We start from the raw sequence: 57671 nt of genomic DNA on the forward strand, positions 1-57671 counted from the left end.
GAAGCTGATGAACGAGCGGCCTCACTCTGATCCAGAGGCCGCGCGGCGCAAGCTGATCGAACTCGCCAAAGGCGTCGAGGCGGTCCAGGACGGCCGCATCCATATCGAGAAGAACAACGCGCCGTTCCTGTCGAAGAACGGCTGCAATTCTAGCGGTCCCGAATTCGGCGCCGGCATCAAGCATGCGGTCGATCAAGGTTGGCTCGAGCTGCACGAGAGCGCGAGAGCGGGACTTACGTGAGGCTGCTGACACCAGGCGAGGATTTGCTGGCAACGCCGCGAGAGCGAACCCGAGGCTAAGTAAGGGGAGCCTGCGACGCGCGGGTTGCGATCCCGGCGGAGAGGACGGGACTGGCATCAACCACCCGCGCGGGCACGGACGGGCTCGGCGGGTGGCCGTGACCTGGGTCGCAATGCGACTTAAATCCGGCAACGCGGTGGATCCATTTTGGCCGCAGGCGAGATGCAGGCGACTTAGCCGTCAGTTCGATTGTCCCCTCAAGGTCGCACTTTGAAGCATCGGCAAATCTTACCCGAACGGATGTAGCCGATGTTACGGCTGCCAGACGAAGCGCTATATCCGAACTGACGACTGGGCTTTCGACCTTCCCGGGATGACATTCTATGCAGAACCCGTCCGATTGCGTGGAGCGATTGCGATGAGGGAGGTTAGGATGGATTTTTCGCGGATGTCGGATGGGATCCGGCTGCACCAGGCCTCTCATCGGCATGATGGGGACGACGAAGCGAGTCCGGCACCGAGCGCCCCTTTCCTGACCGACGCGGTCGGCGGTGGCATCCTGGTCCATGGTCCCGGCCCGTCTGCAGGTCAATTTTCAGGTCAATTTGCAGGTCCTGAAGCGCACCCCACGAGCGCGAATACCCAGCATCATGGTTCCGACTCGATTCAATCCAAACATTCCGCATCGGGGGTCGACACAGGCGGCCACGCCGGCAATCACGCTGCGGCGGGCCTGGATGTTTCGTCCATCACGCCCGCTTCCGACGCATCCCATCCTGGGATGGGCATTGCGACAGTCGAGAGCGGAGCCAACATGGCCGGGAACGGCGGAGATGGCTACTTTTACGGAAGTATCATTCACGCGTCCCTGTTGGTCTATGAACCGATCAACATCTCGGTGAGTTTGGGATACGGCTCGGTCGCCCAGGCCGACCAGTCCAACAATTTGAATGTCGATCAATCCGCCTTTCAGATGGCCGGCGCCGGCGGCCATGGCGGCAATGACAACATTTCATCGGGAGGCAGCGTCAGTACGTCCTTAGGCGCCGGCGTGATCGCGAGCGGCGAGAGCGGCGCCGGAAGCGGCGGCAGCGGCCATTTCTCGGGAGCGATCGCGGACGCTCCCGTGGTGATCTATCATCCAATCAATATTGCGTTGGCGAGCTCGGGCGGCACTGCACATGCAAGTCAGTCGAACACGGTCGACATCGACCAATCGGCCACGCAGATCGCGGGCGTCGGCGGAAGTGGCGGACATGGCAATGTGGCCGCCGGCGGTAGCGTCATCACGCTCGACCCCAGTTGGGGATCGAGCGTCTTTGACGTTCAAACGGGAGGAAGCCAGGCCGGCAATGGCGGTGACGGCATGTTCTACGGGGAACTCGTCCATACCTCGTTTGTAGTGTACAACCCGATCAACATCGCAATCACGGGTTACGGCTCCAGCGCTTACGCGGTGCAGATAAACGATGTCTCCGTGGATCAATCCGCGGTTCAGATCGCTGGCATTGGAGGGCACGGCGGCAACGACAACGCCGCAGGGGGCGGCCATGCAAACCTTCTCTCCCATGATCTGTGGGGCGGGTCCGATACGATCGCGACCGGTTCGAACAGCGCAGGCAATGGCGGCAACGGTTATTTTGCGGGCAGTCTGATCGACGTCAGCGTCGCGATCTATGCACCCATCAACATAGCAATCGCAGGTCCACATTCGACGGCCATGGCGGATCAGGTCAACAACGTGCACATCGACCAGAGTGCGACCCAGATCGCCGGCGTTGGCGGGGACGGCGGCTACGGCAACCTCGTGCTAGGTGGCGATGCCGCGCATCTCTTGTCGGATCTTCACCTGCTGGCATAGCGAAACGTCGCATCGCTTGCATGGCCGATCGCATCGGGGCACGCGCGTCGCCACTCTTCGCATGCAAAGCCCGCGCAGAGGCGCCCCCCCCTGACGAAATGTCGTACTTTCGTAGGTAGGCCCATCAAACCGGGATGGTGTTCGATTTGACATCTATCGCTCCTGGGCACGGGCGGATCAGACTGCCGTGCGCGTCCGCCTGATCGGGATGGATGTTGCACGACAGCCAACAAACCGACGGAGGCCTCAAATGATGCCAAAGGCAATCAACATCTCGGATACGATCAAAGTCAAGTCGATCGACACCGGTGGTCAAAGTGCCGGAAATGGCGGTGACGGTACTTTCAAGGGAGCCATCATCAGCAAGCCGACTGTCAACTACGATCCGACCAACAAGGCGGAAGGCGCCGACGTGCACGTCAGCACCGGCGATCACGTCAAACAGACGGCGGATTGGGATGCTGGCGGCGCCAACGCCAAGGCCTCGGTGTTCTCCAAGGCTCATGGCGGAGACGCCGAGTCGAACGGAAGCCAGAAGTCCTACAGCGGCTACGATACCTCCAAGGTCTACGCCAATACGGATGCCACCCAGATCAACAAGCTCGCGGTGGACCAGCACCAGGAAGTTGTCGCCGGCATCGGCGGCGATGGCGGAGACGGCAACTTCGCATGGGGTGGAGGAGTGACCTTCCATCTCGACACGCTCTGACGAACCGCTCGTCTGACCGGCAGGACCGGCTGCCGCGGCCGCCGGTCCTGGATTTCGCGCCAAAGATCTACCTATGTGGTTGCCCGGTTGCGCTGAGCATCAGTCAAGTGCGCCGGACCTCGATTTCAGGCGGTGACGATCATGCTGATGCCGCCCATTCGGTTGCCCATCCTGCCGCAGATCCGGACGCCACTGCACATAGCCCTCCGGTCCTGCGTGGGACCGCTAGGCCTCGTTTTCGCATATAGCTGCAGTTACAATGTGCTCCTGTTTGCGCCCTCCATCTATCTTCTTCAGATCTACGACCGGGTGTTGTCGAGCCGGAGCGGCGACACGTTGCTCCTGCTCACGCTCATCGTCGCGATCACAGTGGTCGTCGGCGGCGTATTCGATGCATTGCGACGCGCCGTCCTTGGACGCCTCGGCGCCTGGCTCGACGATCGGCTTCGTCCCTGCGTGCTTTCGGCCGGCCTCGAATCGGCGCTTCGCAGCGCTTGGACGCAAGCGTCGGACGCATATCGGGATCTCACCGTGCTGCGCCAGTTCGTCGAGTCCGGCTCATGTGCGATGCTGTTCGACGCGCTCTGGTCGCCCTTGTTCCTCGTGGTCCTCGTTCTGATCCACCCCCTGCTTGGCGTGGTGGGCGCCTGCTGCGTCGCCTTCCTGTTCGCACTCACGATCGCCGGAGAGCTCGTCACGGAAGACGCTTTGCTCAGGTCCAGCGCCGCGCTCTCCAGAAGCTACGGTCGCCTTCAGACTGCCGCGAGCAACATCCACATGATCCGCGCCATGGGAATGTTCGATAGCGCTGCGCGCATGATCCAGCGTGACGCGCAGCACGCGCGCAGAGAACGCGATGGAGCCCTCCGGCGAGGCGAGATCGTCTCGCTGGCCGCCAAGCCGGTTCGCGCGCTGTCGCAGGTCTTGATCATGGGGGTTGCCGCGTGGCTCGTTCTCGATCACGGGAAAAGTCCGGCAATCATCTTTGCTTCTACGCTCATGTTCAGCCGGGCGCTCGCGCCGGTCGAAAGTGCGGTCGCAGGCTGGAAATCACTCGTGACGGCCGTGAGTGCCTGTCAGCGGCTCGGCGCACTTCTCGCTGCGTTCCCCGTCGGCCGGCAGGCGAGCGCAGGGGTTTTCCCGCCGCAGGCGCGAAACGGCCTCGTCGTCGACAATGTGGGCGTGTGGCTTGCGGGGACCGACCATCTTCTGCTGAACGGCGTCTCCTTCAGCCTCATGCCCGGAGAATGCCTTGGCATCATCGGTCCGTCCGGGTCAGGCAAGTCCTTACTCGGCCAGGTGATCGCCGGGCTGTCGATGCCGACGCATGGCCGTGTCCTCCTCGACAATACGGACGTCTCGCTGTTTCGGGAAGGCCGAAACGGCGGCGGTCTTGGATATCTCCCCCAGGACATCAATCTGATCGGCGACACCATCAACGACATCATCGCACGCCTTGAAGATGCCGACCGGCGGAAGGTCGTCGAAGCGGCCAAGCTCGCTGGAATCCACGGGGCGATCATGCGCCTGCCGCAGGGTTACGACACGGTGGTTCACAGTGAAACAATCTTCTCGCGCGGCTATCGGCAGCGCCTCGGTCTTGCCCGCGCCTTTTTCGGCAGTCCACGCCTCATCGTTCTCGACGAACCCAACGCCAGCCTCGACTACGGAGGCGAGCGAATGCTCCTGGATGCCATCGAACGCATGAAGCTCGCAGGCGTCATCCTTGTCGTCGTCACTCACAGGATGGGTCTCCTCGCCGCCACGGACAAGATTGCCATCATGGAAGACGGTGCGGTCGCCGCGTTCGGCGACAGCGAAGACATCTTTGAACGGCACCTGAGCCGACCCCAGGTTACTTCACAGGTTGCGCCATGATCTGGAACTCTCTCACCGTCTGGAAGCATCCTGCTGTCTCGAGACTTCCCATGATCTGGGACCAGTTCGTGCGAGCGCCGGTGCGCCCCCCGCCCGCCCGACGATCTGGCGTCGTGGTAACCGCAATCGACGATTTCGAGCCTCTGGAGTTTCCATGGTGCTCGACGCCTACGCCGACCTCGCCACGCGGAAGGCTTCGCACTATCACCGTCGCGGGCAATCTGCTGGTGCTCTGCTTCATGCTGGGGCTTGGGACATGGGCGAGCCTCGCGCCGCTCGAGAGCGCCGCGATCGCGTCCGGCGTCGTGGAATCGGAATCGAGTCGCAAGACGATCCAGCATCTGGAAGGTGGTATCGTCAGCAAAATCCTGGTTTCGGATGGCGATAGCGTGCGTAGCGGCCAAACGCTGATCGCGCTGGAGGATACCCGGGCGAGCTCGGAGGTGCAAAGCCTTCAAGGTCAATTTTGGGACGCAGTTGCTCGTGCCGCACGACTTCAAGCCGAGCAGCAGAGATCTCAGAGCATCGCGTTTCCGGACGCGCTGGAACAGGACAGCAAGCAGAACGGCGTGGCAGCCGCTGCAATGTCCGCGCAGCAGTTCATTTTTCAGGCACGCCTGCAGGTTCACGAGTCGCAGCTTGCGGTCATTCGCGAACGAACGCGTCAAGTCGAAAAGGAGATCGAAGGTCTCACGGCACAGGAGAGCGCCACCGAGCAGCGGGTCGGCATCGTCCGGGAGGAACTGGATATGGTCACGACCCTCGTCAATAAGGGGCTCGAACGGCGGCCGCGACTTCTGAACCTGCAGCGGGAGCTGGCCGACGTTGAGGGCCGCCGCGGCGAGATCGCCGCGCAGATTTCCCGCGCCACGCAAGTCATCAGCGAACAGCAGGCCACATTGTTCAAGCTCGAGAGCGAGAGGCAGAACGAGATCGCACAGTCGCTTCGTGAAGCACAGAACCAGATATTCCAGCTCCGCGAGCGGTTGCTTGCGGCCAGGGACCAGCTATCGCGAACAGAAGTCAAGGCGCCAGAGGATGGCGTGATAACCGATTTGCGGATTCATACAGCCGGTGGCGTCATCGGAGCGGGCGCTCCGCTCATGGACCTGGTGCCCCGGCAAGACCGTCTCATCGTGACCGCGCGCCTGAGGCCCGAGGATATCGACGTGGTTCATCCCGGCCTCAATGCCGAGGTTCACCTCGTACCGTACAATCAGCGTCGCGTGCCTCGCCTGAAGGGAACTGTCGTGCACGTGTCGGCAGACCGGCTCCTCGACAAGCGTACCGACCAGCCATACTACGCGACCAAAATCCGGATCGACGACGCGCAGATCCTCGCAAACGACATCCAGATCGTCCCCGGCATGCCGGTTCAAGTGTTCATCACGACAGGGCACGGTACCGTGGCTCTCTACGCGCTCAGGCCTTTGCTCGACAGCTTCCGTGGTGCATTCAGAGAGGACTAAGTCTCCTGCATCGGACCTGCGCCGGATTCGTGATCGCGAACCTGCGCCGGCAACCGGACGCGCCAGCGGAGCACGGCTTCCGTCCGATTGTGCGCGGCACATTTCCGCATGATATGCTGGACGTGCATTTTCACTGTGCTTTCCGAGAGGTTCAATTTGGCGGCGATCAGCTTGTTGGGCAGGCCGAGCGCCAATTCCGCCAGAACCTGTTGCTCACGAGGCGTGAGGTCGGTCACGCTCCTTTCGATAGTCACTCCGGCTCCCTCGTTCACAAGATATGCGCGCGCAAGCCCGCGTGCATCTGGCGCCTCGAAATCAGCTATCCTGTTCATGCCGGCGACAGGCAGCGGCCTGTAGACGCCGCCGACAAGGACAAGGCGCAGGCCAGCTATGGCGATCTCGATCGGCAGCGAGGTAGAAAGAAAGCCGCGCACGCCCCGCTGCATCGCGGCCTGCACGGTCGGCTCGTCGTCATGGTTCGACAGGATCGCAACGGCGGCGTTGGGACAACACTCCGCAACGAAGGCGAGACTGCCCTCAACCGAGGGATCGTCGATGGGCTTGTCTGCAATACTCAGCATCACCAGACGAACATCGCGAGTTGACGTGGTGTCCAGGCTTTCGACCGTTGCCAAGTCGAGGATCTCGAATTCCGCCAATTCCCGCCTGAGGACGTTCAGAATACATGTGCGGGGTAACAGGAGCGGGTCGACGATTACCAGAACCGGAAAGTGAAGCGATCCATCGAGCCGCTTTGACGAGTTGGTTATGTCGTCCATGATTTCCTCGAGATGAAAAGAGCTTCCGCGATATTCCCATTCCGTACTGCGTCTCCCCTGCTGCTGCATTCATCCTGAATGAACATCACGAGAGCGGCGCAGTGCCGCCGCCAGTGCCTTATCCACTGCGGGTACTTGGCGCTTGGGTGGAAATTCTTTCCGCTCAAATCATTTGGGCGCGTACCGCGCGGTGACGCAGTCGACGCATTCCCTAATTGCAGATATTTCGATACGCCGTTGACGCCGCCGACCCCGACTTGCCGTCGGCGATATATACTTCATCCTCCTTCACGAGATAAAGAAACGGTCTCTCTGCGGTCTCGCCGCCTGATGCGCTTCTTCCTTTCACACGCCCGCAAATCGTGTCCACGGGGCGTCCAAGCGTGTTCTTTCGCATCGTGCGCTTCATTTCGGTGAATTCGGCCGATCCTGGATCCTCCATCTTCGTGGCGATGGTGACCTTCGCCTTTTCCAGGACAGGATCTGATACTTCCGCGGGCCGTTCGGATACCGGGACGCTGATCCTCGTCCGCGGTGACGCCGCTTTGGCGAGGTCGACCGATCCGCTCTTCTCTGGAGATGATTTCTTGCCGGACCTTCCCCGAGTTGCAGAATTCGATTTGACGATCACGGGATCCGGCGCCAATGCCGTCGGCGTTGGCTGTGCGGGTCGGGCGACCGCAACCCGGTCGAAACAGGCTCGTGACGCACACCCAAGGAAATACCCTCGGGAAGGCGCGAACCAGCCAAAGCCGATCAGGACTCCTGCCAGCACTCCAACAAAAAGCAGTCCCATCCGATTCCCCTCCCTGGGAGCTCGGCTCGCACTTGTAACTAGGACTAATTCCGCGCTGGTGATCCATTTGTTGCGCAAAAGCGTTAAACGGCCATTAAGCTCGCAGTCGTCTGGACCATGCCTGGATCGGCGGATCAGATTGGGCTCCAGGCCCGTGCCGAGATTGCCGCAAAAGGACAATCGTGAAAGCAAGCATGGCCCGATTTGGTCCGCTCTTGGTCCCCTCTGCAACTTGCGTGTTCAAAGGTCCCGCTTTGCACCACCAAAGGCTGCCGATCACCGGCTTATGGCCCTCGGGCCTGTACCGCGCACCAGCTTCGCATCAGAAACGGCGTGAACGAAACGCCACGAAAGCAGATGGGATCGAGCAAAAACGAGGGAGGATCACGAAGCTGACCAATATGAGGAGGTCAACATGACCGACACAGCTCAGACAGACAGATCAATGCGGCGGATCGGCGTTATGTTCGGAGCTAGTGAGGGTGATCCCCAGGTCACGAAATATCTGAGAGCGTAAGCTGACATCCCGAAGGCGTGCAACAGAGGCGATCAGTTGAGAGGCTCAACAAGGTGGGCACGCGAGGGCGACGGAGTGAATCGGTCTCACGAAATATTGAGTCTCGTGCGCTACACGGCCGTCGCGGAACTCCATAATGCTGACGGAGTAAGACGGTACGTCGTCATAGCTCAGGACAAACTCGCTAACCCAGAGGTCGCCACCCCCAAGGATTCGCCCTACGGCAAAGCGCTTTGTGTTCGGCTGCAGGAAGCGGCTTTCCTGGATTTTGCGCCGGCCCCGGATGCGTTCGCCTGATTGCGGATAATCGAGCACGGCATCTTCGCAATAGATTTCATGCTCGATCTCGAACTGGCCTGAATCCGAAGCATCCCAAGGACGGCGCAGCGCAGCTAGTTTCTCGCGATCATCCATCCTTCGCCTCACCATCTGGCGCTTTCGTTTGCGCACGCGATGACACTGGGCACAGGCATACCATGCGCCGCCTAATTGTCTGAGCAAGAGATGCGCCGAAGTAGAGCCGATATCGCCGCGGGTCAAAAGCGCCGTTTTGGCCAGCGGTCGGCCATTCCGGTTTACCTCCGCCTCCGGACATCTCCCTCCGACGCTGTAATGGAAGCTCAAGGGGCCAAAAGGAGACCAGAGACTACGATTGTTTTGGCTACTCGATGACCTTATCAGCGCGGCCCAGCAATGTTGGAGATATGGTGAGGCCCAACGCTTTCGCCGTCTCGAGATTGACAACCAATTCGAATTTGCGGGCCGCCTGAACCGGCAGGTCTGCCGGCTTGGTACCACGAAGAATGCGATCGACGTAGTCTGCTGTCTGCAAGATGGTATCGCTGCGATCGATACCATAAGTCACAAGCGCTCCCGCGTATGCGTGGGCCTCGAATGCAAATATTGCCGGCATGAGATTGGCCATGGCCCGTTGAATGATAAGATCGCGGTTGACCTCGGTGATGGCGTGGGGCAACGCAATGACGCCCCCTCCACTTCCGCTCCCCACGAACTCGGTGAATGCGCGCTCTACTTCGGTGCTGTTGTGGATGCCGCCAGCAGTGTTGGCGGCGTACGCGATAACGGGACCAGAAGGCGCAGCACCGATGCGCATCGTGATTGGTTCTATGACTGTGGTGCCGTAGGCATCCAGGTTCCTATCATCGGCGTCAAGTCGTAGCCGCTCGCTTCTGTCGAGATTAAAAATGTAAGTCCTTTAGCCGCAAACATATTGGCCAAGCTTACGAATGAAGGGTCCGTCCCCGCAGGCAAAATCTGGATGTCCGAGACGTTGGACATGGTCACATTAGCGGTTTGAGCGAACTTCTCTTTCCGCCACCGAACGGCGCCACCGCGGGAGCGAATAGGATCTCAATAGTTCCTTTGGTGTAATTCGCCCCACGACCGGGGTAGGGATCGCTGCGTGGCGCGCTCCAAAATTCTTCGGAATAGTCCCTTGTGACGTCTACAGACATGGGGTCTGCTGCGAGAGCAGTATCAACAGCTGTAACGTCAAAGATGCGCGCTACGACATTCCTCGGGATTTTGATACCGATATCAAAGTCGATAATGACGCGCTGAGAACATCAAAGTTTACTGTAGGATTCCCCAAGGTTAGGTCGTAGCCGGCTTCGATTTCCAGCAAATACGACTGATACAGGGCGGCTCCGCCCGGCACCGTTCGCGTTCCAATTAGACCTGGCTGACCGGTCTGGTCGTAGGAAACACGTCCCGGCGTCGCACCAACTAAAAAGCAGGCTTGCAATAATTCCGTTGCAAACCGACTCGAGAATTCAATGCTGAAATCGAAATCGGCTAACTCTGTCATGGCGCACTCACACGGACGCCGAGGAGCGCATCGCCCTTATCAAAACCTATCTTGCTCTGAGCAACGATTCTAAGGTTGAGGCAGCCGACCGTGCGCTCATACTGGCCCCACTATTCAGAACAGCCGCAGACGGAATCGTGAAGGAGGAAGGGCCCGATGCGTCACTGGCGGGAATCATCGCAAAGGCGTTGGACTCCAAGCCAGGTCGTTAGCGATTCCGTGCAGCTTGTGAAGCCTGCCAGTCCGCCAGCGCATCGTCGGCCTCGTTCGCCGTCCCTTGGGGCAGACTAGAAGCCCGGTCGAGATACCAATCAATCGCCTTTCGGTCCCAACGCTGAGTGCCGGAGATCGCCCCCGGTCGAACGCATCCTCGGAACAGCCGCAATAGGCGGCTGCGTCGGCTTTTTTGAGCCCCCGAGGCGGTATCTGTCCCGGGCGGTGCATCAGCTTGGCCGGTTGGTGGGGAGGCCTTCCTCTACCGCAAGAGCAGCGAGAGTCTGGGGCCCGCCACCGTGAACCGACGGGCCATTTGGCTTCACTTCTTCATGCAGAGCCCGACCGTCGGCGAGGTCCCACATTTCGCGCCGTCTGCGGCTCCCCCACCAGGACAGAATACGGACACCAGTGTTTCGCTATTATCGCAATTGACTGCGCCATCCGCTTGCACGGCACGGATGTTGACGGGCGCCGGATCGCCCTTGTCGCCCTTCTCACCTTTCGGCCCCTACGGTCCTTGTGGTCCTTGCGCGCCGGCTGGGCCCTGTGGCCCCGGCACCCCCTGAATACCTTGAGCGCCTTGCGGACCGGCCGGGCCTTGCGCTCCCGGATCGCCCTTTGGTCCAGGCTCTCTGCCACAGGCTGCAAGAACGAGCGCGGCCGTCATAACGCCCACCGTAATGATCTTTTGCATTGCGATCCTGCCAATGATCGAGATCATTAAACGGGTCGTACAAGAGAGCCGCAAGAGAGACGCCCGCCAACCTGGCGGGCCCCTATTCATCGCCTCAGCCGTCCGGCATGTGCCGCCAGCCACTGGGCGCGTTTCCTACGTGACCTGGGCGGCGCCTCATGTGCCTGCCCTGCCAAGCCGCTGCGGCCCCGATCGTACTGAGCGGCGACAAGGCGCTCGACCAGAGCCACGAACGATCTGAGGAAGTCGGCTCCTCGGCTTCGATAACAATGCCCCTGCCCTGCGTCGCTCCTTCATGATGAAGCTCGCAACCGACCAGCGAATGGAGCTCGACCATCATCAAAACCCCGGTCGGCTTACAACGGCGATGACCGGTGGCGGAGCATGCCGGAAGCTGACAACCACCCGAGATCGTGGAGACGCCTTTGACCGTTACTTTTCTCGAAATGGCGCGGCTCTCCCGGCCACATGGCCAGATCGGAGCGCACGCTAATGCGCTACCAAATTCAGCCGACGTTATTCCGACGCCAGTTGGTGTCATCCTGACCAAGGATGTGCGGCTATATCTCGGTTCGGGTTGTCAGGCAGACGGGCATGCTCAGCTGGTTCGTTAAAAATGCAATTCTCTGGGCAGGAGAAAATTTGCCCGTGTGCGCCTTGATGTGGCTCGCCGTTGGCGAGCCATGGAGGCGTCTAGCGATGGGACAAACGACCCGAATTTTGAAGCGGGCAACGGTCCTGCCGGATCTCCTGAAAATGCTTCAGGAACTCGAGGATCTACGAGAGAAGGTCCGGCTAGCAGAAGCCGCTCGCGTACTGCACTAAGGTTGGCGCGTTTGAGACGCGTTAAGACAGCCATCCGCCGGGGCGGGTCGGCTCGCTTAGTCGCTCCTCGCCACCCGTAAATTTCCCAATATCGCTCGCATCGAACTCATTCGATCATTTCGAAATGAGATCGTCAAAGCCCAAGGAATGGATCGAGGCTGAGCGGAAGCGGCTGGCTTGGCTGGCGCGTCGCCGTGTCGTCTCGGAGATTGCGGCAGCGCTTGGCCGGCACGCCGGATCCATCAGGCGGATGGCACGGGAAATGGGATTGATTCTGAAGAAATAGCTTAGCACTTCCGTCGCAATCCGGCCCAAGTTATTGATAATTTGCGAGGTACTTACGATGTCGCTTTGATGGCGGCATGCCTCGCTCTTCACGCAACTACACACCTACACACGTCGACGGCCGGCCGCTCAAGATCACTTTCGGCGAGATGCGTGAGATGGGCGTGCGCGTGGTCCTACTCTATTGCGCAGATTACCGGTGCAGCCACAGCTTGGCACTCAATGCTGACTGTTGGCCGGATGGCATGCGGCTGTCAGATCTCGAGCCCCGGTTTGTGTGCGTGGCATGCGGAAGGCGCGGCGCCGATGTTCGGCCGGATTTCAAGAGCGGCACGCCGCCACTCTCGTTGGCTCGGGCGGCTCCGAGCCGCACATGCCTGCCGCTACCAGGGAAGGTACAGCATGACGAATAGGCCAAGACCACCTAGGACGAATGCCCAGGCAACCGGGCTGATCACTGTCCGGATTTCCATGATGCCCCGAACGCCCCTAAGTCCCATCATTTGTCTTAAAGCGACAAATTAGGCAGTCTTTCGGCCGCGTGCCTTCTGCGCAGTCCAAATTGTCATTGGAGACGTTTTATGCCCAAGGAGAATTGCCTGATTGTTCGTGCTGCCGGGAAACAACTCGACCTGTTACGGGGCGAAGCTTCCCGCATCGCGAAAGAAGCTAACGCCGCTTGGTGGACCGACCGCGCGGAGATCGGCACCAAGTTCTGTTTTGAAGACCCTAAATCAAAAGAGTCGTTCGCACTCACTTGCGACAGCCTCGGCATCAGCTGCCAGGACGGCTAGTGCATTGAAAAACAAGCCGACCTGGGGCGGCTGGCGGGTTCCTCTTGGCCATGTAGGCGGTTCTCGAAGTAGATCGCCCGCCGCAGTTCAGCGGTGGTGCTCATCGCTGGACTACTGCGCGCGGGCTGCGCAGGGCGTATAAATCAGAATCCGCGTGCCCGTGTAACTCGAAGACGCCGCATAAATCCAATCGCAAGCGCAACCTCAGGAACGCATCGCATCGATCGTGTGGGCGATCAGGATCGCTACGCTGACGCCGATGAGAATAACGAGGACCCAATTTAAATACACGCTCGCCTCCAATCTTTGGAATTGAACGCGCGCAATTGTGCACAGTCAAAAACAACCGGCCGAGATTATTAATTTCGGCTCTGGGCTGAGGATTCAAGGTAACTGTTGCGTCCGCTGTCGGCCCTATCGATGGAATGCCATGAACAGAAGGACCCCGACAACGCACGCCGCGAGTGAGAGCAAGTAAATACCCACGGCAACCCCGACTCATCTTTGACTAGGGATTTAATTGGGAACTCGCGCTATACGATGGTCAAGCCTAAGCTTCCCAAGAAACGGTTGATATGCACTCGCGTTTGCGGCGGTAATGCCTCTGGATGTAGCCGCCGGTGCATCGGCCAGGCGCAGCACGAAGGAGTGCCTGAGGTCGCAACAACACTCTAGTCTTAAATGATGGACATAAATATTTAATGGAGGAAATTATATCCTAAGTTAATCCCACGCTCGCGAGGGGCCGCCAGTGCGAACCGGCGGGCGCCGCTGTTGTCCCTCGAGGGCGCGTGCGCAGGAACGTTTTGCCTGGCCCGGCGTCGAATGGCCTCCAAACCCGCGGTTCGCCATGCACAGAGCAGTCGCTTATGCAATTTCGACCGTCATCGTCCTCCTTGGCGTCTGGATTATTGCTGCCGGCCTGTCGTCTGGCTCGCCTGTCCTATGGATCGTCGTCGGGCTCGTCCCCATAGTGACCGGGCTTGTAAGTGCTTTCTGTCCCACCTGATGGTTTTGCACCTTCCTGACGCGGAACGGCACTGACGCGCGTCGAGTTGTCCTCGGAGAGGCCGTGGACCTGACCGAGATCGAGCGCGCGTTCTTAGAACAACTGTCTTCCGAACCGTGGATCAGCACACAGCTGTTCGATCACGAACTCGTTGCTCGCCTGGTAGAGTCTGGCCTAGTAGAGGCAATCCCTGAAGCATCTGGGAATACCGAATATCGAATTACCGCGCAGGGCCGTGCGGCCTTGAGCGGATAGAGTTGCTTCGCAGAAGCTTGGGCCATCCCGCCCTTAGTTAAGCATGTCTGCCTTTTCAGGATCGCGTTTTCGTGGTCGCTCACCCTGGATCGCGTAACCAGCGCTTTGGTTTGGCGGCCCGGGCCCTCGCAGGAGAAGGACATCGACTTCAGTCGCCAATCGCGCGTCTATCCATGGATGGGGGGCGCCACCGGCTCGGTAGCTTCGGGAACAAAGCCCGTTCGCCTCAATTGCCGCTACATGAAGTGGCTCGTCGGCATCGTTGCGGTCCTCCTGCTCTGCCTTGTGGTGTATGCCGGGTCGGCTTTCGTTTCCGCGTTGGATCTGGTTTCGGCCGTTCGGAGCGGAGACGCTGTTCAAATCATGGCCCGAACGGATTTGTTGCGTGTCCGCCACTTCCTCGTCGACCAGGTTATGTCCGCCTATCTCGATCGACTCGGCCAAAGGCGGCCGGTGCGCCCATTAGAGCGAATGGCGATAAACGCGTTCGGCTCTCAGAACAAGTGGCGCAAGAGCAGAAAACGAGTTCTCAAAGTCAGCGACGAGATCAAATCAGCCGTTCAAAGACAGGGCTATTACCTTCGCAGCTTGCGGATTACCAAGGAGCGGATGATCTAGATCGAGGCTAAAGGCTCTTTGGGTGGTTGGTCTTCGCCGCTCCATCCAGCTGCGCTAGCCCAGCCTCGATCACGATGATATCTTCCTCGATCTGCTGAATGGTTGTCCGGCAGTCAACGTCGGTGCGTGCCTTCAGGTCCACGGCCAGCTTCCGGCGCTGTATGCGCAAATCGTCGAGAGCTATCCTGTTATTGAGGCTAACGTAAGCGTCCACAATAAGCTCGATTGCGCTTGGCATTCAGACCTCAGTCCTAATCACCCACCTGCAACACTTAGCCCGCGACACTCTTCACAATGGCATCTCTTCGCAAATTGTGTCCAGCGGCCGTCAAATGCGACCCTATGACCAGACCGAGCCGCCTTAGCGTCAGGAGGGCAAGAGGGTCGCACAGTTCAATTGAAAGTCCGGCTCCCAATATCGCAATGGTGCGTTGTTCATCGCTATCGAGATCAGCCCATGAGATGTCCATCACGCGGCTCCGCGTTAAACAAATTACTAAAACCCAATGCGTGCCTGATTTGCCGCAGCATATCCATGGCCGCGTCTGTATACCGACCTTTGGCTAGATATCGACCGTTTGCGCGGTGCCAATCAGCGCCACAACTGCCACCGCGAAGCCCTTAACATTGGGCCTCTCCAGAAGAGACCGCCAACCGGGCGTGTCGAAATATTAAACCGTTCTCAGAATGCGTCGCCGCATATGGCGACGACCTATATGCAAATGGTGACAGCGACTCGTAACCAATTCCTTAACGAGCCGCCACGTCTGGATGCGCGCGGTGGGATGAGGCGAAGACATTGCAGCGGGCATTGCCTGATGATGTCTTGAGTTGCGCGCGCCGAGAACAAAGAGGACAGCGGCGGCCGCAAGGACGATCGTCATTAAGCTCGAACCAGACGACATCATTTCTTCGTCTCCGGATTGGGCTCAGGCGCATTCGGCAAAGCTGTTGCAGGGCGCGAGGCAACGGTTTCTTGGGCTTCAGCCCCAACCGCGCCAATGCGGCGACGACATATTGCGGATGTTTGTGACCGGAGGGCCGCCGGTAGGCGGCGGCATGCCCCAATGCATCAGTGTCATCTCGCATCGGCTTCCGTGTTGCGGATCACGGGAGCCGGATAATCGGGAAAGACGCCGGGCATGGGCTGCAAGTTGCCAACGTAGCGATTGACCACGCGGAAGAGCGCAAGGATGGCGGCTTGTTTGGTAGTGATGCTGTAGAGATTACACATTATTAAGACCGGCTCCCGGCCCGACGTACCCTGTTGATTTTGCTACCTCGAATAAACCATTCCCGATCCAGCTCGCGCACGGACACGCGCGGTGTGACCGGGAGCGACGGCCGTCTGTGGCGGCTAGCCCTGACGTGCGTCCGCTCTGCCCCGAAGAGCAGACCCAACGGGCAGTTACAGCGAAGGCAGCCTAGGACCAAAAGCAGAAGTGAACGCGATTACAGCGAGGTCAACGACCGGCGTGCGGCCTGACCTCAAGTTCATCTCGAAACCGTCTCAGCAGCATGGGATAATAGTTTGCGATGCTGACTACCTGACCGTTTTCATCGACATCATGATCAATATCCGCGCCCCTCAGAACCTGACGATCTACTATTGGTAACGTTTGAGGAAAATAGGCAGCAAGAAGCGCGGATGCGTACGATGGACCAAAGCCAGCAATCTTGGAATTCGTGTGCCCGCTCAATGCTGGAAATTCACCTGCCTCAGCCCCAAGGCTATCGATGGTTTGGATTTGCCGGAGATCACGGCCGGCGATCAACTTAGCCAGCCGTGAGAGCTGCCTGCTATAACGCGGCAATTTATCGCCAAGGCTTTGCAGGGGCTCGACAACGGAATTGTTGCCGCCCTTGAAATTGCTGACAAGAGCCAATTCCACTGAGTTGATTTCATAGCGTTCCTCGGCGGACTTCAGACTTATGAAATGAAGAAGATACTCGAATGCAAAATTTAGTTTGTCCCAACGTTCCATATACGTTTTTGCTCCTGAGCAGACAGCTATCGCTCACCCGGCCACCAATGCGACGGCGGATCGTTCGCCGAAATCTTTGTCGCCCGCAGCGCAACCAGATGGCTACGCTTGTACGGATAGCCGCGCACCTCCGAACAGTCCTTACAGCGCATGTACCGCTCTAGCTCGTGGATCGGCGTTGTCTTCGGCCGCCGCACAATATCGAGTGCGACAGTCTGATGGGTCTCGCAGCCGAGGCACTTCACTTCGAGATATAGATACCCAGCGTTAAGGGCATCCCCGAGCGCGGGCGATGGCTGGGCCGGCCCTTGGAAGGCGAGCATGCGTTTATTCCAGGCTTCGCAGGCAAGCCGGTCGGCGACCTTGCGCGCCTCCATCGCCCGCTCTGTCGATGCGCGGACCGAGGCGCCATAGATGCTCTCTCGTGACTTGGTACCCATGCGCATATGAAAGCGCGGCTGCGGCCGATACGCAAATTATCAATCGGGGATGGTACCGGGGCAGAGCTACTCGCAATCGTGGGTGTGGATATGTCCGCTGTTACAGGTGAACCGGACCAGCCCCTGAGAGCTTCGGACCGCTGCTTTTGACCCAAGTGCGACATTCGTAATGCTCGCAATCGGCGCGTTCCGCGTACATAAGACGTGCCCGCCTCCGTCGCCGAATGCTTTGTGCCTTGGATTGAATGATTGAATCGCGTTGTTCACAGCAGGATTGATCGTGGATTGCCGTGAGTCCACCAACCATCGGCCGCGTAGACGTCAAATAGTTGCTTTATCCTAACGTATGGTCCGCTTGTAGGTAGCCGGCGTCACGCCAGTAGCCCGTCGAAATGCGCGCGTAAAACTAGATTGTGATGAGAACTGACAATCGAAGGCGATCTCACTGAGAGACAGCTTCCCCGCCGTGAGGAGCTTTTTGGCGCGCTCCAGCCGGCGTCCTTTAACATAGCAATGGGGCGGCGCCCCGGTACTGGCCGCAAATGCGCGCGTAAAATGGAACACGCTGAGACAAGCGATGCTCGCAAGATCGCTTACCGTAATCTCCTCAGTGAGGTGGTCTTCAATGTAGGCAAGGACTCGTCGCAGTCTTACGTTATCAAGCCCTAATCCTGGCTCGCGTTGCAAGCGATGCAGCGGGCTTTCCGAGTGCTCGTGAAGGAGCCTTGCAGCCAAAAAGAGGGATGCGGTTTCGACCAGCATACGCCCAGATGGCGTTGGATCTGACATTTCGCGCAGAACAGACAGAGCAATCTCGTTGATGACGCTATCTTGGACGCCGGACATGTAGCGGATTGATCGTCCGGGGAATTGAGGCAGGTTGAACTCGGCCTCCAGGCGGCTGAATGCGAGTTTTGGAAGGTACAAGTGAGCGACTTCCAATTCCGGCGACGCGATCCGGATCGCGTCCGCTCTGGCGGCCATAGGATTGAGCCAGATCGTCCCGTTAGAGGGGCGGACTTTTCGCCGCTCTGCTCCGACCTTGCAGGTCACAGCTCCTTGATCTGAACCGTTGACCATGACCGCAACCTCCAAGTCCTCTCCTTCAGCCCCAGGTCCTTCGCAGCTAGAGTGAGATCGAAGCTCTGCGAAAAGCGTCGACCATCCCAGATGGTCAGACGACCTGAGCAGTCGGGAGGCTGGGTATTTTCTGAAGCCTTCGGAAGACAGGGTATACGACAAGTCAGCTCAAACCTAAACTTAAGCCATCATGAGAGTGTGAACTTAGACTATATACAACAGTCAGGCCAGCACTTGCTTTCAGGTTTGAACGATTCGCTCCGATCGGTTGTAAAAAAGCAAACAAATCCGGTTCTGAACGTCGGCGAATCCGCATTGGCATTCCATCGGAGCAACTGCTCTACAACGGCTTCCCGTATCGCCATCAGTCGAACCCAGGCACTTTCGCGCGTAGCACCCAGCACGATCTGGGTGCTACGACAGCTAACACTCTTATCCCTCTGCTCCGTCCATTACATACGCTCGTTGGCGTCTGATGATCCGCGTACCGTCTAGTAGAGGAACCAACTGCGTCCTTCAGCTTCGTCGATCCAAGTCTCAAGCAGGCTCGTCGTCGCAATGTCATGGCTGTCATCGCATATTTTGTGGGCGCGGCGCATTGCCGACTCGAGTCTCAGGTTGTCCTCTCTCAGCTCAGAAAGCATGGCCTGCGGATCGATAGGTTACCGAGCGACGAACGAGAGCAATAGCTCGTTGATCTTGGTTTTTGTCCGTCGTGCATATCCATGTCGCTGTCGGACCAGGGGTGACCCGAGCGGCCGTGGCTCCTGCTACGAGTCGATCACTGAAAGGCGCGATGAAAGTTGGCGCAGCGGCAATCGCCGCCGCGCCATAGACGGTTAGTTCGTCGCAAGTTCGAGATGTCGGCGCACGCCCCGGCTCACCTGATCGATCGCCGCCTCGGTGGAGGGAAGATTTCGCAGGGCGTTCAGCAGCACGAAGTCGTGGATCGTTCCGTTGTAGCGAACGGCATCAACGCTGACACCCGCATCTTTCAGCTTGCGCGCATAGGCTTCGCCCTCATCGCGCAGCGGATCGTTCTCGGCCGTGATGACGAGCGCGGGCGGCAATCCCTCGAGCTCGTGAGTGCTGGCGCGGAGCGGTGAGACATAGGGGTTATCGCGGGTCTTTGCGTCGGGAGCGTAAAGATCCCATCCATACTTCATGAAAGAACGCGACAGGAAACGGCCAGCCCCGTACTCGTGGTATGACGCAGTATCGACACTGGCGTCGGTCGCCGGAATGAGCAGCACCTGGTAGGTGATCCTCGGCCCCTGGCGGTCCTTGGTCATGAGAGCAAGGGCGGCGGTCATGTTGCCACCGACCGAGTTGCCGGCCACAGCAATACGACTACCATCGGAGCCAAACTCGCTGGCGTGCTCGGAAACCCACTTCAGTGCGGCGTAGCACTCGTCCAACTGGGTCGGGAATTTGGCCGCCGGCAAGGGCGTGTACTCGACGAACACGCCAATCTGCCCAGAGCCGACGACAAGATCGCGCAGCAGGCGCTGGTGATTTACGAAATTGCCGACGATCCAGACGCCGCCATGTATGAAAAGCAGTACACCTGGTTTTCCGCTCAGGTGCTCAGGCTTCATAATGTACAATTTGACCACTCGACCATCTTGAGTGACAGTCTTCTCGGTTGTCGTGACGCCCGATATCTCGACGGGTGTCTGCGACTGGAGTCCGGTGAAGACTTCCTGCGGTTTGGGTTGCGGCAGCTCCCAGAAGGGGCTGCTGTCCTTGTTGATCTTGGCCAGGAATGACCGGATCTGCGGATCGATCCGGGGATCAGTCGCGACGTTCGGGGCCGCTGAGGCAACGTGGGTCATGAGGCTTGCTCCGATTGTCAACGCTGCGAGTTTGGCAGTGCGGTTCATGGAATTGGTCCGGATGATTGTGACGTGTGACGGCTTGCAGAGGTTATTTACGAGCCGCGCCGACGGTTTTTTGTCCCGTGGCTGCGATTGTATTGACCGAATTTGCTGTCGCGGCGATCCACACGAACTGGCCGGCTGGACGGACTGCGTGCGTGCTCGTTGCAAGGTTCAATGTTGCCTTGTGGCCCGAAGGCGAAGAGGTTCGGAAAGCCGCATCATTCCGCTGATCTGTTAGGACCGGACTTTGGCTGCGCAGTCTGCTGAACTGGGGGTTCCGGAATTCGGAATCGTAGCAATCTATTGGGAATGTCCCTATTTTTTCCAAATGCGTTCTTTTGAGTTTTGCCTGTCCACCAAGAGCATTGCGGTGCCAGGCCAGGCCCCGACTGGCTTCACGAAGTTAAGTACGATGGCTATCGCCTCCGATTGGAGCGCGATGGCGACCGTGTGAACTGGTCGATAGAAGTCCCGGACGGCCTTGTCACTGCCCGCTGTGCTGCGCGGCTGACGCCTTCAGAAACCGACGTTCTCATGCGCGTCGAGGACCGGCGAATTGCTTTCCGGGTCGGCATCAATGTTGGCGACGTAATCGTTGAGCCCCATGACATATTTGGAGATGGAGTTAACATTGCGGCGAGGCTTGAGGGCATCGCAGACCCTGGCGGCATCTGCATCTCGTCTTCTGCCTACGATCAAGTAGCGGGCAAGATCGAGGTTGACTTCGCCGACCTGGGCGACCAGCACCTCAAAAACATCGCTCGTCCGGTTCGTGCCTATGCCGTAGCTCGAGATAAGTTTGCCTCGACAGCAAAGGGCGGCGGCACGACACCTATCCCACCCGAGCGTCACGCTTGTCTATGGTGGTGCTGCCGTTCGCAAACATCGGCGGCGATCCCGAGCAGGACTATTTCGTCGATGGCGTGACGGAGAGCCTTACTACCGACTTGTCCCGCATCAGGGGCTTGTTCGTTATCGGTCGCCACACCGCATTTTCCTATAAGGGAAAGTCAATCGACTTAAAGCAGATCGGCCGCGAGTTGCATGTTCTCTATGTGCTGGAAGGCTCGGTGCAGCGGAGCGCGAACCAGCTCCGGGTGAACGTGCAGTTTGTCGATGCCGAATCAGGCGCTCACCTTTGGGCCGACCGTTTTGATAAGCCGATCTGTGATCTCTTCGAGATGCAAGATGAAATTGTATCGAGATTGGCCAACGCGTTGAATGCTCAGCTTATCGCCGCTGAGGCGAGGCGATCGGAACACTCATTGCACCCGAGCGCCCTAGACTTGTACTTCCAGTGTATGGCTCGCTGGAACAAAGGTGTGACCCCTGCCCACATGGCGCAGGCACGAAGCTTTTTCGAACGTGCTTTAGCAGGCTGTTGAAGAAGTAGCCAATCGGCGGGCGATGAAGGGAATGTCGTCGCCGCCTTCGAGGCATATCTCACCTTCAAGCGAGCCATCGGCGAGCTCTTCTGCCCAACCACGGCCTCTTGCGGGCTCCATCTCGTCGCTGCCGTCCCACGTGAACTCCACGGCATCGCCTTCGCAGCGGCCATATATTGCCCCCGTGAGGCAATCCAGGGCGAACTCGCCGCCTTCGGCTGCGAACAGGATGTAAGAACCCGCCCCGGCCATGTCGTGATCGGGCGTTTCCACCACACGCCATTTGCCCCGCACGCTCATGGCTGCACCACCAGCAGCTTGGGCAGACGGATCAGATTGTAGGCCGCGAGCGCCAACGTAAAGGCGGCGTCCACGCGCTCGCGCCCCCGTAGCTTCACCTTGGCCAGACCGGCGGAACTCTTGATCCACCCGAACACCTCCTCAATCCGTTTGCGGCAGCGTTGGCTAATCTCGTATCCGGCGTGGCGGGTGGTGCGGGCGTCGACCGCCGTCCTGCGCGGGGTACCGGTCTTGCTGAGGTGTCCGTCGATCGCGATGTGCGGCGTCACCGATCGTTCTCTCAAGTCGTGGACGAACTGCGTGACGTCATAGGCCTTGTCCGCGCCGAGCGTGATCCGCCGGCCTGTGCGATCACGCCGATCGATCAACGCCAGCGCAGTCTCTCGTTCGGCCGTGCCGGTGGCCTGGCTGACGGCACCGCCGACCGCCAGACCATGGCGGTTCTCCATCAGAGCATGCCCCATGTAACAGAGCTTGGCCGGCCGCCCATCCCCCTTCTTGTAGAGCCGAGCCTCCGGGTCGGTCGTACTTTGGTGCGTCTCGTTTGAACGCTTCTCCTTGTGGAAGCTACGCTCAGCGTTGCGTCCCGGACCCTCGCTGTCGTTGTCGTCTCCGTCCTTTCTGCGGAAGCTCTTGATCGAAGCCCACGCCTCAATCAGCGTGCCGTCGACCGAGAAGTGATCGCTCGACAACAGCCGCTTCACCTTCGGCTGAGCCAGCACCGCCGAAAGGAACTTGACGGCGATCTCACCCTCTAACAGCCGGTCGCGATTCTTGGAGAAGGTCGAGTGGTCCCACACCGGATCGTCCACGCCCAGACCGACAAACCAGCGGAATAGCAGGTCAAATTCCAGCCGCTCCATCAATTGTCGTTCCGAGCGAATGCCGTAGAAGGCCTGCAGCAGCATCGCCCGAAGCAGCCTCTCCGGTGCAATCGAGGGCCGGCCAAAGTCCGTGTAAAGCCCCGCAAACGCCTTCGATAGATCGCCCAGCGCAGCGTTCACAATCTCCCGGATCGTCCGTAAGGGATGGTCCGGACGAACCCGCGCTTCAAGATCCACATAACTGAACAGCGATCCAGACCGCTCGTCCGATCCTCGCATCCCGGCCTCCCGATTCAATCATCGAGAGAATCACGTCCAATTCCGTCCCGCCAGAGACTTCTTCAACAGCCTGCTAGAGCTTGATCCAGACAACGTTGAGACGCTGGTGGGCATCGGAGCTGTCGACGTAACAAGAGCTGGCTTTTTTCTCGCCGACGGACGCGCTTTTTGCCGCGGCCGAGGCGGACTTGAACAAGGCGATATACTTGGCGCCGCAGCATGCCCTTGCTCACGCATTTTTGGGTTCTGTCTTATTGTGTACCAAACGCGCGATGGAAGGCATCGCGGAATGCGAGCACGCGTTGGAATTAAACCCGAATTTGGCGGAGGCCCATGCTTTCATTGGTTGCGCCAAAGCCTTTATCGGACTCGCCAAAGAAACAGAGGCACATGTACACAAGGCAATGCGCTTGTCTCCCGTGATGAAGGTACATATCGATGGATGACGTGGGTCGGGTTCAGCAAATTGCTGCTAGGAGCCGACGCCGAAGCAGTTGTATGGTTTCGTCGAGGTCTGAATAGTAACCCGAACAATCCCATAGCGCATTTGGACCTCGCCGCTGCGCTTGCCCATCTCGGAAAACTGGATGAGGCGCGGGCTTCCACGAACAAGGCGCTTGCGCTTAATCCAACTCTCACCATTCGTCGCTTGAGGAGTATTCCATTTAGCGATGATCCGACGTTTCGCGAGCAAGGCAGGCGCGTCATTCAGGGCATGCGTCTGGCCGGGGTGCCAGAGGAGTAATTTCGCCGATGGGTCAATCGCGACGGTTTGGCTCGGGTTAAGGCTGGTCCGGTCTACCCCTGAGAGCCGACAGAGCCTCTGCAGTGGGATGCGGCTGCCATGGGCCAAAAACGGTCATTCCGGGTTCTAGCCACTGGCCTTACGATTGTTGCGTGGCAGGGTAATGATGAATTCCGTGAATTCGCCGAGCTTGGTTTCGACGTCGATCCTGCCGCCATGTTGCTTGACAATGATGTCATGGGTCATCGAGAGGCCCAGGCCCGTCCCTTCCCCGGTCGGTTTCGTGGTGAAGAAGGGGTCGAATATCTTCTCTCTGACTTCCGGCGGGATGCCGGTCCCGTTGTCGCGAATGCGGATTTCCACGCTGCTGCCTAGATCTTTGGTGCTGGCCAGCACAGTCGGCTCGGCGCCCGTCCCTCCATTCTCGATCCTGCGTTTGGTCGCGGCATAGAAGCCGTTCGAAATCAGGTTGAGCAACGCGCGACTGACTTCCTGAGGAAACACCTCGATTGTGCCGGCATTGGCATCGAGCTCTCGTTGCAAGAAGATCTCGAAGCCTGACTTTTCGGCCCGGGCGCCGTGATAGGCAAGGTTGAGACTTTCTTCGACCAGCGCATTGACATCGGCTACGCGTTGCTCGCGGGAGCCTTCGCGCGAATGCAGCAGCATGTTCTTGACGATGGAGTCCGCACGCTTGCCGTGCTGCACGATCTTGGAAAGATTGTCCTTTAGCATGCCGGTCAGCTCGTCTGTCTCCTTGCGGATCGTCTCGACGAGCTCGGCCTGCCTCAAGACGTCGTTGAGTTCGTCGGTGAGTTCGACCGAAAGCGTCGAGAAGTTGTTGACGAAGTTGAGCGGGTTCTTGATTTCATGCGCGATGCCTGCGGTGAGCTGACCGAGCGAAGCCAGCTTCTCGGTCTGGACCAGACGGTCCTGGGCCGCCTGCAAATCAAGCAACGCCTTCTCGGCGGCTTCGCGAGCCATGCGAACAGCGTCCTCGGAACGCTTACGCTCGGTGATATCGGCATAGATCAGCACAAAGCCGCCATCTGGTACCGGGTTGCGGCGGACCTCGACAATGCAGCCATCGGGACGGACCCGTTCGTAACGCATTTCGCGGCCGATATCGTCAACGCTCCTCGCGAGTTCCGCCTCGAGATCGCCCGAACCAAACTCGCCTCTGGCGGCCAAGTAGCGGAACAACTCTGCGAAGTTCGGACGGCTGACGAGCAGGTCGTCTGGCAGATCGAGCATGTCCTGCAGATTGCGATTCCACGCGGCAAGCCGCTTGTCGGCGCCGAACATCGCGACCGCGTCCCCCATATTGTCGAAGGTAACGCGCAGCTCCGCCTGGCGCTCGCGCAACTCATCGAATAGCCGCGCGTTCTCGATCGCGATCACCGCCTGGTCGGCGAAGCTGGTGGCGAGTTCGACGTCCTTGCTCGCGAAGGGTTCAACGCGCGTACGCACAATGCTGAAAACGCCTATCAGCGTATTCTCGCGAAGCAACGGAACGCCAAGCGTCGACCGATAGCCGGCGATCGCCTGCCCTTTGCTGAGAGTGTATTCCGGATCCTGCAAGACGTCAGCGATGGAAACGGCGCGAAGCTCCATCGCTGCTCGGCCAGACGTCGAGCCCCGGCCGGGCGTGAATGGGTTCGTCTTGAAGAATTCTCTTGCCTCGATCGATAGCCCGTAATCGGCGATCAAGTGCCAGAGGTCATGCCGAAGATGGAACATGTACACCTGGTCAGCCCGGCAGAGGCGCGCCACCGTCTCAACCAGAGTTTCGAGTACCGTCTCCAGGTCGACGGATGAGCGGCTGATCACCTTGAGGACGTCGGCCGTCGCGGTCTGCCGCTCCAGCGCTTCCTGCGTCTCGTTGAACAGACGCACGTTCTCGATGGCAATCACAGCCTGGTCGGCAAAAGTTTGCAACAAGTCGATCTGCTTGTCCGTGAAGGGACGCACTTCAGTGCGACGAATGTTGATCGCGCCGATAGCTTCCTGCTCGCGCATCAGCGGAACGGCAAAGAGCGAGCGGTGCCCGGTATTCAGCGAGAAGGCTCGAGCTCTCGGAAACTCGACTTCTTCGGCCCACAAATCGTGAACATGAATGGGTTTGCGGTCCACTACACAACGCCCACTAACCCAGTCGCGGGAAATCGGCCATTTGTCGACGACGGGGATGTCGCCGTGATGAGCTGCGATACGGAGAAAATCGTCCTCGCGCAGCAACAGGACGGCGTCATATGCATCGCACAGGCGACACGCCGACTCCGTCAGAGTATCGAGCACCCTCTGCAAATCAAATGTCGAGCGGCTGATGAGCCTGAGCACGTCGGCCGTCGCCGTCTGCTGCTCGTGAGCTTGATCGAGCTCTATACTCTGACGTTCAAGCTTACGCCGTAGAACGGCAACAGAGAGTGCCTTGTGACGAGACGCTGTCCCGCGCTTGGTCTGGGTCGATTTGCGTCCGTATTGCGAACTTCTCTTCCTGCCGGCTTTCGCCCTGCCTGCTTTGTTGCCGGTCTTTGACGCGCGCGCCATTTCCCGCCCCTGGGTCCAGAGCCCGCATTTTATCTGTCTGCGGTGTCGGAGCAAAAGGGTCGGATTCGTCCAAATCAGCTGTTGACTGGCTGCGAGGATGCCGCTTTGGGTCAATCGCGACGGTTTAGCCCGGTTTAAGTTAGGTTCGGTCTATCCCTGACAGCCGACATATCTTGGGCCGTGGCATGGGGCAGCGATGGGCCAGCAACAGACCACGAATCCTCGCCTTTGAAGGCAGAGCGAACGCCAGTATCCCGGCGCGGCCCTGATTGGCTATTGCGCACCCGCCCATATGACAAGTTCAACGGGTGACCGTCGGCCGCTTCACCGCTCCAGCGTGCCGAGATAGGCGGCAAGCGCCAAAAAGTCTGCCTCGTTGAGCGCTTTGACCCACTTCGATCATCGGCTGGCTCTCCGGCCCAGCGCGGAAGCCGTGCTGGTATTCGTAGAGCTGGCGGAAGATGTAGGTGGGCGAACGCCCGGCGATGCCCGGCACGACGTCGATGCCGGTCAGCCTCTCGCCGTGGCAGGCGGCGCAGGCGATCTCCGGCTTCGCGGCCAGCCCGCGGCCGGCGGCGACGCTACCGGGCGGCACGTAGGCGGTAAAGCGGACGCGCGCGTCGCGGTTGACGAAGCGCCCGACGTCCGTCGGCGTCTCGATGATGCGCATTCCGATCGGCTCGCGTTCATCGCCTTTAGTGACGAAAAACCAGCCGGCGACCGTCGGTTTCGGCACGGTCTCAGTCTCCACCACATCGACCAACTTCTTTGGCTTGATGGCGGCGAAATATTCAGCCGCCGCCTTGATCTCGTCGTCGTTCGCTGCCTTCGCGAGCGAGATCATCCATGCTTGGGGAATGCGGTCGGGCAGTGCTGTCGAGCGTTTGCCGCTCCTATAGTCCTGTATCTGCTGAATAAAACATGCGACCGGCAGGCCGGCGATGTCAGCGTTCTCCGGCCCCCCCGTGCCAGAGGCACGATGGCAGAAGCCGCAGGCGTAGACGTCAGGCTGGCGGCCGCTCGCCACTACCGCCGGCATCGCTGGATGATCACCTGGGTGCCAATCCGGCGCCAGGAAGCGATCACGCGTTTGTGGGACTGTATAGCTCGCCGTGCTATCGGGAACGTGGCGAGGTTGGCCGTCGTCTGGGGGCGGCTTGAAGTCGGGCGGGTTGTAAGTGTAGGCCCAGAACGGCGGCTTGCCGGTGATCTGCGCGTGCGCGCCCGCCGTACATACGAAAGTCATGGTGAGTGCACTTACCGCCTGAGCGGCCAGTCCCAATCGTGCCATGCTCGCCTCCGGCCTATCTGCCCAGACGAAGACAGGTAAATTAATGACGAATCCGCGCTGGAGCAATTGGCTTTGCTGGCGATTCAGGCCGCCGTCCTGAGGTCCGAGTTGGATCAACAGCAGCGATTTGAGCCTCGGCCAATGACTTCCGGTCTGCCCCACACTTCCGACATGTCCTGCGCCGGGCAAACGCCGGGCAAACGGTCGCGAAGGGCCTCACACGCAGACATTCCGCCGCGTTCAGTTGAAGATCAACGAGGCATCACACCGATCTGCTTCAGGAATCCGATGACGTCCTTTTCCGCCCATTTCTCGGCGAGCTTGCCGTTTGCGATGCGATGAATGGTTATGGAGGTCATCATTAAGTCGTTGCCGGTGCGCGGAGCTCCGGGCAGGTCGCCTTCATGCTTGCCGTAGGAAGTGAGGCGTGTGACGACTTTATCTCCTTCGGCAATTTGATCCTCGATTTTGTGATAGCCTGGCGTCGCTTTCCAGAAGATCTCGAAGACCTGCTTGAGGCCGTCGCGTCCCACCCGTAATCCGGGAAAAGGTGGGGGATTATGATCCTGATAGTCCTCAGCAACCAGTTCATCCATGGCGTCGAGATTGCCATTGTCAATCTCTTCGTAGAACCGGCGTACGATGCGCTTGTTTTCTTCGGTCGACATCAGACGCCTCCTTTCTCGCGGCCTTCTGAATTTGTCGCTCCACACCCATACTACCCTAGTTTCTGGGCGAACTCCTAAAATGCACGCGCAGAGTTGGTTGCTGGCGGTTCCGGTTAGATCAACAGTGGCGATTTGAGCCTCGGCCAATCACTTCCGGTCTGCCCCACACTTCCGACATGTCCCCGCGCCGGGCAAACGGTCGCGAAGGGCCACAAGCGGAAGCTAGGACGACAACGTCGTGCCTGTTGACGGTGGACGTCAGCTCGCCAGCCTTCGGCTGTGGAGCTTGCCGCAATCAGGACGGCAAGGCAGCGAGCCGTTGCATGGTTCTTCGCCACACTGCCCCTTCCTTACTCAGAAATCGAGCCGCTTTGATGCTATTTTGAGCGCCCTCGACATTGCCTTCGTGAGGAGGGAACCTAACATGCTCCTTGATGAATCACATTTTTGGAGATTTCATGAAATACTTTGGCGTTATCACAGCCGCCGTGCTGGCAGCAGCCGTCGCCACACCTGCACTTGCAGGGAGTGCGACACAGAACCCCGAGTGGCTTACGAAGCAGAAGGCTTGCAAGAAGGAGGCTTCTGCGCAGGGGCTTCATCTGTCGAAGAAGAAGGCGTATGTCAAAGAGTGCATGGCTAAGGCCTAACATTTACCAGCTGCACTGCATCAACAACCCCGCTTCGGCGGGGTTTTTTTGTTCATCGTTTGCCGCTGCTATTTCCCGTTCGCCTTTATGACCTTCTTGAGCACTCTTTCGCGGCTCGATCGGAGCTTTGTGCAAACTGCAAAGCATTACGTTCGTGCATCAGTGACACCCCGCTGCCTCTCGATAGTCAGGGAGCAAACTGAACAAATGCAAAAGTGATCTGCAAGCAGGACCGATGACGTCCAACTTTTTCGCCGGGAGACAGGAAAAGCTCCAAGTCCGTGTCGGGTCAAAGGCTGCCCTCGGTGGCTCCACGATGGCTTTCCGCTCAACCCTTGGAAGCGGACCGTACGGGGCCCAAATGGGGAGGTCAGCCACAGGCCAACAGCAGACATCACTTTGCGAGATTATTTCCAGCTCACCACCGATAACGCGCTATGCCCTTACCGGCGTGGCTGCGGGTGGCGTTGGAGAACTCGCCTTCGAACGTCACTGCCGCGGACCAGCCGTTCGACCATTTCTTTTCGGCTGACGCCGTGTCGAGCGCGGCACCGGCATCGCGCCGCTCAGAACGCCACCCGCAGGCCGCCGCGCGCGCTGACGACGCTGCTCGAATCCGACATGCCAATCGCCTCGGCGGCGCCGAAGAACGAGACGCCTTTGCGCGTCTGCCATTCGAGTCCGCCGCCGCCCAGGACGCCCGCCACTTTGTTCTTCCCCGGTGTGACGAAGGGCAGGTTCGCGCCGAGCAGCACCGTGTTGACCGTCGTGTCGCCAAGCCGTTGGATGCCGAGCGCGCCCACATAGACGTTGGTGAGCAGGAGATCCGGTCCGACCGGCGTCGCGCGCGTGAGCTTCAACTCGCCACGCTCCTCGACGTTCTGGATCGTGCGGCTCGCGACCGTCAGCGGTGCAGTCGCGCCGGTCTCCGTATAGCCGTCGAAAAAGCCCGCCACGTAGCGCACCTCGAAGGACGGCGTGAGGGTGTATTGCGACCACAGCGGAACATTGACCGAGTATTTCGCCTCCGGGCTCACATACGAAGTGTTGTAGCTGGCGGTCGCGACCTCGGTGCCGAGATTGCTGTTGACCGAGCGCGAGACCGTGCTGGTGCCGGCACCGCCGTGCAGTGCGACCTTAAGGATTGAGGGGGCGCCGAAGGACGTGAACGCATAGCGGCCGTAGAGACCGCCGAACCCGGTGTCGGTCCTGGTATTGCCGGCGCTCTGGTCGAGCGAGAGATAGCTCTGTCCGCCGCCCACGAAAGCCCCGAGCCGCAGGTCGGGTTGCACCAGCAGGTCGAAGCCGACAGCGCCGCCCGAGAACATCGTGGTCGAGCCCAGCAGCACGCCGTCCGCATCCTGCGTGTGCTGGCCGACGAAGCCGCGCGCCCAAACGCTGCGGCCGTCGGCGGTCACCACGGTCGGGTTCTTGAACAGAATGGCATCGCTCGCATAGGCGAGCGCCGGAATCCCCGCGAAGGTGTCGATGCGCTGGGCGGACGAGTCGTCCGGCGCGAAGGCCGAGGCGAGCGGCCCGTTTTGTGCTGCGCCGGTGCCGCCGAGCGAGCCGAGAATGCCGGAAATGCTGCGGGTGAAGTCCATCAGGCTGCGGTCGGCCACCGCAAAGGGGGTCGGGTCGAGCGCGGCGAACTGGTTTCCGCGAATGACGAATGGCGCGTCGCCGGAGCCGTTGATCGTGCCGGTGAAGTTGTTCAACGTCACCAGCCAGGAGGCGCCGCGGCCGGCGGTGAAGTTCACCACGTCCGCGCCGCCACCCATGTCGATCGCGCCGACGATGCGCGAGCCCGGCAGCAGCGTCAGCGTGTCGTCGTTGCCCGAGAACTGGAGCGCGGTCCCCCCGGTGCCGATGATGGTGCCGGAGTTGGTGACGTTGGCGGCACCTCCACCGAAAAGTGTCGAATCAATGCCGACATTGCCGGTGATAGTGCCTGAGTTGGTTACGGTGGTGGTGGCGGACCGGATGCCGTAGACGCCGCCCGAGATGGTGCCTGTATTCGTCACGTTGGCAGCCAAGATGCCACCGATGCCAACGCTATCGCCCGCGATGGTGCCGGAATTGCTCACATTGGCGGTGACGGCGCCGACACCGGCGCCCGCCGCAGCCGAGATCGTGCCGGTATTGGTCACGTTGGCGGTGGTGGCGAACACTCCGTAGGTCGAAGCCGAGATGGTGCCGGAATTGATCACGTTGGCGGTGGTGGTGGCGAAGACTCCGGAGGTCGAACCCGAGATGGTGCCTGAATTGGTCACGTTAGCGGTGGTGGCGACGGCAATACCGAAGTCCCCCGAAATGGTGCCCGAATTGGTCACATTGGCGGTGTCGGCGATGATGCCTCGAAGCGAACCCGAGATGGTGCCCGAATTCATCACGGTGGCCGTGAAGGCGGAGATGCCGTCTTGAGTATCACCGGAGATGGTGCCGGAATTGGTCACGGTAGCGATGGTGGCAGCAATACCGGTGGCCCCCGAGATGGAGCCCGAATTGGTGACGGTGACCGCAGCGGGGGCGAAAATGCCGAAGTTCGAACCCGAGATGCTGCCGGCCGCAGGGTCGCAGGCAGCATGAGCCGCAGGAGAGAACCCGATCAACGCGAGCGCGGTTGCGCCCGCACTCAGCACCCATCGCGCGCGAGTCGATTCCCGGCTCGGGAGATGCGAGTATGCTGCTGCCGTCATGGCCAACCTTCCGTATGCGCTTAACATTGGGTCCCGACGTCGCTAGCAGGCAATTGTTTGGGCAATATTTAAGGAGCGCCAGACATCCGGGAATCCTGGCGCGCGTGAACCGATCGGGCCGGTGATGCGGCATGCTGGCAACAGTTCGGGCTGCGGCGAGCTGACCGCGCAGGGCCTCGGTTACCAGGCGTAACGAACCGCGGCCTTGCCGGCGTAGCTGCGCGTCACGTTGGAGAACTCGCCTTCGAACGTCGCGGCCGCCGACCAGCCGTTGGCCCATTTCATCTCCGCGGACGCGGCGGTGAGCGCGGAGTCACGCGCCTGCGCCGCGCCGTTAACAACGAAGCTCGCCCCCGGCAGCGACTGGAAGATCGCCCCGATGCTCCGGTCCGGACTGAAATCATGGGCCCAGGCGAGGCGGCCGCGCAGCGTGAGAATGCCGTCGGTCATCGCGAAGGACTTGTCAGTGCGCAGGCCGAGCTCGCTGCGCGGCGCAGTGACGCTCTTCGCAGCGTAGGCGAGCGCGAAGTTCGCCGTGCCCGTGACCACGCTTTCGGCATAGGCCGGCAGATCGAACGTCGTGAACTGTCCCGCCGCATAGGGCGTAATGCCGACGCCACTGAGCCACGGCGCGACGAAGCGAAAGCCGCCTTCGAGCCGGCCGGACCAGGCATTCGCCTTGAACTCCGCCCGCAGCTGATCGAGGCCGGCGACGGTCACGGTGCGATTGGTGGTGATGTCCTGCCAGCCATAGGCCAGCGCACCCGTGACATAGGTTGCGCCATTGGTGTGCCGCATGTAAGCGGCGGCCTGGAACAGATCGGAGCGTCCGCTGCCAAGATTGCTGACACTGAAATTGGTGCCGCCGCCAGCAAGCGCAAAGCCGGCGAGCGTGTTCGGCGACAACTGATAGTCGGCGCCGGCGGCGGTGCCGAAAATATTGCTGGTTGCGCGGTTCGATCCGGCCAGCGCATTGCCATCGGTGGTCTGCGAGCCGCCATAGCCCGCCGCCCACACGCTCCAGCGCGGCACGAAGGGAATCGGCGGCGCCTTGCTGAACATCGCGAACGCATCCTTCGGCGTCCGCCTCGCGGCATAGGCGCTGGCGCTGCTCTCCTCCGCATATCCCGGCGCTGACGTCGCGCCATTGATGCCGTTGCCGCGACCCGTGAGCGGATCGGTCAAGAGACCCATGAACTGGCTCATGGCGTTGAACGTGGTCTGCTGCGGGGCGCCGCCGAGTTCGCCCGAGAGCTGCGTCAGCCCGGCCGGTGTGAGGCTGCCGAATACGATCGGAATGCTGCCATTGCTGTTGAAGAAGTTGACGAGCGCATTTCCGACGTTCTGCTGGTTGCCGGACAATCCCGTGCCCGACGGCGCCACGAAGCCGATGGCGAGATCGAGATAGGCATGCGTGCCGTCATAGCTCAACGTGGTCTTGAAACCCGACGGCAGGCCGATGTTGGCCACAGTCGGGTTGAACGTGCCGCTGATGCTGCCGGCGGTCAGGATCATGTACTGCTTTTCGACATAAGATCCGCCCGCGAAACTGGCGCTCACGGTGGCGCCGCCGAGCATCGCCGTGCCGGTGACGGTCGAGTACGATGACGTCGTCGGGTTGACCTGCACGAGGTAGATCGCGCCCGATGCGAAAGCGAGGCTGCCGGCAATGGTCGTGGACGTTCCTGCCGTTCCGTCGCCGGCCGCGAAGGTGCCGCCATTGGCAATGTTCAGCGTGCCGATCGAGCCGGTGCCGAACAATGAGCCGCCCGAGACGGTGACGGCGCCGGCAATCGTGCCGGCATTGTTGAAGGTGCCGCCTGTAAGGGTGAGGCCGCCGCTCAAAGTGCCGAGGTTGGCACCCGTGCCACTGTTGGTCACCAATCCCGTCACCGTGGCGCCGGCGGAATTGGTGAACGTGCCTGACGTCGTGATCGCACCGTTCCAGGTGAGATTGTTGGTGATGGTGCCGGCGCTGGAGGCGACATTGCCGGTCCAGACGCTGTTGTTGGTGATGATGCCGGTGTTGGTCGCGACGTTGGCGAGATAAGCACCATTGTTGGTCACGGTGCCGGCATTGTTGAGGTCGTCCTTCACAGTGCCGCCAACGGCGACATTGAGGCTGCCGCCTGCCGCATTGGTGATGCCGCCGACCGTCGCATCCAATTGCCCCCCGCTTGCCACGGTAATGACGCCGCTGTTGGTCAGAAGTCCCTGCAGCGTGTAGTTGCCGGCTGCGCCGATGGCGAGCGTCGCCCCGCCGGCGTTGTCGAAGGTCGAATCGCTGGTCACTGTGCCGCCGACGCTGAAGGTACCGGCGGCGTTGGCGATCGCGCCATTGATCGCGCCGCCATTCGCATTCACGGTCGCGGCATTGCTCAGGCCGCCACCCACGGATCCGCCGGTTTGCGTAAACGTACCGCCGCTGACGGTCACGCCGCCGTTGAGCGCACCGGCGTTGGTCGACGTGCCTACCGTGTTGGTCACACGACCCGACACCACACCCGTCGCAGCGTTGTCGAATGTGTTCGCGTTGCTGACTGTCGCGGTGACCGTGCCGGAGTTTTGAAATGTCGCGGCGTTGGTGACGTTCGATGTGATCGATGCTGCCGACGCCAGGACCAGCGTGCCGGCCGAGACAATGGTCGTGCCAGTGTAGGTATTGGTGCCCGTCAACGTCGTCGTGCCGCTGCCAATCTGGTTGACGCCGCCCGAACCGGAGATCGCGCCGCCAAACGTCACTGCATCGGAGCGGTTGAATGCAAGGGTCGCATTGTCGGTGACATTGCCGACGATCGACCCGGTCGTGCCGCCATTGCCGATCTGCAGCGTGCCGGTGCTGATCGTCGTACCGCCGATGTAGGTGTTCGCGCCCGTTAGCGTCAGTGTGCCCGCACCATTCTGGATGACCGAGCCGTTGCCGGTAATGATGTTGCCGAGCGTCTGGGCGATTGCTTGATCGAAAGTCAAGCTGCCGCCACCGTTGATGGCAAGGTTTCCGGTGAGCGACCAGGACGTGCCTTGCAGCGTCAGCGTGTCGCTGCCGCCGGTGAAGGTGATGGCGTCGGCCCTGCCGAACGACACTAGTCCTTGGCCGGGCATGCCGCCGCTAATGGATCCGCTGTTGATGATCGTGAGATTGCTGCCGACGATGCCGGCGCCGCCGCGGCCGTTGACTCCGCCGTTGTTGTCGCCGCCGTCACCGCCTTGGATCGTGCCGGCGTTAGTGATGAACGAGGTGCCGAAAACGCCTACGCCGCCTTCGCCGCTACTGCCACCGGAATTGGTGCCGGTGCCGCCGGTGCCGCCCTGAATTGTGCCGAAGTTGGTGAGCGTCGTGGCGCCGGAAACGCCTGAGCCGCCCTGGTTGCCGGACCCGAAGTCGCCACCGCCGCCGGTGCCACCCCGAATTGTGCCGGAGTTGGTGACGGTCGAGGTGCCGGAAACGCCCGAGCCGCCGCGGCCACCAGCCCCGAAACCGCCGCCGCTACCACCGCCGCCGCCCTCAACTGTACCGGAGTTGGTGAGGGACAAAGCGCCGGAAACGCCGGAGCCGCCGTCGCCGCCGCCGCCGTCGGTGCCACCGCCGCCAACGCCGCCCCGAATCGTGCCGGAATTGGTGATGGACACTGCGCCGGAAACGCCCGAGCCGCCGCCACCGCCGTGGCCGCCCCCGGTGATGCTGTCGTTCTCGCCGCCGCTACCGCCGCGGCCGCCGATGATCAAGCCTGAATGAACCAGCGCGCCGGAGCCGAGGAAGGCGACAGCGTCGCCGCCGCCACCGCCGCCACCACCAGCACCACTGAAAGCACCACCGCCGCCGCCGCCGCCGACGATCGCCGACGCGGCAGAGGTCGTGATCGAGACGCCATCAAGGACAACAACGGCCGCTCCGCCGCCGCCGCCACCACCGCTGGTGTCGCTGCCGGATCCGCCGTTGCCGCCGAAGATCACAGCCGTAATGGTTTGATCGGTTGCAATTGCAGCTGGGTCACTAGCGGCCGAACCGCCTGATCCCGGCGTCGTCCCCGCAGTGCCGTCTGTTGCAGGAACGATGCCGCTACTCCCGTTGCCGCCGGCGCCGCCGCCCGGACCCGGTCCGGCTGCCCCACCTCGTCCACCCGCCCATGCGGGCGCGGTGGAAAAGCTCAGCATCACGGCAAGCGAAAGCACGGAGACCGTTTGAAGCAGACTCCAGCGCGAGAGCAGACCGTGTATCGCGGGAGATGATCTACCAAGAATTGAAGCCCAGCATTGCAACTGGACTGAACGAACGACCATACCCGCCCCTTGCACGTTTGACCGGCACGATCGCGCCGGTCAGCCGTCGCTAGCAGGCAATTGTTTGGACAATATTTGAGGATTCCAAAATTGCTCTTAATCAGGGCTGGTTGAAACAGCTCAACCGCTGATGCGGCATGCGGGCAACAGTTCAGCCCGGGGCGATCGAACCGATACTCCTGAGAACGAAGGCGGGCACCGCCTCTTCGCCGTGCAGCCTCCTCGCATGCGTGATCAGGCCACGCATGACATTAGCGCGGGCCTGCTCCGAGACGAGGTGACGCGCCGAGGTGAAGTAGAGATATTCGACCGCGCTTGCGGCGCCCACAGGACCAAGCGCGGCGAGGGCATCCGCCGCCGGCGGCGTCTGATCGGGCGCTGCGACCATCCAGCCGATCATCAGGGCGATTTCAGGCGGGCAGAGCGGACCCATGTTGCCGATATCGACGGCCGCGGCTTCCAGCGCGGCGCGATCGCCGGCAGCAAGCAGGGCGATGCACTTCAGCACCCTCATGTGCAAATGAAGTGCGGGCCCCAGCTCGGCCATCTCGATGCCGCGATCGAAGAATTTGACCGCTTCGTCGAAACGGCCGCGCGCGTAGCGCAATTGCCCCAGGATGGGCAAGGCTGCGGCAAAGTCCGCAGTGCGGGCGAAGGCTCGCTCGGCAATGTCCTCCGCGAGATCGAGATGCCCCCGGTTGATGAAGTACAACAGCTTGGCGGCCGCCACCATCAGCAGCGGGTTCGCCTCGATGGCGGGCAGGCACTCCAGCACTGTGGCGTCGATCTCGCTCTCGATGCGGTAGCGTTCTTCCAGGCTCATCCCGCCGAACGGACTGGTCAGGATGACGCGCGCGAACAGATGCAGACACCATTGCAGAGCGATGTCTGTATTGAGAGGATCCTGCGCGCGGTCCCTGCTCAGTTGCTCGCCACTTGCCAGCCACGATGGATTTGAGACCGACAGCAGGCTTGCAGCCTTGTGCAGGCGCGCTTCAAGCGGCTCGTCCACAGGTGTGCCGAGACCCCTGGAGGCGTCAATCAGAGCCTGCGACAGGTCGCCGACGACCTCATTCGCAATTCGAGTTGCCTCTGCCGTGAACGATTCGGGATCCGCTATGTCCAGATCAAGCCGCAATGCCTTCAAGATCCGCTTTGACGGCATTTCTCGCAAGGTGGCGGCGCAATCAAGCTGCCCGTCACCGCCGAGAAAGCTCATCTGAAGAAAATAGCGAAGTGTGTCGGTGGCGGCAGGGCGCCAATCGTCGGCAACCGCGATCTTTTGGTCAAGGCCGGCAGCGACAATGTCGCGAATTTGACCGACCAGGGAGGACGCTTGCTTGCTGAACGGATGCCCCTGCGGCCCGAAGGACGGCGCAATAACCAGGAACGCGTCGATCGGCAGCGCTGGAGATGGTGCAGCGATCCAAATATAGCCCTCGCCATATTGCGTGGCGATGTACTTTGGCGATCTGGCGCTGTCGCCCAGTTTTGCCCGCAGCCTGTTCACCAGGAAGTCGATGTTGCGGTCGGATATGTCGGATTCCGAAGCGACCTCATCGAGCAGACGGCCGCGGCGCATCAGGCGCTGCGGATTGCGCGTGAGGGCGAGCAGCAGCGCGCGCTCGTTTCTGGTGAACTGAATCATCTGCCCGTTGCGGCTCGCGAAGAGGCACGTTTCGTCAAGAATCAGGTCTCCGAAGCGAAGACCCAGTGCTTTGTTCACTCCTCACCCCCTGAGGCAGATCAAGCCAAGTCCAGTCAGCACAATTAGCCTCTTGAGAGACTACGTCGCAAGCTTGCAGTCGCAACACGACAAGATATGCGCCCAGGCTCTGCCGGGATGCAGCAAAGCCCGATATTCGCCGTTCGGTGGCAAGGCAAACAGTTTCGGTCCGCGCCTTATTCGATATTGGTCGCGTTAACCAGCGCATTTCGCCCGGCCCGGCCGAATGTCTCAGATGGGCCGATTCTGTCGAAAAAGTCGAGATAGGGGGCCTTCCCGAGATCCGTACGAGCTTTCCACGACAAATGTCTGCAACGGGTCTTAGTCGTGTAAAAACGACCTTACAAGGCGGTCGGTCTAGAGGCCAAAACTGAGCCGACGTCAGGTCAGGATCGCGTCGATCAGCGGCCTGATCCCAAGGATATTTATTACTCGGGTCAGATTGTAGGCCAAAACCGATAGGGCCATCTCACCGGCTACCTTTGGAAGGGTCTTGGTCAGGAAGTGCGTCGCTCCCATGCGTGCCTTCATCGTGCCGAACGGATGCTCGACAGTCTCGCGACGAAGGCGCATAGCGAGCGGGTTCGCATCGAGCCGCTGCTGCACGGCGTCGAGCAGATCCTCGTGCTCCCATCGCGTGATCCGTCGCTCTGACCCGGGCGTGCACTGGGCCTTGATCGAACAGCTCTTACAGGCGTTGGTCCAGTAGCGCCGCAGCATCTTGGCGGCTTCTTCGTTTGTATAGCGATACGGCAATCGCTCCCCGGCCGGACAACGATAGGCGTCTTCCTCAGGCAAATAGACGAAGTCCTGCTTACCGAAGCGTCCGTCTGACTTGGCACCCGAAGTCATCGGCTTGGGCAGAGTTACCGTGATGCCAGCCTCGTGGCAGGCCAGGATCTCCGGGCTGCTGAAGTAGCCGCGATCGGCGACGGCCTCGAGCGTCTCAGTCTTCAGAACAGCCTTCGCCTGCATAGCCATATTGGCAAGTTGTGCCCGATCTGAACCGCTGTTCGTCACCTCATGCGCGATGATCAGGTGATGGTCGGTGTCGACGGCGACCTGGACATTGTAGCCGACAACGCCGGATCCACGGCCACTGGTTGCCATCGAACGGCTGTCCGGGTCGGTCAGTGAGATTTGCTGATCCGGTGAAGCGAGCATCTGCTTCTCGTAGGCGGCAAGCTTGCCCATCTCCTCCTTCAGCTTCGTCAGCTTCTCGGTAAGCCTCGTCACCTTCCCCGCAAGCGCCTCGCTCGGCTCCTGTCGGTCGGCCGTATCAAGTTGGCTCAGATAGCGCGCGACGCTCTCCTCCAACTGGGCCCGCCGCCGCTCCACCTTCGCGCGCGTGAAGTTCCTGTCCCGGTTGTTCACGGCCTTGAACTTGCTCCCGTCAATGGCGACGCTGGACGTCGTGAGAAGGCCCATCCCGCGGCAGAGCTCGACAAACTGCGCACATACCTTGCGCAGCGCCAGGCCATTGTCCTTGCGAAAGTCCGCAATCGTCTTGTGATCGGGAGCGAGCCGACCCAGCAGCCACATCACCTCGACATTGCGCCCGGCCTCCCGTTCCAGCCGCCGGCTCGACTGCACTCGGTTCAGATAGCCGTAAATGTAAAGCTTAAGGAGAACCGAGGGATGGTACGACGGCCGACCGGTCGCCGCCGGCTCCGCACCCGCAAAGCCCATCTCAGCCAAACTGAGCGCATCGACAAATACGTCGATCACGCGAACTGGGTTACTCTCGTCAATGAAGTCATCGAGGCATTCGGGCAACAGCGTCCGCTGCCCACGATCCGCCTCTTCAACGAAGCGCCTCATCGATTCCCCCAAAAGAATCACAGGGAATCATAACAGCCGCTCTTCGTTTTCACACAGCCAGGGTCAATCGCGTCGGTTTGATCGTCTGCCAACCACTTCCGGTCTACCCCAAACTCCAGACGTGCCACGGCATCGCAGCCAGTGAAGCGATGGGCCAGAAGCCAACATCTGAACTGGCCTTCGGCAGTCTGCGTTGGCTGACCGGGATTATCGAACTGCGTCCCCGGAAACTCAGCTCTTGGTTGCTTTTCTGGCGCAGCCGCGAGTTTATTCTCTAACGAAGATATGAGACTTTATCCTCCACTGTCCGTCGGGTTGGTGTTCAAGGAGTCTCACGGTGCTGCCGGAAATTGGCGTCGCCTTCTCATTCACCACTAACGTGGCCGTGAAATGGGAGGTGGTATAGGCGTAGTTCCCGATGGGCAACACATCGACCAGCTCCACCCTGTGATCTCTGACGCTTCTACCCCGCCCCGCAAAAAAATCACGGATTGCCAAAGGGCCGGCGACGGGCCGCGCACCAGGCGGCATCAATCTGCCGTCCGCGGTATACAATGGAAGCAGGGCATCAAAGTCTGCGTTGTTGATGGCAGCATCCCACTTGGCAGCCAACGAGGAAATATCGTCGGCAAGTGGGTCTGCTCCTGCATGGCCAACGCAAGCACAAGTAAAGATCAACAGCATGGCGTATGAACGAAGGGAATGTCGGCTCATCTTTGCCTCCTTTGGCTGATGCTTTAGCTTTTTGCCGAGGTACATGGCGCATGAGCGCACTTGCAAACGCTACCGCTGAGGGAAGCGGGCAACTAGTATAAAAAGTGGACTGGAGAGACTGTCGTCAGCCGGCTCAGAGTTGATCTGTGAGCGCAGGCGTCTCGTTGGCGTATTTGCTGTGTGGGAACCAAGTGCGCATGCTGTTCACAAGATGCTGAGGTCCGTCGATCTCGATTTTGCCGAGCTCACGCGCCCGTAGCAGTGGCATCTCGCCTATGAAAATCTGCACAAGCGTCCGAAGACTCGCGTAGACGCTGATATCGACCTCGAAGCCGGGATCATCCCAGCAGAGATCGGCATCCTCCTCCTTCACAACAAACCACCAGCGCTTCGGCCGAGCGTCTGCAATCTCGATATACAGCACGAAGTCGCATGGAATGCGCTTTAGATCGAACGATCGGCGCATATTCCACATGAGGCGGCCCGCGTGGAGTTCGTTGGGCGTGAGCTGGCTGCGCGCCCACCTGTGACCCCAATAGCCCAATGCATCGATGATTGGCCGGGCTTCTCTGGCCGCTTGGGTCGGGTGGTACTCCCAATGCCCATTGCCGTCTGACTGGCGCGAGATTAGCCCAGCTTCTTCTAGCGTTTGAAGGCGCTTAGAGAGGAGGGTCGGCGACATCTGAGGGATGCCGCGGCGAAGCTGGTTGAAGTGGCGGGATCCTAGCAACAGCTCGCGGATCACGAGCGGTGTCCACCGCTCCGTGAGAATCTCCGCAGCTTTGGCTACGGGGCAAAATGATCCATAGCCTTTCATGGCGAGAACTTTAGCATCACTAGAGCCACCAAGGTAGTCCAGTTTCTGGACTAGAAGGCGCGCCAGTATCGAGGCTCTCCTGCTGCGCGCGAGTTTCTTGGAACGGGTACAAAATGCCTCAGTTTCAGGGCCGGCTACCATCCCCGGCGCTGATCGCTTGTGGTTCCTCGTCTTGTAAAAGCAGCTGACGCCGATCAAAGCTAACCGCTCCTGCAGTTGGTCGGGTTTGGGTCAATCGCGCCATTTTCGGTCGGACCTCAGATGTCCGCTTGTCTCCCGACAGCGGCAGAATAGCAGACATCTCTCAACCGCCGCTTAGGGCCAGAAGCTGAAGTCGCCGTTATCAGATCAGTGGAATTGATAATTGAGCGTTAGCGTCACGGATTGATTGGTGACCCGCTCTTGGGCGTTCAAGACAGCAGACCCAGAGGTCGACAACGTCCCATTCTGGTTGAACACAGTGACCGTGTCGGAGATGGTGAAGCTCGTGGAACGCGCATAGGTGTAGGCAAAATCTAAGAACCAGCCGCCGGCAAAGGAATAGGTAGTACCAATTTGCGCCGCGCCACCCCACACCCAATTCTGATTAAATACGGTGATCGGCAGGCTGGTGGGGAACGTTCCTCTCAACGACTGGGTGGCAAAGGGAATCCCATTGATAAAATTGGATTCCACGCCGAACAGGGCCGGACCACCACCGGCGTATAGCGTAAAATTGCCGAATGCCCGGCCGATGGTGCCGATAAGCGAAAACTGATGCTTGAGATTGATTTCGGCTGGGCTGATCGCCAAGAACCCAGTGATAGGTCCAGAGGTTCCGGCGTTCGGTCCGCTTACCACGGTGCCGGTCCCATTTTGCGGAATGCTCACGTTCTGCTTCGAGTCGACGTTTGCGTATTTATAATTGAACTTGAGCCCAGCCAGCCAGTCGCCCCCGGCAAACGGATGCATATAGCCGAACTGAACATCGGGGGCGAAACCGGATTTGTTTCGATTGTAGTCGAAAAAGGGGCCACCCTCTTGCCCTTGGGCGGTTAGCACCCCCGCATCAAATACACTGATGAGGCCGGATATGCCCTGCAGCGATTGGTCGAAACGGGTCCAGTTATAGCTGCCGCCCACACCGATATAGAACCCGGACCAATCCCACTTAGCAGGCGGCGGCGCTGACGGAAGAGCTTTGACGGCCATATCAGCGGCAAAGACAGGGGCGCTTTTTGCTACGATTAAAACGCTCCCGCAAATAATAATGGAAATAAGTCGGTTACTCATCTGACCACCCCCAAGAGATTCTCATTGCCATTCGCGGCGATTGCAATTCGGAATCTCTCCAAGAGCCGGCGCACTCCCAGATTTCCGGCCGGTGTTGCCCCGTAGCAACGTCCGCTCAGGGTGTGCGCCGTGAAAAGGCGGCGCTTTCCAGTGGGTGCAAGTCCCACCCGGCAAACGCTCCAGCCGGAAGCAATCGGAGCAGTCATGGAGGTAACGAAGTGGCTGAAGCCTTCGATTAGCGTGTCACGAATTGGTGACAGCGCGAGTGTGCAGGCCGTAACGCGAGTGAACGCCGAGCAAGCCTCGAAAAGCACGATGCGCAGGCCGACCCGACGACCCTTTCGGGGAAGGCTGATACGGCTGGGGGATTGAGCGAAGTAGTACGCCCAGCCGCTGCGCCGGGGTAGTGGCGACAGCATGTACACAAGGAAAGCGTACGCAACACGGGAGGCCCTACGACGTGGTCAGGGATGATCAACCGGACGCCCGCGAGGGACAGGCCGGGCGCCGTGGGGATGCGGAGAGGTTCGTAATACCGCTGAAGCCGGGTAACGCCGGGGGAGGGAAGGGACCTCAGTTCAAGACGAACGCAAGACGTAGTGAGGGACCTGGGGATTGGGCAACCTATCAACTCCGAAGAGTGTTCAGAAACTGCAGACGGCGTTGCACGCGAAAGCGAAGGCAGAAGCCGGCTACCGCTTTTATGCCCTCTACGACAAGATCAGCCGGGAAGACATCTTGGCCCATGCCTATGCCCAATGCCGCTCCAACAAGGGCGCACCGGGGGTGGATGGTCAGGACTTCGCGGACATTGAAGCGTATGGGGTGCAGCGGTGGCTTGGCGAACTGGCGCTTGCGCTCAGGCAGGAGACGTATCGACCGGACCCTATCAGAAGAGTGTACATCCCGAAGGCCAATGGCAAACTCAGGCCATTGGGCATCTCAACCTTGCGCGATCGGGTCTGCATGACGGCAGCGATGCTGGTGCTGGAACCGATCTTCGAAGCCGACCTTCCACCCGAACAGTACGCGTACCGTCCTAGGCGAAATGCTCAACAGGCGGTGGTCGAGGTGGAAGGGCTGCTGTTCCGTGGTCACCCGGAAGTCGTCGACGCCGACCTCGCGGACTACTTCGGGAGCATTCCGCATGCCGAACTTCTCAAGTCGGTGGCGCGCCGGATCGTGGATCGGCGCGTGCTGCATCTGATCAAGATGTGGCTGGAATGCCCTGTGGAAGAAACCGACGATCAAGGAAGGAAGACACGCACGACCGAAGCCCGGGACAACCGGCGCGGCATCCCGCAAGGTTCACCCATCTCGCCACTGCTGGCTAACCTGTACATGCGCCGGTTTGTGCTGGGATGGAAGATGCTCGGTCTCGAGCGAAGCCTCGGCACTCGCATCGTGACCTATGCCGACGATCTCGTGATCCTATGCCGGCGGGGCAAAGCCGAAGAGGCCTTGTCGCGACTGCACGAGATCATGGGCAAGCTGAAGCTGACGGTCAACGAGGACAAGACACGAATCTGCAAGGTGCCGGAAGAGGAGTTCGACTTCCTGGGATACTCGTTCGGACGGATGTACTCAGCGAGAACCGGCCAGGCGCGCCTGGGGTACCGGCCATCGAAGAAAAGCATCAAGCGTATGGTTGAGCAAATCCATGCGCTGACGGACCGAACGGGGACGTGGCAAGACACCACAGAGTTGGTGGCGAAGTTGAACCGCACGCTGCGCGGATGGGCGAACTACTTCAATGTAGGCACCGTCACCAAGGCGTATCGGGCGATCGACAACTACACCGCTGTGCGGTTGCGCCGGTGGTTGCGCATCAAACACAAGGTCAGGCGACGCAAGGGCGGGACCTATCCACTCTCGCACCTTTACGGGCACTTCGGGCTCGTACGTCTCACCGCACTTGGGCGCGACGTGCCGTGGGCGAAGGCGTGAGGCCTTGTCCGAGAGCCGGATGCGGAAGATCTGCCTGTCCGGTTCGACGAGCGGGATGTGGAAACGGAGTCACGGCTACACCACTAAGGCACCGCCAGACGAAAGGGGCGGCAACAGATATGTGCAGCCTAAAGCCACCGCGCCACATCTCGACTCCACCAAAACGGCCTGAGGCGCGATAGACCATGGTTGACTTGGTGCGACGCGGAAAAGATAAAGCGTGCGACGCAAGCGTGTCGCGCGATTTAATTCTTCGGCTGGACTTTCGAATCTCATTCAGATTGGGGAGTTGAGATGAAAACGACCTTTGGATTGCTTCTTGCGGTGTTGCTATCTCTGCCGGCTAACGCTCAGGACTCGCCGTTTCGAAAGGAATTGAAGCGAGCAGACCTGACCGGCACCAACTTGGAAGTCATCACCAGCATTTCAGAAATCAAGCCCGGCGAATCTTCAACACTCCACATCCACCACGGAGAGGAATCTTTTTATGTTCTCGAGGGCGGGACGATTGAGCGCCCGGACGGGCAACAGGTCCCCTTCCCAACGGCAACGACCGGCATCAACGTGCGAGATATGCCGCACGGTGCGTTCAAAGTGGTCGGTGACGCGACCATAAAAATTCTGACCGTACATATCGTCGACAAGGGCAAACCGCTTTACGACAGGTCCCCCTCGAAGTAGCTGGCAGTTAGTGATCAGCCACTTCCGGTGCTGGCCCTCAGCCGAACAACGGTTGAGCCGTCGCCGTCGGCTGTGCGAGGTAGACCGGACTGAGGCCGCCGAGCTTAGCTTGACCTGTGCGCGCGAAGACGGCAGAGCGCCTTCATACATTTCCTTTCCAGATCAGCCATCGGTAGATGCCGAACACGTTGATAAGTGTCACCACGACGTTTTGCACCATCAGCGCATATTCCGCTGTGATATATCCGACGACGATCCAGATCATCGATGCAGCGCTCAGCACGACGAAGGCCCAGCCGGTAACGACTGGCCGCGCCCGGGCAGCTAGGATCAGCCCGGCGCCGATCGTGCCGACTGTCGCCACCCAACGCAGGATTTCATCCATTACGCACGTGCTCCCCGAAAGCCGACGTCGGAGCGCCGCTCCGCGATTTGCCTATGCCGGCGCAGTCACAGGCAGGCCGCCGGAGTGGAACTTTCCGTCTCCTGCGCCGACCACCATGCGACCACCGCCCGAGCGACTTGGCCCCACAGTGGCGGCGGGTCAGAGCACCACGTGGTGATCCCATGCAGTATCAACTCCGCTGCGCCGAAATCGGAAGCTCCTTTTTCTCGTCCCCGAACAGCGTTTCCATCAAGCGGAATGCTGGCACATTGCCCCGGACTGCCGAAATGAAATCGGAGCCAAGGACCTTATCTGCGCAACGGGCTGATCGAATGAGCGCGACTTCCGCTGTTGGCCCGGAGCCGTCTGGGAGGGCAGCGCAGAGCGAGTCTGCTCTGCCCCTGAAGTCAGACGTCGACTTGTTCTGCTATCGCGAGTGCGTCGTCGACCTCGATGCCGAGATATCGAACGGTGCTCTCGATCTTAGTATGCCCCAGAAGGAGCTGCACGGCTCGTAGGTTGCCGGTTCGGCGATAGATCAAGGTCGCCTTGGTCCGGCGAAGGGAATGCGTTCCGAACAGGTGCGGGTCCAGTCCGATGTCGGCGAGCCAGCGGGATAAGAGGCGAGCATACTGGCGGGTCGTCATAGGTCCATTTAAGCGTCGGCCAGTGAACAGATATTCTCCTGACTTCTTGCCGGTAAGCCGCAGGTAGTCGTCGATTGCCTGCCGGGTCGATTCTGTCAGTTCAAATTTGACCGGCCGGCCGGTCTTCTTCTGTCGGATGGTCGCGCGGTCGGCCGAATATCCTCCTGGCGCAACGTCATCAACTTTCAAGGCAACGACGTCGCAGCCGCGGAGCTTGCTATCGATGGCGACGTTGAACATTGCCAGATCGCGCGTTCGGCCTTCGACCTGGAGCTTGGTCCGGATTGACCAGACATGCTTGGGACGGAGCGGCGGCTTTGCACCGACGATCTTGCCCTTGTTCCAAGGAACTTGCTTCGAGGCGGCGGCGGGGCTTGGGGTAACGGTCATGTTGACCTCCTCATCTAGTGAGGCTGGTCATTTTCCGCCCGGAGCCCTTCCAATCCGGCGTCCGCTTCTGGACGATTGGAGACGTACTTGCGTCCAATTCGAGCGATGGCAGGACCGACTTTGGTGGAGTCGAGATGTGGCGCGGTGGCTTTAGGCTGCACATATCTGTTGCCGCCCCTTTCGTCTGGCGGTGCCTTAGTGGTGTAGCCGTGACTCCGTTTCCACATCCCGCTCGTCGAACCGGACAGGCAGATCTTCCGCATCCGGCTCTCGGACAAGGCCTCACGCCTTCGCCCACGGCACGTCGCGCCCAAGTGCGGTGAGACGTACGAGCCCGAAGTGCCCGTAAAGGTGCGAGAGTGGATAGGTCCCGCCCTTGCGTCGCCTGACGTTGTGTTTGATGCGCAACCACCGGCGCAACCGCACAGCGGTGTAGTTGTCGATCGCCCGATACGCCTTGGTGACGGTGCCTACATTGAAGTAGTTCGCCCATCCGCGCAGCGTGCGGTTCAACTTCGCCACCAACTGTCAACGGCGCACGGAATCTCCTCAGAAGTGGCGCCGCAAAATTCCCCAGTTGGCCGGATGGCGATCAGCCGTCGACGTGATCAGCACCTCCGTCTTTTGGTGGCCGGCCCCGCCGTTTCAGGGTCGGGGGAATGGGGTTCGCGGTTGCCTGCGTTTTGTGTCGGATCGTCTCGGGGACGAGATCAGCATGTTCGCGTAGGCGATAGCTCGAGCCCTCGATTTGGATGACGACGGCGTGGTGAAGCAGGCGATCGAGCAGCGCGGTAGCGACGACGGAATCGCCGAAGATCTCTCCCCACTCGGCGAAGCCGCGGTTCGAGGTTAGGATCATAGCGCCTTTTTCATATCGCGCGTTGACGAGCTGGAAGAACAAGTTGCCGCCACCGGGAGTGACCGGGAGGTAGCCGATTTCATCGACGATGAGCAGCGCGAACCGGCAGTAGTAGCGGATCCGCTCGCGCAGAGCGCCGTCACGTTCGGCCTTGGCGAGCGAGGCGACGATATCGGCGAGGGAGCTGAAGTAGACGCTGCGCCCTGCCTTAACGGCCTCCACGCCGAGAGCGAGGCTCAAATGGGTCTTGCCGGTTCCTGGTGGCCCAATGAGATGGACGGCCTCGGCCCGATTAATGAACTGCAATCCGGCGAGCGCCAGGACGCGGTTTTTGTCGAGCGACGGTTGGAAGGCGAAGTCGAAGCCGGCGAGCGTCTTGATGGCCGACAACTTGGCCATTTGAACCGCCATTTTGATGCGACGGTTCTCGCGCATCGTGAGTTCTTCGGTGAGCAAGGCATCGATGGCGTCGAGGGCGCTAATTTCGCCGCGTTCGAGGCCGCGCAGGGTGACATCGAGGATTTCCAGGGCGCGCGGCATCTTCAGACTGACCAGGTTGGTCTTGACGCGCTCGATGACGGAGGAAGCACTCATCATACGATCTCCTGGGCTGCCAGGCGGCGGCCGACGGCCGCGTAGAAGTCAAGCGAGCGACGAACGGCGTGGTCACCGGCGCGCGTGAGGGTGACGGGTTCTGCACTGCCTGGACGGCGTCGGCCGAAGCTGGCGAGCTTGCGATGTGCCGGATCGAGCCGCTTCTGGCCCCGACCTTCGAGCGGGGCATGACTTGCCACCAGCACGCTGCCCTCGAAGATGCGGATTTCGTCGGCGAGGACGTGGACGTCGAAGACCCGCCGCCGCGTCGTATCAGGCACGCTATACAGATTGCCGCCGACGCTCACCATGCCTTCGTGCGAGGCCCGTCGCTCCAGATGCAACACCGCCCGGTAGGGCGCGCTCGGCAAGGCTTGCAGTGCCGCCTTTTCCTCGGCGAAGGCCTCATTGACGACCCGATGGGTCGTGGCATGCACCCGCGGATTGGCGACGGTATCCAGCCAATGGCGGAGCTGGCCGTTGAGGTCGTCCAGATTGCGGAAGACCCCGCCGAGGAAGAAGTCCTCGCGGATGTAGCGGAACGGCCGCTCGACCTTGCCTTTTGTCTTGGGCCGATAAGGCCGGCAAGCGCGCGGCTGGAAGCCATAATGGCGAGCGAGGTCGACCAGCGCGCGGTTGTAGACCACGAGCCCCTCGGCGTCCTGGCCAAGGACAGCGGTCTTCATGCGGTCGTAGAGGATCTCGCGCGGAGCGCCGCCGATCGCTTCCAGAGCGGCGATATGGCAGCGAAGCACTGTTTGCAGGTCCTGATGGACAACGAACCGCGCCCAGATCAGTCGTGAGTAGCCGAGCACCATCGAGAACAGCCAGACGATGCGCTTGACTCCTGGCTCATCGACAAACTGGACCTCGAACCTGGCGAAGTCGACTTGCGCCTGCTCACCTGCTGGAGTTTCAAAACGCACTTGGAAGGCTGCCGGCTGGGCGGGCCGCAGCTCGCGCACGCGATCGCGTACGATGCTGTAGCCGCCGACGAAGCCGCGTTCCTTGAGCTCACGCCACAGCCGCACGGCGGTGAGCGCAGGATAGGCAGCCAGCCGCTCACGCAAATAAGCTTCGAAGTGGTCGACAATTCCGGGCCGCGCCGCTCGCTTTTTGTAGACCGGCGGCTCCAATCCTTTGGCGATGTAGGCCCTGACAGTCTTTCGGTCGACACCAAGTTGCCGGGCGATAGCGCTGACCGACAGACCTTGGCGATGCAAATCCAGGATCATGACAAGTTCCCCAAGTTTGAGCACCGCGCCCTCCCTTCCGCCTGCAGGAGGAACGTCGGCGATTCGACGCGACGGCCGACCGTCCAGGGCATGCCCTGGCCGGTCGGCCGCCACGAAAACTGGGGAATTTTCAAATGCCATAAGTGGGGAGAATTACTCCGCCACTCACACCAACTCTGTGGTGTCTTGCCACGTCCCCGTTCGGTCCGTCAGTGCATGGATTTGCTCAACCATACGCTTGATGCTTTTCTTCGATGGCCGGTACCCCAGGCGCGCCTGGCCGGTTCTCGCTGAGTACATCCGTCCGAACGAGTATCCCAGGAAGTCGAACTCCTCTTCCGGCACCTTGCAGATTCGTGTCTTGTCCTCGTTGACCGTCAGCTTCAGCTTGCCCATGATCTCGTGCAGTCGCGACAAGGCCTCTTCGGCTTTGCCCCGCCGGCATAGGATCACGAGATCGTCGGCATAGGTCACGATGCGAGTGCCGAGGCTTCGCTCGAGACCGAGCATCTTCCATCCCAGCACAAACCGGCGCATGTACAGGTTAGCCAGCAGTGGCGAGATGGGTGAACCTTGCGGGATGCCGCGCCGGTTGTCCCGGGCTTCGGTCGTGCGTGTCTTCCTTCCTTGATCGTCGGTTTCTTCCACAGGGCATTCCAGCCACATCTTGATCAGATGCAGCACGCGCCGATCCACGATCCGGCGCGCCACCGACTTGAGAAGTTCGGCATGCGGAATGCTCCCGAAGTAGTCCGCGAGGTCGGCGTCGACGACTTCCGGGTGACCACGGAACAGCAGCCCTTCCACCTCGACCACCGCCTGTTGAGCATTTCGCCTAGGACGGTACGCGTACTGTTCGGGTGGAAGGTCGGCTTCGAAGATCGGTTCCAGCACCAGCATCGCTGCCGTCATGCAGACCCGATCGCGCAAGGTTGAGATGCCCAATGGCCTGAGTTTGCCATTGGCCTTCGGGATGTACACTCTTCTGATAGGGTCCGGTCGATACGTCTCCTGCCTGAGCGCAAGCGCCAGTTCGCCAAGCCACCGCTGCACCCCATACGCTTCAATGTCCGCGAAGTCCTGACCATCCACCCCCGGTGCGCCCTTGTTGGAGCGGCATTGGGCATAGGCATGGGCCAAGATGTCTTCCCGGCTGATCTTGTCGTAGAGGGCATAAAAGCGGTAGCCGGCTTCTGCCTTCGCTTTCGCGTGCAACGCCGTCTGCAGTTTCTGAACACTCTTCGGAGTTGATAGGTTGCCCAATCCCCAGGTCCCTCACTACGTCTTGCGTTCGTCTTGAACTGAGGTCCCTTCCCTCCCCCGGCGTTACCCGGCTTCAGCGGTATTACGAACCTCTCCGCATCCCCACGGCGCCCGGCCTGTCCCTCGCGGGCGTCCGGTTGATCATCCCTGACCACGTCGTAGGGCCTCCCGTGTTGCGTACGCTTTCCTTGTGTACATGCTGTCGCCACTACCCCGGCGCAGCGGCTGGGCGTACTACTTCGCTCAATCCCCCAGCCGTATCAGCCTTCCCCGAAAGGGTCGTCGGGTCGGCCTGCGCATCGTCCTTTTCGAGGCTTGCTCGGCGTTCACTCGCGTTACGGCCTGCACACTCGCGCTGTCACCAATTCGTGACACGCTAATCGAAGGCTTCAGCCACTTCGTTACCTCCATGACTGCTCCGATTGCTTCCGGCTGGAGCGTTTGCCGGGTGGGACTTGCACCCACTGGAAAGCGCCGCCTTTTCACGGCGCACACCCGTTCCGGACATTGGTGCATGCGGTGCCCCTGAGAGGGAGGAACCACAATCCATGCACCAATGATCGCCTTGATGGTGCCTTCCGCAGCCGCGGCATTTTATCGATATGGTACCCATGGAAGATGTGGAGTGGCTCGTGGTCTTCGAAGCTGTGGTGCGCGCCCTTCCACAGTACCGTCTCCACTGGGATCGAACGTTTGCTCTCTGCCATCTGGCGGCAGAGGACGGGGCTGGTGGCCTCGTCCTTTTCAGCAAGGTAGAGGCGAACCGGGGCGTAGAACTCGACGTTCTTCATCAAATAACAGGACGGCTGCATCGCGCAGCCGCCCGCGAACATGTGCTCGTGCAGGTCGCCGATTGCCCGGTTCATGATGATGAAGGTCGTGGTCGCACCGTTGCTGCGGCCGAGGACGTAGACCCGCTTGGGATCGGCGATCTTCTGCCCGATGAGCCAGTCCAGCGCCGCATAAGCATCGTCAGCCCGGCGCCGCGCCCAAGTCAACTGGTGGGATCCTATGGACGCAGAAGCCTGGGCGCCGGCTGACCGAAATACTTTCGATGCCCTTTGGCGCAAGGGTGGAGCAGCGCTAAGACCCGCCTCACTCTGTTAACGTCGACGGGCGGCTTCTCCCCTTGTGGGAAAAGGATGAATTGGCCGAAGGCATTGAGAAGAAAGGTTCTTCCCGCATTCGGCCTCCGGGCGATACTGTAAATCGGTACTGTATTTTCCCGGAGGGGTCCTATCGCTATATGTCTGAGTCCGCCACACCGGAACAGTCAAGGTCCAGGAGTCGCATCGGCGCCGTCATCTAACCGCGATTGGATATAGCGTGCGTCAGCCTTGGGTCAGTGCCTCGGCAGGGTCCAAGCGGGCTGCTTTTCGCGATGGATAGAGGCTGGACACGATGGTGATGAGCGTTGCCGCACCTACCGCGCATAGAATGACCAGCCCCGTTTCCGGACGCTCGATTGCTGGCCCCGCTCCAAAAAGGAGCGCTCCGCACACTCCCAGCACCACGCCGACTCCCGACCCCAGAAGTGCGAGCAAGCCGGCTTCGATCATGAACTGGCAGCCGATCTCGCGACGGCGCGCGCCAATTGCCATGCGCAACCCGATCTCCTGTCGGCGCTCACTCACCGAGACCAGCATCACGTTCATGATTCCAACGCCGCCAACGACAAGTGATACGGCAGCGGCTCCCGCGAGCATCAATGTGGTAAGCCAGGCCGATCGTGATTGCGCGCGCTGCGCTGACGCCAGATCACGCACAACGAAGTCGTCAAGATCGTTGATCCGGTGACGTTCGCGCAATAGAGCGCGCACACCTCCGCTCAAACGCTCCATTTCGGCCGTGTTGGCCACTCGCAACGTGATCCCTCCAACGGCTGTCGGGTGGCCCCGGAAGAAGCCCAAGACACGCTTACGGGCGGTCGTTATGGGAATGAAGATCTGGTTGTCGAGATCATCGCCGTCCAGACTATGCCCCTTCTCCTCCAGAACGCCAGCGACAACGAACGGAATCTGCTTGATGCGGACAACTTGGCCGGTCGGATCCTCATCGCCGAACAGAGTTCTCGCGATTCCATGCGCGAGCAGCGCCACCTTGGCGGATCGCCGGACATCCTCCTCGACGAGTGGTCGCCCTGTTGTCAGCGGCCACGGCCGTGCCTCGAACATTCCGGGCGTAACTCCGCGCACCGTGGTGGACTGATTGCGGTTTCCGGCGACCACCTGCGTCGACCCGCGCAGGGCGGGAGCCACTGCGGCGAGCCCCGAAATTTCCTGTGCGATCGCCTCGCCGTCCGCTTCGGTCACCGCCGGCTTGCCCTTGGTGCTCCAGGCGCCCTTGCTTCGCGCTGGGCCAGGCAGCACGAGAAGCACGTCAGCCCCGAGTTCCCTGATCTCCGCGTCGAGCTTCGCCCGGGTGGTCGAGCCTAGGACGACTATGAGTACTATCGCCGCAACACCGAAACAGATGCCAAGCAGCGCCAGTCCGGTGCGAAGTCGATGCACCCTGAGCGCATGTACCGCTGGCACCAGTGTTGTCGCGAGCCTCATCGAGCAATCATCTCCTCCGCCTCCAACCGCCCCAGCTTGAAGCGCAACACGCGTTGGGCGTGGGCCGCGATGGACATGTCATGAGTCACCAGCACAATCGTGACACCCGAGTGGTTCAGTTCGGCGAAGAGGCGCATCACCTCGCTCGCCGAGACACCGTCGAGCGCTCCGGTCGGCTCGTCAGCGAGCAGGAGTTTGGGGCGGTTGACGACGGCCCGCGCGAGGGCCACCCGTTGCTGCTCCCCGCCGGATAAGCGCCCGGGACGGTGATCCTCGCGATCAGCCAGTCCGACGCTCGCCAGCGCAGCGCGCGCCCGCAATTGTCGTTCCGACCGCGGTACCCCCGCATAGGCAAGCGGCATCTCGACGTTCTCAACGGCCGTGCTCTGTGGCAGCAGCAGAAAGGACTGGAACAGAAAGCCGATGGTGCGATTGCGGACGTCTGCCATTTGGTCCGCAGTCAGGCCCGCGACATCGATGCCGCTGAGGCGATATTTTCCATTACTGGGGCGTTCCAGGCAGCCCAGGATTTTCATGAGAGTCGTCTTGCCGGAGCCCGAAGCACCGGTAACGGCAACGTAGTCCCCTGGTTCGACCACCAGCGAGACATCATCGAGAGCGGTCACGGTGCGCCCCCCCAGGGTGTAGTGTTTGCTTAGCCTATCCCCTTCAATGACGTACCCGGGCACACTTAGCCTCCTAAGACGGGGCTCGTTCGGCCACCGCAGCACGCACCCATCCGGCCCAACTCGCGAGCATCAGGCGGAGCGTTTGCGCTACAGTACCCCGGTGGCCCTCCTGGACGAGCTTGTCGACGACGATCGTCGTCCCTTCTCGCAGAGGCCCAACGATCTCGGTCAAGCCGCCGCTGCTAACCCCCACTCGCACGGTGATGGGATGGACGCTGTCACGATCAAATACCCAAACATGTGATCCGGATGGTTCGGCGATACCTTGCGGCCGATAGCGGAGGGCAGCACTGGGAACCTGCAGCGCATCGGGTCGCTCATCGGCAATGATCTCGGCCTTGGCGGTCATCCCGGGAAACAGCAGCCCGCCTTCGTTCTTTGCGGATGCGACGACGGTGTATGTCACCACGTTGTCTTGCGCGTGCGGAGCTTTCCGAATTTGCACAACACGGCCATCGAAGGCTTTGTCTGGGTATGCGTCTACTGAGAACGTGACCGGTTGGCCGAGAGCGATCTGGCCGATGTCGGCCTCATCAATGGCGATCTCGATCGAGACTGCGCCAAGATCACCGATTGTGAACAGCGTCGGCGCCTGAAAGCTGGCGGCGACCGTCTGGCCCGCCGTAACGCTTCGTTCGATGACCACACCGTCCATCGGCGCACGGATCACGGTGCGTTCTAAATCGGCTTCGGCTTGCCGCAATGCCGCCTCGCTGCGCCGGACCTGCGCTTCGCCGAGAGTCACGCGGGAGCGGGCCACGCCAAGTTTGGCACCGGCCTCCTGTGCACGGGCTTGCTGTGACGCCAACTGTGCCTTGATCGACTCCACATCTGCAGCCGCTGCCTCATGGACTGTGCGAGCATCATCGAGATCGCTGACCGAACTTGAGCCGGTCTTTACCAGCTGAGCTTTGCGCTCGAATCGGCGCAAGGCGTTGTCCGCAACGACCTCGGCGCGTTTGACTTCCGCGTCCGCCTTGTTGCGCTCCGCCGCTGCGCTGTTCCCGGCAGCCTCAGCAGTCGCCACCTCGTCAATCGCGATCCGAACGGCCTGTCTCGCCACATCGACCTCGGCCCGTGCTTGTTCCACACGCGTGACAAAGAGCTGCGGATCGAGCCGTGCAATCGGCTGCCCTTCTTTGATCGAATCGTTGTAGTCGACCAGGATCTCTTGCACTTGGCCCGATACCTGCGAACCAACGACAACGCTCACGACGGGCTGGATGGTACCCGCAGCCAGCACCTTGGTTACGGCACGCCCGCGACTGACCTCCGCGAGCCGATACGGGGCCGGCTGAGACTTCGATAGCTCCTTTGTCTCCGTTTCTGCCAGCATAGCGGCAGAGAGGCCGATCCCGATTAAACCGATGAAAACCACCGACGCTTTCCACATCGCTGGTGCCCAATTGAGCTAGTGCTGTGGCCGCGGCTTGATGCCTCGACCACAGCGCAAACCAGATCACGTTGTTTCCGGCACTACTTGCATTGCCCCGCGGGGCCATCACACGACCCGTTGTTCCCACCGCCGTTCACCGTGACAGTGGTGCAGCCCGGGCTGCCGGCGGTGCAGGTGTTGCCGCTTCCGCCTTGGCTCGTGGTGGTCGTAAATCCGTTCTTGTTCCCGTTAGTACTATTCGCGAGCGCTGCGCTTGAGGCAAACGCGAATGAAATCGCGGACGCGAGCAGGAGAGCAGGCAGCTTTGTCATGGCTTTTTCTCCATAGCTAACTAAGCACGTCTTATGTGGAATTTACTTGCATTGCCCGGCCGGGCCATCGCATGTCGGCGGTTGGGGGTTGTTCCCGCCGCCGTTCACACTGGTCGTCGTAGTGGTGCACCCGGGACTGCCGGCGGTGCACGGGTTGGTGCTTCCGCCTTGGGTGCTGGTGGTCGTCGTGTTAAATCCGGTCTTATTCCCGGCCGCGAGCGCCCCGCTTGAGGCAAGCGCGACTGAAGTAATCGCTGCAAGTAGCGGCAGGTAAGTGGCTCGTGACATGATGGCCTCCTGCTGAGAGTGATACCGAAGCCGACCATTACGCCTGGCGTACCGAAGCTTGATCCGGCTACCGACGTAGCGGACCATCGAAACGTTACAGTGAAGTGCCCGCGCGTCTATTGGCGCTTGGATAGGATCGAAGGTCTCCTTCGATAGTAATCAACCGATATAGGCTAAGCGATAGGAGATACCGTAGATCCGCCATGGAATGCCGGAGGCGCAGACGCGCCTAATCAACGGCTTGCGGAAGAGATGCTCCGTCGTAAAAAGGAGCCACCCGAAGTCCATGTGGACTTGGAAAGAAATGGCCCGGCGTTAGGCCAGCCCCGCAGGCCTCGAAGCTAAGCCGAGGTCTTTGGTTGGAGCCTTGCCGCAGTCGCGGAATCCAGAGCGGTAGGCTCCCCCTGGCGCGTTTCACTATTCGATCCAGGCGTCCACGCTCCAGCCATCGACATCGCCAACTGCGTTCTGCTTCCAATACGAAGTTTGGCATAGATATGATGCAAATGCATCTTCACAGTGCCTTCTGACAAATGGAGCTTGCTGGCGATCTCCTTGTTGCGCAAGCCTCGCGATACGAGGTGGACGATATCGGCTTCGCGCAATGTCAGACTGCTCGCAATCTGAGGGGACCGTTCAGCCGTCGCTAGATGGCGCAACAGGGCGGGGTCGAGCCACTTTCGGCCGTGATGCACGCTCTTTACACAATCGATTAAGCTTGTGGAGCAGGCCACGCTCAACAGAATCCCCTCCACGTCAAGGTCAAGCAGAACGGAGGCCCTAAGCGACTCGTGCTCATCCAGCAGGAAGATCATCGCTACAGAGCAGTTGCGGGCGCGGAGTCGTGAGACCGTTCTCGCGATGTCCCCTCCGACAAGGTTTTCCGCCAGCATAATGATATCCGGGCGGTAGGCATCCAGGGAACGCAGGAGGTCATTTTCGGATGAGCAGCGCGCCGCCACACGGTAACCGGACGCATGCAATACGGTTTCCATTCCGGCTGCGGTGATCTCGTTTGGTGTGGCGATCACAAGGACGGCTTCGGTTTTTCCCGACCGCCTCGCAGCAAGCGTGCGATCCCTTTCAAAATTGATGACAGGTGTGCTGGTTCGAGAAGTATGATCGTTGACCATGAATTCATCCTAGGCAACGTTGAGAGTGTCATCTTGCGCGGCCCTGCGCCGGGGCCATCGCATCACGATGTTCACGGCGCCGCTACCCAATGAAAATTGAATTTCCGTCGCCATTTTCCACGGCATAATTCGATTTAGTTTAGCACGAATCATCCTATCGGCTAGCGCGCCTGTCTGTCGCGGATTTGTTCCGTGCGCGGAACTGTTCAGCCGCAATCCCACCATGGAGAATCCCGCTTGATATCGGGCGAAGGTAGCGTGCGGCTGGCGATGTTAATTGCACCGCGGCAAAATTGTGCCGTAACATGGCGCTACTCAATCACCGTGTCGGCAGACGCCAACAACATCTCTGGTACTTTCAGATTGAGCGCTCTTGCCGTTTTCAGATTGATGCCAAGCTTGTATATAGTGGTGTGCTCGACTGGAAGATCTGCTGGTTTGGCCCCGCGTATGATCCGAGCAGCAAAATGAGCAGCATGATGATATTCGGCAAAGATACTCGGGCCATAAGACAATAGTCCACCTACTTCGGGAAAGGAGTCCGCGAAACTGACCGTCGCCAATTTGTTCTGTAGTGCGAGCTCAGCTATCTGCTGCCCGGCTATATCAAAAAGAGGGTTGCTCGTTAGGGCGATCGCTTGCACGTTGGCGTTCACCGCCGCGGCAAGCGCGCTCGGGAAATCGCTCTGCCCGTGTACTCCAATTACCTGAAGTCTGACCTGCATCTTAGCTGCCGCGGCTTTGGTCGGCTCTACGGAAAGGGAAGCCGTAGGATCGTCAAAATTGTAGAACACCGCCGCACGTTCAAGGGTGGGAACGATCTGAATCAGTAACTCCAACCGCTTTGCACTTGCCTCCGCTGTCAAAATACTAATCCCGGTAAGATTACCGCCCGGGCTTGCGAGGCTCTTAACTAGTCCCGCCTTGACCAAATCGCCTGTCAGGCAAACAATGGGGATCGTGCTAGTCGCGCTCTTGGCAGCCTTACCAGCGACCGCTCCCGAGGCGAAGATCACATTCATACCTTGTGAGATGAAATCAGAAACGGTCCTTGACACTGCTTGCGGGGAAGCGGCGCTTGCTGGATTTCCAACAACTAGTACCGAATCGCCGTCGA

Annotated in this window: 48 protein-coding genes and 4 pseudogenes (2 of these 52 only partly in view); 15 read left to right on the top strand and 37 right to left on the bottom strand. The window is 60.2% G+C overall.

Annotated features, from left to right (window positions below; translation table 11 throughout):
- From P6U28_RS24740 to P6U28_RS24760, 5 genes are all read left to right on the top strand, one after another.
- A protein-coding gene (locus tag P6U28_RS24740) for a hypothetical protein (RefSeq protein WP_407120122.1) crosses the window boundary here: on the top strand, positions 1–241 show its 3' portion. It extends 2 nt beyond the left edge of the window; only the last 241 of its 243 coding nucleotides appear in the window; the start codon is cut by the window's left edge — 1 of its three bases falls inside, at position 1; its stop codon occupies positions 239–241.
- A 433-nt stretch (positions 242–674) separates the two neighbouring features.
- Positions 675–2102, top strand: coding sequence for a hypothetical protein (locus P6U28_RS24745; protein WP_407120123.1), 1428 nt, complete (start codon positions 675–677; stop codon positions 2100–2102).
- Positions 2103–2352: 250 nt separating this feature from the next.
- Positions 2353–2811 (top strand): hypothetical protein, encoded by a 459-nt coding sequence (locus P6U28_RS24750; RefSeq protein ID WP_035705682.1) that lies wholly within the window; start codon positions 2353–2355, stop codon positions 2809–2811.
- 141 nt (positions 2812–2952) lie between these two features.
- Positions 2953–4689 (top strand): type I secretion system permease/ATPase, encoded by a 1737-nt coding sequence (locus P6U28_RS24755; protein WP_407123113.1) that lies wholly within the window; start codon positions 2953–2955, stop codon positions 4687–4689.
- 50 nt (positions 4690–4739) lie between these two features.
- On the top strand, positions 4740–6158 hold the full coding sequence (locus P6U28_RS24760) for an HlyD family type I secretion periplasmic adaptor subunit (RefSeq protein WP_244607903.1): 1419 nt from the start codon (positions 4740–4742) through the stop codon (positions 6156–6158).
- On the opposite strand, the gene P6U28_RS24765 is transcribed toward P6U28_RS24760, so the two are convergent.
- From P6U28_RS24765 to P6U28_RS24785, 5 genes and pseudogenes are all read right to left on the bottom strand, one after another.
- Positions 6155–6937 carry a response regulator transcription factor gene (locus P6U28_RS24765; RefSeq protein WP_122406452.1) on the bottom strand — a complete coding sequence of 261 codons (783 nt, stop codon included), beginning with the start codon at positions 6935–6937 and terminating at the stop codon, positions 6155–6157. The genes P6U28_RS24760 and P6U28_RS24765 overlap by 4 nt on opposite strands.
- A gap of 211 nt (positions 6938–7148) precedes the next feature.
- A complete protein-coding gene (locus P6U28_RS24770; protein ID WP_244607902.1) occupies positions 7149–7733 on the bottom strand; it encodes a hypothetical protein in 585 nt (194 codons plus the stop codon).
- Between the two features lie 549 nt (positions 7734–8282).
- Positions 8283–8664: pseudogene (locus tag P6U28_RS24775) on the bottom strand (nuclear transport factor 2 family protein).
- 247 nt (positions 8665–8911) lie between these two features.
- Positions 8912–9364, bottom strand: a complete 453-nt coding sequence (locus P6U28_RS24780; RefSeq protein WP_209296573.1) for an ABC transporter substrate binding protein — start codon at positions 9362–9364, stop codon at positions 8912–8914.
- A gap of 411 nt (positions 9365–9775) precedes the next feature.
- On the bottom strand, positions 9776–10078 hold the full coding sequence (locus tag P6U28_RS24785) for a hypothetical protein (protein WP_407120124.1): 303 nt from the start codon (positions 10076–10078) through the stop codon (positions 9776–9778).
- Between P6U28_RS24785 and P6U28_RS24790 the strand changes: the two genes are divergently transcribed.
- On the top strand, positions 10072–10290 hold the full coding sequence (locus tag P6U28_RS24790) for a DUF6161 domain-containing protein (protein WP_376707299.1): 219 nt from the start codon (positions 10072–10074) through the stop codon (positions 10288–10290). The genes P6U28_RS24785 and P6U28_RS24790 overlap by 7 nt on opposite strands.
- Before the next feature lie 1637 nt (positions 10291–11927).
- Here the strand turns inward: P6U28_RS24790 and P6U28_RS24795 are convergent.
- On the bottom strand, positions 11928–12191 hold the full coding sequence (locus P6U28_RS24795; protein WP_160118789.1) for a hypothetical protein: 264 nt from the start codon (positions 12189–12191) through the stop codon (positions 11928–11930).
- A gap of 488 nt (positions 12192–12679) precedes the next feature.
- Between P6U28_RS24795 and P6U28_RS24800 the strand changes: the two genes are divergently transcribed.
- The 3 genes and pseudogenes from P6U28_RS24800 to P6U28_RS24810 all read left to right on the top strand — a co-directional run.
- Positions 12680–12892: a hypothetical protein gene (locus P6U28_RS24800; RefSeq protein ID WP_122401595.1), complete on the top strand. Its 213-nt coding sequence runs from the start codon at positions 12680–12682 to the stop codon at positions 12890–12892.
- Between the two features lie 1072 nt (positions 12893–13964).
- Positions 13965–14156, top strand: a complete 192-nt coding sequence (locus P6U28_RS24805; RefSeq protein WP_122401594.1) for a hypothetical protein — start codon at positions 13965–13967, stop codon at positions 14154–14156.
- A 240-nt stretch (positions 14157–14396) separates the two neighbouring features.
- Positions 14397–14618, top strand: a pseudogene (locus P6U28_RS24810) (DUF2939 domain-containing protein); the annotation flags it as partial.
- A 163-nt stretch (positions 14619–14781) separates the two neighbouring features.
- On the opposite strand, the gene P6U28_RS24815 reads toward P6U28_RS24810, so the two are convergent.
- The 7 genes and pseudogenes from P6U28_RS24815 to P6U28_RS24845 all read right to left on the bottom strand — a co-directional run bounded on the left by P6U28_RS24815 (position 14782) and on the right by P6U28_RS24845 (position 20114).
- Positions 14782–15012, bottom strand: a complete 231-nt coding sequence (locus P6U28_RS24815) for a hypothetical protein (protein WP_407120125.1) — start codon at positions 15010–15012, stop codon at positions 14782–14784.
- Between the two features lie 632 nt (positions 15013–15644).
- A pseudogene (locus P6U28_RS24820) lies at positions 15645–16008 on the bottom strand (SOS response-associated peptidase family protein); the annotation flags it as partial.
- 229 nt (positions 16009–16237) lie between these two features.
- Entirely contained in the window at positions 16238–16759 is a 522-nt protein-coding gene (locus P6U28_RS24825) for a hypothetical protein (protein ID WP_407120126.1), read from the bottom strand.
- 26 nt (positions 16760–16785) lie between these two features.
- Positions 16786–17199: a hypothetical protein gene (locus P6U28_RS24830; protein WP_407120127.1), complete on the bottom strand. Its 414-nt coding sequence runs from the start codon at positions 17197–17199 to the stop codon at positions 16786–16788.
- 339 nt (positions 17200–17538) lie between these two features.
- Entirely contained in the window at positions 17539–18294 is a 756-nt protein-coding gene (locus tag P6U28_RS24835) for a helix-turn-helix domain-containing protein (protein ID WP_122401588.1), read from the bottom strand.
- Between the two features lie 476 nt (positions 18295–18770).
- Positions 18771–18923 carry a hypothetical protein gene (locus P6U28_RS24840; RefSeq protein ID WP_122401587.1) on the bottom strand — a complete coding sequence of 51 codons (153 nt, stop codon included), beginning with the start codon at positions 18921–18923 and terminating at the stop codon, positions 18771–18773.
- A gap of 195 nt (positions 18924–19118) precedes the next feature.
- Positions 19119–20114 carry an alpha/beta hydrolase gene (locus P6U28_RS24845; RefSeq protein ID WP_407120128.1) on the bottom strand — a complete coding sequence of 332 codons (996 nt, stop codon included), beginning with the start codon at positions 20112–20114 and terminating at the stop codon, positions 19119–19121.
- A gap of 588 nt (positions 20115–20702) precedes the next feature.
- On the opposite strand from P6U28_RS24845, the pseudogene P6U28_RS24850 reads away from it, so the two are divergent.
- Positions 20703–21532, top strand: a pseudogene (locus tag P6U28_RS24850) (adenylate/guanylate cyclase domain-containing protein); the annotation flags it as partial.
- Here P6U28_RS24850 and P6U28_RS24855 read toward each other — a convergent pair.
- Positions 21530–21844, bottom strand: coding sequence for a hypothetical protein (locus P6U28_RS24855; RefSeq protein ID WP_129145188.1), 315 nt, complete (start codon positions 21842–21844; stop codon positions 21530–21532). The pseudogene P6U28_RS24850 and the gene P6U28_RS24855 overlap by 3 nt on opposite strands.
- The gene (locus tag P6U28_RS24860; RefSeq protein WP_129145238.1) at positions 21841–22947 is read right to left on the bottom strand and encodes an IS5 family transposase; all 1107 of its coding nucleotides are present in this window, start codon (positions 22945–22947) and stop codon (positions 21841–21843) included. Before P6U28_RS24860 ends, P6U28_RS24855 begins: the two co-directional genes overlap by 4 nt.
- 188 nt (positions 22948–23135) lie before the next feature.
- Here P6U28_RS24860 and P6U28_RS24865 point away from each other — a divergent pair, with 188 nt between their 5' ends.
- A complete protein-coding gene (locus P6U28_RS24865; protein WP_407120129.1) occupies positions 23136–23393 on the top strand; it encodes a hypothetical protein in 258 nt (85 codons plus the stop codon).
- Positions 23390–23692 carry a tetratricopeptide repeat protein gene (locus tag P6U28_RS24870; protein ID WP_407120130.1) on the top strand — a complete coding sequence of 101 codons (303 nt, stop codon included), beginning with the start codon at positions 23390–23392 and terminating at the stop codon, positions 23690–23692. Before P6U28_RS24865 ends, P6U28_RS24870 begins: the two co-directional genes overlap by 4 nt.
- 126 nt (positions 23693–23818) lie before the next feature.
- Here the strand turns inward: P6U28_RS24870 and P6U28_RS24875 are convergent, their stop codons facing one another.
- From P6U28_RS24875 to P6U28_RS24885, 3 genes are all read right to left on the bottom strand, one after another.
- Positions 23819–26242, bottom strand: a complete 2424-nt coding sequence (locus tag P6U28_RS24875; RefSeq protein ID WP_209295736.1) for a GAF domain-containing protein — start codon at positions 26240–26242, stop codon at positions 23819–23821.
- 301 nt (positions 26243–26543) lie between these two features.
- Entirely contained in the window at positions 26544–27533 is a 990-nt protein-coding gene (locus tag P6U28_RS24880; protein ID WP_407120131.1) for a c-type cytochrome, read from the bottom strand.
- A gap of 251 nt (positions 27534–27784) precedes the next feature.
- Positions 27785–28201 carry an ester cyclase gene (locus P6U28_RS24885; protein WP_209295738.1) on the bottom strand — a complete coding sequence of 139 codons (417 nt, stop codon included), beginning with the start codon at positions 28199–28201 and terminating at the stop codon, positions 27785–27787.
- A 458-nt stretch (positions 28202–28659) separates the two neighbouring features.
- Here P6U28_RS24885 and P6U28_RS24890 point away from each other — a divergent pair, with 458 nt between their 5' ends.
- Positions 28660–28851, top strand: coding sequence for a hypothetical protein (locus P6U28_RS24890; protein ID WP_407120132.1), 192 nt, complete (start codon positions 28660–28662; stop codon positions 28849–28851).
- A 566-nt stretch (positions 28852–29417) separates the two neighbouring features.
- Here the strand turns inward: P6U28_RS24890 and P6U28_RS24895 are convergent.
- The 7 genes from P6U28_RS24895 to P6U28_RS24925 all read right to left on the bottom strand — a co-directional run bounded on the left by P6U28_RS24895 (position 29418) and on the right by P6U28_RS24925 (position 42181).
- Positions 29418–31550: an autotransporter domain-containing protein gene (locus tag P6U28_RS24895; protein ID WP_407120133.1), complete on the bottom strand. Its 2133-nt coding sequence runs from the start codon at positions 31548–31550 to the stop codon at positions 29418–29420.
- 180 nt (positions 31551–31730) lie between these two features.
- Positions 31731–35723, bottom strand: a complete 3993-nt coding sequence (locus P6U28_RS24900) for an autotransporter domain-containing protein (protein ID WP_407120134.1) — start codon at positions 35721–35723, stop codon at positions 31731–31733.
- Between the two features lie 259 nt (positions 35724–35982).
- The gene (locus tag P6U28_RS24905; RefSeq protein ID WP_122401574.1) at positions 35983–37557 is read right to left on the bottom strand and encodes a helix-turn-helix domain-containing protein; all 1575 of its coding nucleotides are present in this window, start codon (positions 37555–37557) and stop codon (positions 35983–35985) included.
- A 381-nt stretch (positions 37558–37938) separates the two neighbouring features.
- Positions 37939–39378, bottom strand: a complete 1440-nt coding sequence (locus P6U28_RS24910; protein WP_407120135.1) for an IS1182 family transposase — start codon at positions 39376–39378, stop codon at positions 37939–37941.
- Between the two features lie 267 nt (positions 39379–39645).
- Positions 39646–40092 carry a YybH family protein gene (locus tag P6U28_RS24915; RefSeq protein WP_407120136.1) on the bottom strand — a complete coding sequence of 149 codons (447 nt, stop codon included), beginning with the start codon at positions 40090–40092 and terminating at the stop codon, positions 39646–39648.
- A 133-nt stretch (positions 40093–40225) separates the two neighbouring features.
- On the bottom strand, positions 40226–41050 hold the full coding sequence (locus P6U28_RS24920) for a transcriptional regulator (RefSeq protein ID WP_122401572.1): 825 nt from the start codon (positions 41048–41050) through the stop codon (positions 40226–40228).
- Between the two features lie 207 nt (positions 41051–41257).
- Positions 41258–42181, bottom strand: a complete 924-nt coding sequence (locus P6U28_RS24925) for an outer membrane protein (RefSeq protein ID WP_122401571.1) — start codon at positions 42179–42181, stop codon at positions 41258–41260.
- A 615-nt stretch (positions 42182–42796) separates the two neighbouring features.
- Between P6U28_RS24925 and ltrA the strand changes: the two genes are divergently transcribed.
- A complete protein-coding gene (ltrA, locus tag P6U28_RS24930) occupies positions 42797–44128 on the top strand; it encodes a group II intron reverse transcriptase/maturase (protein WP_164937182.1) in 1332 nt (443 codons plus the stop codon).
- Between the two features lie 294 nt (positions 44129–44422).
- Positions 44423–44809: a cupin domain-containing protein gene (locus P6U28_RS24935; RefSeq protein ID WP_122401568.1), complete on the top strand. Its 387-nt coding sequence runs from the start codon at positions 44423–44425 to the stop codon at positions 44807–44809.
- Between the two features lie 142 nt (positions 44810–44951).
- Here P6U28_RS24935 and P6U28_RS24940 read toward each other — a convergent pair whose 3' ends face one another.
- From P6U28_RS24940 to P6U28_RS24995, 12 genes are all read right to left on the bottom strand, one after another.
- Positions 44952–45194: a hypothetical protein gene (locus tag P6U28_RS24940; RefSeq protein ID WP_122401569.1), complete on the bottom strand. Its 243-nt coding sequence runs from the start codon at positions 45192–45194 to the stop codon at positions 44952–44954.
- Between the two features lie 407 nt (positions 45195–45601).
- The gene (locus P6U28_RS24945) at positions 45602–46231 is read right to left on the bottom strand and encodes a tyrosine-type recombinase/integrase (protein ID WP_407120137.1); all 630 of its coding nucleotides are present in this window, start codon (positions 46229–46231) and stop codon (positions 45602–45604) included.
- 282 nt (positions 46232–46513) lie between these two features.
- A complete protein-coding gene (locus P6U28_RS24950; RefSeq protein ID WP_407120138.1) occupies positions 46514–46753 on the bottom strand; it encodes a group II intron maturase-specific domain-containing protein in 240 nt (79 codons plus the stop codon).
- A gap of 70 nt (positions 46754–46823) precedes the next feature.
- Positions 46824–47687: an IS21-like element helper ATPase IstB gene (gene istB / locus P6U28_RS24955; RefSeq protein WP_407120139.1), complete on the bottom strand. Its 864-nt coding sequence runs from the start codon at positions 47685–47687 to the stop codon at positions 46824–46826.
- Entirely contained in the window at positions 47684–48943 is a 1260-nt protein-coding gene (gene istA, locus P6U28_RS24960; protein ID WP_407123114.1) for an IS21 family transposase, read from the bottom strand. Before istA ends, istB begins: the two co-directional genes overlap by 4 nt.
- Before the next feature lie 141 nt (positions 48944–49084).
- Complete coding sequence (locus P6U28_RS24965; RefSeq protein ID WP_407120140.1) at positions 49085–50182, bottom strand: reverse transcriptase domain-containing protein; 1098 nt, start codon at positions 50180–50182, stop codon at positions 49085–49087.
- Between the two features lie 482 nt (positions 50183–50664).
- Positions 50665–51180 (bottom strand): dienelactone hydrolase family protein, encoded by a 516-nt coding sequence (locus P6U28_RS24970; protein ID WP_407120141.1) that lies wholly within the window; start codon positions 51178–51180, stop codon positions 50665–50667.
- A gap of 333 nt (positions 51181–51513) precedes the next feature.
- Complete coding sequence (locus P6U28_RS24975; RefSeq protein WP_122401566.1) at positions 51514–52737, bottom strand: ABC transporter permease; 1224 nt, start codon at positions 52735–52737, stop codon at positions 51514–51516.
- Positions 52734–53363, bottom strand: a complete 630-nt coding sequence (locus P6U28_RS24980) for an ABC transporter ATP-binding protein (protein WP_244607899.1) — start codon at positions 53361–53363, stop codon at positions 52734–52736. Before P6U28_RS24980 ends, P6U28_RS24975 begins: the two co-directional genes overlap by 4 nt.
- 73 nt (positions 53364–53436) lie before the next feature.
- The gene (locus P6U28_RS24985; RefSeq protein ID WP_160118783.1) at positions 53437–54804 is read right to left on the bottom strand and encodes an efflux RND transporter periplasmic adaptor subunit; all 1368 of its coding nucleotides are present in this window, start codon (positions 54802–54804) and stop codon (positions 53437–53439) included.
- A 958-nt stretch (positions 54805–55762) separates the two neighbouring features.
- Positions 55763–56554: a LuxR C-terminal-related transcriptional regulator gene (locus P6U28_RS24990; RefSeq protein WP_407120142.1), complete on the bottom strand. Its 792-nt coding sequence runs from the start codon at positions 56552–56554 to the stop codon at positions 55763–55765.
- A gap of 311 nt (positions 56555–56865) precedes the next feature.
- Positions 56866–57671: the 3' portion of an ABC transporter substrate-binding protein gene (locus tag P6U28_RS24995; RefSeq protein ID WP_407123115.1), read on the bottom strand. Its footprint extends 154 nt past the window's final position; 806 of the gene's 960 nt are visible here — the last part of the coding sequence; the start codon falls outside the window, past its right edge; it ends in the stop codon at positions 56866–56868.

The organism is Bradyrhizobium sp. STM 3561, assembly GCF_045571455.1.
GTDB lineage: Bacteria > Pseudomonadota > Alphaproteobacteria > Rhizobiales > Xanthobacteraceae > Bradyrhizobium > Bradyrhizobium vignae.

Coding starts and splice junctions, on each gene's coding strand:
- P6U28_RS24745 (WP_407120123.1), top strand. CDS start 675: ATGGATTTTTCGCGGATGTCGGATGGGATCCGGCTGCACCAGGCCTCT.
- P6U28_RS24750 (WP_035705682.1), top strand. CDS start 2,353: ATGATGCCAAAGGCAATCAACATCTCGGATACGATCAAAGTCAAGTCG.
- P6U28_RS24755 (WP_407123113.1), top strand. CDS start 2,953: ATGCTGATGCCGCCCATTCGGTTGCCCATCCTGCCGCAGATCCGGACG.
- P6U28_RS24760 (WP_244607903.1), top strand. CDS start 4,740: ATGATCTGGGACCAGTTCGTGCGAGCGCCGGTGCGCCCCCCGCCCGCC.
- P6U28_RS24765 (WP_122406452.1), bottom strand. CDS start 6,937: ATGGACGACATAACCAACTCGTCAAAGCGGCTCGATGGATCGCTTCAC.
- P6U28_RS24770 (WP_244607902.1), bottom strand. CDS start 7,733: ATGGGACTGCTTTTTGTTGGAGTGCTGGCAGGAGTCCTGATCGGCTTT.
- P6U28_RS24780 (WP_209296573.1), bottom strand. CDS start 9,364: ATGCGCATCGGTGCTGCGCCTTCTGGTCCCGTTATCGCGTACGCCGCC.
- P6U28_RS24785 (WP_407120124.1), bottom strand. CDS start 10,078: ATGACAGAGTTAGCCGATTTCGATTTCAGCATTGAATTCTCGAGTCGG.
- P6U28_RS24800 (WP_122401595.1), top strand. CDS start 12,680: ATGCCCAAGGAGAATTGCCTGATTGTTCGTGCTGCCGGGAAACAACTC.
- P6U28_RS24815 (WP_407120125.1), bottom strand. CDS start 15,012: ATGCCAAGCGCAATCGAGCTTATTGTGGACGCTTACGTTAGCCTCAAT.
- P6U28_RS24825 (WP_407120126.1), bottom strand. CDS start 16,759: ATGGAACGTTGGGACAAACTAAATTTTGCATTCGAGTATCTTCTTCAT.
- P6U28_RS24830 (WP_407120127.1), bottom strand. CDS start 17,199: ATGGGTACCAAGTCACGAGAGAGCATCTATGGCGCCTCGGTCCGCGCA.
- P6U28_RS24840 (WP_122401587.1), bottom strand. CDS start 18,923: ATGCTTTCTGAGCTGAGAGAGGACAACCTGAGACTCGAGTCGGCAATG.
- P6U28_RS24845 (WP_407120128.1), bottom strand. CDS start 20,114: ATGACCCACGTTGCCTCAGCGGCCCCGAACGTCGCGACTGATCCCCGG.
- P6U28_RS24855 (WP_129145188.1), bottom strand. CDS start 21,844: ATGAGCGTGCGGGGCAAATGGCGTGTGGTGGAAACGCCCGATCACGAC.
- P6U28_RS24860 (WP_129145238.1), bottom strand. CDS start 22,947: ATGCGAGGATCGGACGAGCGGTCTGGATCGCTGTTCAGTTATGTGGAT.
- P6U28_RS24870 (WP_407120130.1), top strand. CDS start 23,390: ATGACGTGGGTCGGGTTCAGCAAATTGCTGCTAGGAGCCGACGCCGAA.
- P6U28_RS24875 (WP_209295736.1), bottom strand. CDS start 26,242: ATGGCGCGCGCGTCAAAGACCGGCAACAAAGCAGGCAGGGCGAAAGCC.
- P6U28_RS24880 (WP_407120131.1), bottom strand. CDS start 27,533: ATGGCACGATTGGGACTGGCCGCTCAGGCGGTAAGTGCACTCACCATG.
- P6U28_RS24885 (WP_209295738.1), bottom strand. CDS start 28,201: ATGTCGACCGAAGAAAACAAGCGCATCGTACGCCGGTTCTACGAAGAG.
- P6U28_RS24890 (WP_407120132.1), top strand. CDS start 28,660: ATGAAATACTTTGGCGTTATCACAGCCGCCGTGCTGGCAGCAGCCGTC.
- P6U28_RS24895 (WP_407120133.1), bottom strand. CDS start 31,550: ATGACGGCAGCAGCATACTCGCATCTCCCGAGCCGGGAATCGACTCGC.
- P6U28_RS24910 (WP_407120135.1), bottom strand. CDS start 39,378: ATGAGGCGCTTCGTTGAAGAGGCGGATCGTGGGCAGCGGACGCTGTTG.
- P6U28_RS24915 (WP_407120136.1), bottom strand. CDS start 40,092: ATGAGCCGACATTCCCTTCGTTCATACGCCATGCTGTTGATCTTTACT.
- P6U28_RS24920 (WP_122401572.1), bottom strand. CDS start 41,050: ATGGTAGCCGGCCCTGAAACTGAGGCATTTTGTACCCGTTCCAAGAAA.
- P6U28_RS24925 (WP_122401571.1), bottom strand. CDS start 42,181: ATGAGTAACCGACTTATTTCCATTATTATTTGCGGGAGCGTTTTAATC.
- P6U28_RS24935 (WP_122401568.1), top strand. CDS start 44,423: ATGAAAACGACCTTTGGATTGCTTCTTGCGGTGTTGCTATCTCTGCCG.
- P6U28_RS24940 (WP_122401569.1), bottom strand. CDS start 45,194: ATGGATGAAATCCTGCGTTGGGTGGCGACAGTCGGCACGATCGGCGCC.
- P6U28_RS24945 (WP_407120137.1), bottom strand. CDS start 46,231: ATGACCGTTACCCCAAGCCCCGCCGCCGCCTCGAAGCAAGTTCCTTGG.
- istB (WP_407120139.1), bottom strand. CDS start 47,687: ATGATGAGTGCTTCCTCCGTCATCGAGCGCGTCAAGACCAACCTGGTC.
- P6U28_RS24975 (WP_122401566.1), bottom strand. CDS start 52,737: ATGAGGCTCGCGACAACACTGGTGCCAGCGGTACATGCGCTCAGGGTG.
- P6U28_RS24990 (WP_407120142.1), bottom strand. CDS start 56,554: ATGGTCAACGATCATACTTCTCGAACCAGCACACCTGTCATCAATTTT.